Consider the following 55636-nt stretch of genomic DNA (forward strand, 5'->3'; position numbering starts at 1 on the left):
GAGGCCAAGCGCGAGCTCACCCACTTCTCCGAACGGCTCGCGGGGCCCGTGACGATCGCCGCCTTCTCCACCGTGATCACGCATCTGCTCGTGCCCGCCCTGCGGTCGCTGGCCGTCAGGCATCCGCAGATCACCCCCGTCATCCAGGAGACGTACGGCGCTTCCGCCCTGCGCGAGCTGCGTCTGGGCGGGGTGGACGTGCTGATCACCGAGCGCGACGCCGGCCTGCCCGCGCCCGCCAGGCCCTCGCTGACGTCGAGGACGCTGCACATCGACGAGTACAGGATCGTGGTGCCGCCGGACTGGCCCGCCATGCCCCGCACCGTCGCCGACCTGGCAGGGGCCCCATGGGTGGCGGGCCTGCCCGAGCAGGCCTGCGGTCAGGCGCTCGAACGGCTGGCCGCGCTGCACGGCTTCGAGCCGAGACGGGTGCACGTCATCGAGGAGTTCCCTCCCACGCTCGCCCTGGTGGCCGCGGGGCACGGCGTGGCGATCGTGCCGGAACTGGCCCTTCTCGACGTGCCGGAGGGGTTCGTGAGGGTGAGCGAGATCGGGGAGATCGGCGCGCGGGGGCTCGACGCCGTCACCCGCGTCAGCCGTACGCGCTCGGGGGAGCCCGACCCCGTGCAGGCCGTGGTCATCGCGGCGATCGAGGAGGCGCTAGTCGACCACCTGCGGGCCGCTGACCCGCTCGAGGAGCCTGGCGAGCCTGTCGCGTAGCCCCGGGCGCTGGGGCAGCTCGGCCGCCGCGGCGCTCACCAGGTGCTGGGCGCCGTCGAAGCTGACGGGCCCGTCGGAAGGGATCGCCAGCGCGTCGTGGGCCAGCCCGGCCAGCTCGGGATCGCCGCTCTCCAGCGCCAGGATCGTCGCGCCGGTGCGCCTGGCGTCGTCGACGCGCTCGAGCAGCGGCACGGGCGCCTGCCGCTCGGCCACCACGAACAGGGTCTCGCCCCTGCCGGCGCGCTCGATGCGGTCGAGGCCGACCCTCAGATGGGCGGGGGCCTGCGCGGGCGGACTCCACCGCACCAGCGTCGGCGCCAGCTGGGGCAGCCCCGCCAGGCGTGCCTCGTCGCCCAGGTGGGCGGTGAGGTGCCACGGCTCGTCGCCGGGCGTGCCGACCAGGAGCAGGCCGCCGGGGGAGCGGGTGGCCCTCAGCGCCGTTCCCAGCTCCCTGGTGCGCTCCAGCCAGCCGGTTTCGGCCAGAACCTCGCGAAGGAAAGCCACCGACCCTGCGTCCATTCGTCCATGGTGCCTGACCAGTGCCTGCTCTGCTGCCCGTTTGCCGCGTTGGCCGATCACCGCCCGCCCGGCGGGGCTGGGTTCGGCCCGTGAACTCCGCCCTGGCATGATTCGCCGTATGACTGACCTTCCCGAAGTGAGCGGCTTGACCATCGGCATCCTGGGCGGAACGGGCGACCAGGGCAAGGGGCTGGCCCGGCGCTTCGCCCTGGCGGGACACCCCGTGCTCATCGGCTCCCGTGACGCAGGACGCGCCCAGGAGGCCGCCGACTCGATCGGCAACGGCGCGAGGGGCGCGGAGAACGCCGCGGTCGCCGCCGAGGCCGACATCGTGATCGTCGCCGTGCCGTGGGACGGCCACAAGGCCACCCTCTCCGCGCTGCGCGAACCGCTGGCCGGCAAGATCGTGGTCGACTGCGTCAACCCGCTGGGCTTCGACAAGCAGGGCGCCTACGCGCTGCCGGTCGAGGAGGGCTCGGCCGCCCAGCAGGCCGCGGCGGTGCTGACCGACAGCCGCGTGGTGGCCGCCTTCCACCACGTCTCCGCGGTGTTGCTGCTCGATCCCGCGGTGGACAAGGTGGACCTGGACGTGCTCGTCCTGGGCGACGACCGTGAGGCGACCGACACCGTCCAGGCCCTCGCCTCGGTGATCCCCGGGGTGCGCGGGGTGTACGGCGGGCGCCTGCGCAACGCCCACCAGGTCGAGGCGCTGACGGCCAACCTCATCTCGATCAACCGCCGTTACAAGGCGCACGCGGGGGTTCGCCTCACCGACATCTGATCGGGGCGCCCTCCCCTCGCCGGCTCAGAGCCAGCCCGCGTCCTGGGCGATGCGGATGGCGTCGATCTTGTTCTTGGCGCCCGTCTTGGTGATCGCGCCGGTCAGGTAGTTGCGCACGGTTCCGGCCGACAGGTGCAGCCGCGCGGCGATCTCCTCGGCCGTCGCGCCCCTCGCCGCCTCGTCCAGGACCGTGCGCTCGCGCTGGGTGAGGGGGCTCTCGCCGTACTCCATGGCCGAGGCCACCAGGTCGGCGTCGAGCACCCTCAGCCCGGCGGCGGTGCGCCTGATGGCGTCGGCCAGGCGGTCGCCCGGCGCGTCCTTCACCAGGAACGCCTCGATGCCGACCGACAGGGCCCGCCGTACCTGGCCCGGCTGGCCCATCGCGGTCAGCACCAGGATCCGGCAGGACGGCAGGCGGGTGCGCAGTTCGGCGGCGGCGGTGATGCCGTCGACGACGGGCAGGTCGATGTCCACGATCGCCACGTCAGGCCTGACCTCCATCGCGGTGGGGACGATCTCGTCGCCCCTGGTCACCTGGGCGACCACGTCGATGTCGGGCTCCAGGCGCAGCAGCGCGATCAGGGCCGCCCTGATCATGTGCATGTCCTCGGCCAGCAGCACCCTGATCACGCGGGGACCTCCATGATGAGCCGGAAGCCGCCCGCGGCGGTCGTCTCGGCGGTGACGGTGCCCCCGGCCTGGGAGGCGCGCTCGCCGAGCCCGGTCAGGCCGTTGCCCGGCGTCACCGGGGCGCCCCGGCTCGAGGACGCGGCCGCCCCGTTCGCGGAGGTCGCCGGGCGTTGAGGGGTGCCGTCGTTGACGACCTCGAGGCGGGCCGCCTCCGCCCGCACCGAGGTGGTGATGGAGCAGGTGGTGGCGCGGCTGTGCCGAAGGACGTTCGTCACGCCCTCGCGCACGCCCCAGGCCAGCGCCTCCTCCGACGAGCGGGGCAGCGCCGCCGCCGTGAGGTTGACCTGGCAGTCGACCCCTGACGCCTCCAGCAGCGCCACGGCCCTGTCCGTCTCGCCCTTCAGCGACATCTCCCGGTAGCCGCGCGCCACGTGCCGTACGTCCTGGACCGCCTCGCGGGCGACCTGCACGAGCTCGGTGACCTCGGTCCTGGCCGAGGCGGGGTCGCGCTCGACCAGCCTGGCCGCCAGGTCGCCCTTCAGGGCGATCGCGGTGAGGCTGCGGCCGAGGCCGTCGTGCAGGTCACGGGAGATGCGCAGCCGCTCCTTCAGTACCGCCGCCTCCGCCAGCTCCGCCCTGGCCTGCTCCAGTTCGCCCGCCATGCGGGCGCTCCTGACCAGCGCGTAGACCATCACCCCTGTGGTGAGAACGGTGACGGCGTAGAAGAGCGCGATGGCCCAGTGCCCGCCCGTCGCGTTCATGATCCCCAGGCCCTGGTAGACGGTCACCAGCCCGACCAGCGGGCCGCTGACCCGCAGGCGCAGCAGCACCAGCAAAGACCCAGCGAACAGCGGTGCGATCACCCCCGACCAGCCGAAGGGGAGCAGGAAGTCGGGCACGTAGGTGGCGAGGGCCTGCACAGAGAGGGTCAGCGGCAGATGGCGAGGACGGAGGCCGCGCAGCCCCGCTCTGACGTGGAGGACGAGCGGGACCGTGGTGCCCACGGTCCCCACCAGGGCGCCGGCTGTGACCGCGAGATCGGCCGCCGCGAGGTAGAGCCCGAAGCCGATCATCGTGTAGCAGACGGAGACCGCGGTGATCACGATGACGGCGAAGCGTCGGAGAGCGGCGGAGGTCATAGTGGGATCAATTATGACTTCCTGGGCTCCCACCTGAACCGGTAGCGGAGGACAATCAGCCCGATAGCGGTCCAAACCGCCAGGTTGAGCAGGGCGAGCAGGACGTTGCCCTCGCCTGTGTAGGCGAAGCGGGCTCCCTCGACGATGCCACCGGTGGGCAGCAGGTTCAGAACCGTGCCGACCCACGAGGGCAGGAGCTGGATGATCGGCCCGAACCCGCCCGCGCCGAGCCCCGCCAGCATGAACCACGGCATCGTGACGGCCGCCGCCAGCTCCGCCCGCGAGATCGCCACTGTCCACGCCGCGCCGAGCAGCGACAGCACGGCCGCGCCCGCCACCACGAACGCGACCAGCACCAGCGGGTTGCCCGGAGTCGGCATCCCCGCCGCGACGTACAGGACGACCGTCACGACCAGCGCGAGCAGCACGGCCTGCGCGGCGATGTTGGCCAGCTCGCCGCCGATGATCTCCCGGTCGTTCAGCCCAGTGGCCCGCATCCTCTTGAGAATCAGCTGGTCCCTGCGCGCGCTCAGGTTGACCGCGGCCTGCAGGAGCGCGGAGAGCGTCATGATCATGGCGAGCAGGCCGAGGTGCATGTCGAGCAGCAGGCCGGAGTCGCCTGGCCGCAGCTTCGCCATCAGGAACGGCATGCCGATGCCGAGCCCCAGCGAGAGCGCCACCGAGGTGGACAGGGCCACCTTGTCGCGCCAGTAGAGCCTGCCGCCGAACCTCGCCACCGCCATGAAGTCACGCATTGCCGATCCCTTCGAGAAACAGGTCTTCGAGTGAGGCCGTCCGCACCTCGAGCCCGCGCAGCCGCAGGCCCTTCTCCGCCGCCCAGCTCAGCAGCCGCTGCGCGGCCAGGTCGGGGTCCTCGGCCCTGCAGGTGGCGACCGCGCCCGCCATGGTCACCGGCAGCGGGAGCTCCTGCGGCGAGATCCCCTCGGGCAGTTCGAAGGAGACCCTGCCCGCCTGCGTGGCCAGCGTCTCGGCCATGCCGCCGCTGGCCACGATCTCGCCGCGGTCCATGATCGCCATCCGGGTGGCCAGCCGCTGGGCCTCGTCCAGGTAGTGCGTGGTCAGCAGGATCGTGGTGCCCTCGGCGGCGAGAGCGCGAACGACCTCCCAGGTGTTCCTGCGCGCCTCCGGGTCCATGCCGGTGGTCGGCTCGTCGAGGAAGAGCACGTCGGGACGGCCCAGCAGGGCCAGCGCCAGGTCGAGCCTGCGCTTCTCGCCCCCGGACAGCTGCCTGACCTTCGTCGCCGACCTGTCCAGCAGCCCGGCGAGCTCGAGCGCCTCGTGCGCGGGCCTGGCCGCGGGGGTGAAGGCGCGCCACGACTCGACCGTCTGGACGACGGTCAGGTCGGGGAAGAAGCCCGCCTCCTGCAGCATGATGCCGGTGCGCCGCCGTACCTGCCTGCGGTCCTTCATCGGGTCGAGGCCGAGCACGCGCGCCTGGCCCGCGTCGGCCGGCTGGAAGCCGGCCAGCACCTCGATGGTGGTGGTCTTGCCCGCGCCGTTCCTGCCCAGGAGCGCGAAGACCTCGCCGGGAAGGGCCTCGAACGAGATGCCCTTCACCGCCTGGAAGTCTCCGTAGCTCTTGGTGAGTCCGTTCACCTGGATCATGTCTGTGATTGTTCTGGCTCGCCTCCCGCGTGGGCAGTGAAGAATTCATGACCTGCGACGCTTTCCGGATCGATGAGCGTTCCCCTCGCCCGGAGAGGAGGGCGTTCAGACGATCAGGGTGTGGCGGGTGGCGGGGTGGCGGGCGCCGTCGTAGGCGGCCCACGCCTGCGCCAGCGCGTCGATCGCCGCCGTCAGCTCCTCCGGTGGGAAGAGGAAGTGCAGCCTCAGGTGGTCGGCGTGCCCGCCCTGCGGATCGAACGAGCGCCCGGGCGGGATCGCCACCCCGTGCCTGAGCGCCACCTGCGCGAAGGTGTCGGCGTCGCCGCGCGGCAGCCGGGCCCACACGGTCTGGCCGCCGAGCGCGGGGAAGACCTCCCATGAGGGGAGCCTGGCCCGCAGCCGCGAGAGCAGGTGGTCGTGCCGGTGGCGGAGAGCCTCGACGCGCGCCTGCCGTACCTCGGGCAGCCGTGACAGCACCGAGGCGGCGGCCAGCTGGGACAGCACGTCTCCGCCGAGATCGTGGACGGCGCGCAGCCTGGCCAGCCTGGAGACCAGCGGGGCGGCGGCGCGGATCCAGCCCACGCGCAGCCCGCCCCACACCAACTTGCTCAGCGAGGCGATCGTGATGATCTGCTCGCCCGAGGTGAAGGAGGCCAGCGGAGGCGGCGCCGAGCCCGAGAAGCACAGCTCCGCGCAGACCTCGTCGTCGATGAGCGGCACGTCGTGCTCGGTGGCCGCGGCGGCCAGCCGCCTGCGCGTGGCGGTGTCCATGATCGTGCCCGCCGGGTTGCTGGCCGTGGGGATGGCGTACATCAGGGCGGGGCGCTCGCCGGGCTCGAGGCGCGGACGGATCACGGCGGCGGCGTGGCGGAAGACCTCCAGCGCGCCAGGATAGGTGGGCGACTCGGTCTGCACCACGTCGCCCGGGTTGACCAGCAGGCCGGTGAGCAGCGTGATGGCCTGCTGGGCGCCGGTGGTGACCATGATCTGCGAAGGGTCCGTGGGCAGGTCGCGGCCGGTGTAGTAGGCGGCGACGGCCGCGCGGAGGGCGGGGTGGCCGGCGGGGTGGTAGCCGAGGTCGCGCTCGGGCAGCAGCGACACCGCCTGCCGGAAGGCCTCGGCCAGCAGCGGCGGCGGCTCGTCCGGCGCGGCGCAGGTGAGCAGCGTGACGCCGTCCGGCGGGTGCAGGATGTGCGACAGCAGCGGGTTGCTGCCGACCTCGTTGGCCGCGCGGGTGGCCGGCAGGTCGGCGGCGGCCACGCGGGTGCCGCTGCCCCTGCGCCTGACCACGCGCGCCTCCTGCTGGAGCAGGTCGTAGGCGGCGACGACGGTGCCCCTCGCCACGGCCAGCCGTCTGGCGAGGACACGGTCGGGCGGCAGCGCGGTGTCGGGCGGCAGCAGGCCGTCGTCGATCAGGTCGCGCAGCCGGGCGGCCAGCAGCAGGTAGAGCGGGCCCCTCCCGGTCGCCCACCGGCCGAGCAGCTCAATGAGCTCGCCGATATTGGCCTCATTCATGGGCCAATTATCGGCGATTGGATCTGACAATCAACACGAAACCAGGACATCCTTATTGGTATGAGCGAACTACGCCCTGAGACCCGAGCCGTCCACCTGCCCAGACCCGTGATCAAGGGAAGCGTCCCGATCTCGGTGCCGATCTACCAGACCTCCGGGTTCGTCTTCGACGATCCCGAGGTCTTCGCCGACGGGATGAGCAGGCCCGACGGGGCTTTCGTGTACGGCAGGCTCTCCAACCCCACGGTCCGCTCGCTCGAGGAGGCTGTGGCCGGACTGGAGGGTGGTGTGGCCTCCGTCGCGACCGCCTCGGGGATGGGCGCGATCAACTCCGTCCTGCTCGGCCTGCTCAAGCCGGGCGACCACCTGATCGCGCAGAAGGCGCTGTACGGCGGAACGGCCGCCATGATCAACGACCTGGCGTCCAGGTTCGGCATCGCCGTCACCCACGTCCCTGGGGACGACCCCGCGGCGCTGCGGGCGGCGGTGCGCCCCGAGACCAGGCTCGTCTACCTGGAGACCATCGCCAACCCCGTCTGCCAGGTCGCCGACCTGCCCGCGATGTGCGCGGCGGCCAAGGAGCTCGGCCTCGTCTCCGTGGTGGACAACACCTTCGCCTCGCCCATCCTGTGCCGTCCGCTGGAGCACGGCGCGGACATCGTGGTCCACTCGACCACGAAGTACCTGTCCGGGCACACGGACGTGCTCGGCGGCATCGCCGTCTTCGCCGCCGACGAGCTCTACCGCAAGGTGTGGCACTACGCGATCGAGCTCGGCTCGACGCCCGACCCCTTCGCCGCGTGGCTGACGCTGCGCGGCATGCAGACCCTGCCCCTGCGGATGGAGCGGCACTGCGCGAACACCCGCGTGCTCGCCACCCGCCTGGCCGGGCATCCCGCGGTCAGCGCCGTCCACTGGCCAGGGCTGCCGACGCACGCCTCGCACGAGGTGGCGGTCAAGCTGATGCCCGAGTTCGGCGGGGTGTTCTCCTTCGACCTGGCGGGAGGGCGCGCCGCGGGCGAGCGCTTCATGAGCGCGCTGAAGCTGGCACTGCTGGCCCCCTCGCTCGGCGGGGTGGAGACGCTGGTGCTGCACCCCGCGACGACCTCGCACAGGTCGCTGAGCGCGGAGGAACTGGCGCGGCACGGTATCTCCGAGGGCACGGTGCGCGTGGCGGTGGGCATCGAGCACGCCGAGGACCTCTGGACGGACTTCGCCCAGGCACTGGCCTGACGGTCTGGGCTGACAGAGGGCCGCGGGGAAGCGGCGGCCGTCAGTCCACTTTTGTCACCAGCCTGTCGAAGAGGCGGTCGGGCAGGATCCTGTTGAGCGTCAGAAGGGTCCTGGCCATGTACCCGACGGGACGGCGCGGCCTCGGCCGCGCCCCTTCCACGAGCTTCCTGACGGCCGTGGCCACCACGAGGGGGTCCGACGCCCTCGCCGTCGCCGGTGACTCGGCCCTGCGCGCCATCGACTCGGCGAGAGCGGCGTAGGCCCCGTCGCCCGACAGCTCGCGAAGCTCCCGAGCGGCCCCCTGCTCGAACTCGGTCCTGATCAGGCCCGGCTGGATGACCACGACGTCGATCCCGAACGGCCGGGTCTCCTGGCGCAGTGAGTCGGAGAACGTCTCGAGCGCGTGCTTGGAGGCGTGGTACCAGGCGACGAGCGGCAGGGAGATCTCGCCCGCGATCGACGAGACGTTCACGATCAGGCCCGAGCCCCGCTGACGCATGTGCGGCAGCACGAGCTGGGTCAGCCTGGCCACGGCGAAGAGGTTGACGTCGAACAGCCGGCGCGCCCTCTCGACAGGGACGTCCTCGATCGCGCCGTGCAGCCCCGCCCCCGCGTTGTTCACCAGCACGTCGATCCTGCCGTGCGCGTCGAGGATCGCGCGCACGGCGCGTTCGACGCGGGGCTCGTCCGTGACGTCTGTCGCCACGGGGTGGCCGCCGGCGTCGCGCAGGGCCGCCATCCTGTCGAGGCGGCGCGCGGCGCCGTACACGATGTGGCCCGCGCGCAGGAGCTCCAGCGCGGTGGCGCGGCCGATACCCGACGAGGCGCCGGTGACAAGGCAAACCTTGGCTGTCATGCTATTTACAATACAGTACTGTTCTGTATTGAAATAGGAGGACGCTGCCATGGGCGCCTACGTGCTCGGATTCCACGAGATCGACAAGACCCTGCTCGCGACGGTCGGCGGGAAGGGGGCCAACCTCGGAGAGCTGTCCGCGATCGACGGCGTCCGCGTGCCCGAGGGGTTCTGCGTCACGACCGAGGCCTACCGGGCGGTCGTGGAGCGCGACCCCGCCGTCGGCCTGCTGATCGACGGCCTCTCGGGGCTCCGGGCCGACGACAGGGAGGCGATCGCCGAGGCGTGCGCCCGCCTGCGAGCCGCCGTCGAGGACCTGCCGGTGCCGGAGGCAATAGAACGCGACATCGTCGGCCGCCTCGCCGCGCTCGGCGGCGACGTGGCCTGCGCGGTGCGCTCCAGCGCCACCGCGGAGGACCTGCCGTCGAGCTCCTTCGCGGGCCAGCAGGACACCTACCTCAACGTCAGGGGGGCGGAGGCGGTGGTGCGCGCCGTCAGGCGGTGCTGGGCCTCACTGTTCACCGACCGCGCCGTGGCCTACCGCGTGAGGAGCGGCTTCGACCACCGCGCCGTGCGGGTGTCCGTGGTCGTCCAGCGCATGATCTTCCCGGAGGCGGCCGGCATCATGTTCACCGCCGACCCTGTCACCTGCAACCGCAGGGTCGTCTCCATCGACGCCGGCTTCGGCCTGGGCGAGGCGCTGGTCTCCGGCCTGGTCAACGCCGACACCTACCGGGTGAAGGCGGGCCGCGTCGTCGAGCGGAACGTCAGCGTCCAGACCAGGGAGCTGTACGCCGCGCCCGACGGCGGCACGCGCGAGCGGCCCGTCGAGGCGGCGCGCCAGAACGCGCAGACCCTGACCGACGAGCAGATCCTCCGGCTGGAGCGCCTGGGCCGCAGGATCGAGGCCCACTTCGGCCGGCCCCAGGACATCGAGTGGGGCCTGTGCGACGGGGACTTCCACGTGCTCCAGAGCCGTCCGATCACCACGCTCTACCCGGTCCCCGCCGTGCCCGACGGCGAGAACCGCGTCTTCATGTCCTACGGTCACCGCCAGATGATGACCGACGCCTTCACCCCGCTCGGCCTGTCGTTCTTCATGCTGCTGGACGAGGCGCTCGGCCGCCCACCGATGAGCGTGGCGGGCGGACGCTTCTACAAGGACATGTCCCACGAGCTGTCCTCGTGGTGGGCCAGGCCCGTCACGCTCAGGAGCCTCGGCCAGGTCGACGTCCTGATGGCCGACGCCCTCGCCACCGTGGCGGCCAGGAAGGACTTCCCTCTCGCCCGGGGCAAGGCGGCGGTGATGAACTTCGGCGAAGGCGGTCCGCTGCCGATGGCCCGCCAGTACCTCAAGCTCACCAGGCAGGACGATCCGGGCGTCGTGCCCTCGCTCATCGCACGGAACGAGCGGTCGGTGCAGGAGCTCGGACGGGCCATCGCCGCCAGGTCGGGCGACGAGCTGTTCGCCTTCATCCTGGAGGACCACCGCGAGCTGACGGCCATCATGTTCGAGCCGAGAAGCGTGGCCGCGGCGTTCGCCGGCATCCAGGCGGCGAACTGGGTCAACAAGCACATGTAGGCCTGGCTGGGCGAGAGGAACGCCGCCGACGTCATCGCCCAGTCCGCCGACCACAACGTCGTGGCCGCCATGGGGCTGGACCTCATGGACGTCGCGGACGTGGCGAGGCGCCACCCCGCCGTCGTGGCCTACCTCGAACGCGCCGAGCGGGAGACCTTCCGCGCGGGTCTGGCCAGGGTGGAGGGCGGTGACGTCGTCGGCCGCGCCATCGACGACTACCTCGGGAAGTACGGCATGCACTGCTCGGGCGACATCGACATCACCAGGACGCGATGGAGCGAGGACCCCACGCTGCTCGTCCCGATCATCCTGGGCAACATCGAGAACTTCCCTCCTGGAGCGCGACGGGCCCGCGAGGAGCGCGGGCGTCTCGAGGCCGAGAACAAGATCGCCGAACTCCTGGGCCGCCTGAGCGGGCGCAGGGCCAGGAAGGCGGCCAGGAAGATGAGCGTGCTGCGCCACTTCATCGGCTACAGGGAGTACTCCAAGCACGCCTGCCTGCAGCGGTACGGGCTGTACAAGGAGGCGCTGCTCGGCGAGGCGAGGAAGCTGGTCGCCAGGGGAGTGATCGCCGCGCCCGAGGACGTGTACTTCCTGGACTTCGAGGAGTTCAGGCAGGTCGTGCGCACGGGGGAGCTGGACTACGCCGTCATCGAGAGACGCCGTGAGGAGTTCGAGGAGCACGGCAGGCTGGCCCCGCCGAGGGTGATCACCTCGGAGGGCGAGGTGATCAGCGGCGCGTACGACACCGGCGCCCTGCCGGAGGGGGCGTTGGCGGGCGTCGCGGTGTCGTCGGGCGTCGTGGAGGGCACGGCCAGGGTCGTGCTCAGCCTGGAGGAGGCCGACGTGCGCGAGGGCGACATCCTCGTCACCGTCTTCTCCGACCCCAGCTGGTCGCCGCTGTTCGTCTCGGTGAAGGGGGTGGTCATGGAGGTCGGCGGCGTGATGACGCACGGCGCGGTGATCGCGCGCGAGTACGGCCTGCCCGCGGTCGTCGGCGTGGAGGGCGCCACCCGGCGCATCAGGGACGGCCAGCGTATCCGCCTCAACGGCGGCGAGGGCTACGTCGAGCTCCTCTCGGATTGACAGGCGCCCGGGTAGTGAGGAAAGTGGCGAAGCTCATGCGGGGGGCGAGACCAGGGTCGCCGGGCTGAACCGCGCGATCGAGTGGGGGTTGTGATGACGGTCATGTACGACGATGTGGTGGCGGCCGCCAGGCGGATCGAGGGACACGCGGTGCGCACCCCCGTCGTCGAGATCTCCGAAGGCCTGTTCCTCAAGCTGGAGACGCTGCAGCACTCGGGCTCGTTCAAGGCGCGAGGGGCCTTCAACAGGATGCTGTCGGCGCACGTCCCCGGCGCGGGGGTGATCGCGGCCAGCGGCGGCAACCACGGGCTCGCGGTCGCCTACGCGGCCAGGGCGCTGGGCGTGCGGGCGGAGATCTTCGTGCCCGAGGTGTGCGCCCCGGTGAAGGTGGCGGGGCTGCGGGCCCTCGGCGCGCACGTCACCAGGACGGGGGCCATCTACTCGGAGGCGGCCGAGGCCGCGGCCAAGAGGGCGGCGGAGACCGGGGCGCTGCAGGTGCACGCCTACGACCAGCCCGACGTGGTGGCGGGTCAGGGAACGCTCGGCCTCGAGGTGGTCGAGCAGACGGGCGGCGTCGACACCATCCTGGTCGCCGTGGGCGGCGGCGGGCTCGTGGCGGGCCTCACCGTCGGAGTGAGGGGCGGAGCGAGGGTGGTCGCCGTGGAACCCGAACTGATCCCCACACTCCACGAGGCGCTGAAGGCGGGCGGGCCCGTCCCGGTGGGCGTGAGCGGTGTCGCCGCCGACGCGCTGGGCGCCACCAGGCTGGGGGCGCTCGCCTACGACATCGTCTCGACGGTGGGCGTCGAGAGCGTGCTGGTCACCGACGAGGCCATCGAGGCGGCGCGCCACGCGCTCTGGGCCGAGCACCGCGTGGCCGCCGAGCACGCGGGCGCCACCGCCTACGCCGCGCTGGCGCAGGGCGTCTACGCCCGCGAGCGGGGCGAGCGGGTCGCGGTGGTGGTGTGCGGCGCCAACACCGACCCCGCGACCCTGGTGTGACGGCTCAGCTGTAGGCGTGCTCCCGCGTGGGGAACGCGCCTGAGGAGACCTCCGAGGCGAAGGCGCGCACCGCCCTGTCCATCTCGGTGGCCAGATCGGAGTACTTCCGCACGAACTTCGCGGGGTTCGGGGTCAGGCCCATCAGGTCCTGCCACACGAGCACCTGCGCGTCGGTGCCCGCGCCCGCGCCGATGCCCACCGTGGGCACCGCCAGCGAGGTGGTCACCCGCTCGGCCAGCTCGGCGGGCACGCACTCCAGCACCACCGCGAACGCGCCCGCCTGCTGCAGCGCCTTCGCGTCTGACAGGAGTTCGTCGCCGTCCTGGCCTCGTCCCTGCACCCGGTAGCCGCCGAGGGTGTTGACCGACTGCGGCGTCAGCCCGAGGTGCGCCATGACCGGGATTCCGGCCGCGACCAGCGCCTCGACCTGCGGCAGGACGCGCCGCCCTCCCTCCAGCTTGACCGCGTGGGCCCCCGCCTCCTTCATGAACCGCGCCGCCGACTCCAGCGCCTGCGCAGGGGAGGACTGGTAGGAGCCGAAGGGCAGGTCGGCGACCACCAGCGCGCGTGACGAACCGCGCACCACGGCTGCGGTCAGCGAGAGGAGTTCGTCGACGGTGACGGGCAGCGTCGAGTCGTAGCCGTAGACGACCATCGCGGCGGAGTCGCCGACGAGGAGCACGGGGACGCCCGCCTCGTCGAAGACCCTGGCCGTCATGGCGTCGTAGGCCGTCAGCATCGGCCATTTCTCGCCGCGCTCCTTGGCCGAGGCCAGGTCGCGGACGGTGACTCTGCGGCCCGAGGCGCCGCCGTACAGAGAAGAGGACATGAGTCCGACCTCCAGAACAGTCTCGAATCGCCCCTGTGGCGTATCCGGACATTCCTGATGATGGCATGCGATGAAGGTTCTGTCGGTGCCAGACGACACAATAGGTGCGGAGGTAAGCAATAACGATGGCTATTGAACCTTACCGGCGCCTGTTCAGGATCCCCGGTGTACGGACGCTGCTCCTGGTCGGCCTGGTCGCCAGGATCCCCGCGACGGCGACGGCGATGGCACTGACGCTGCACGTGGTGAACCTGCCGGGGATGGGGTTCACCCAGGCCGGGATGGTCGCCATGGCCAGCACGGTCGGCATGGCCGTCGGCTCCCCGCTGTCGGGAAGGTTCGTGGACAGGCACGGGCTGCGTCCCGTGCTGGCCGTCACGACGGTCGCGCAGGCGCTGTTCTGGTCGACGGCGTGGCTGCTGCCGTTCGCCGCGCTGGTGCCCGCCGCGGGCGTGGCGGGTCTGCTGGCGCTGCCGATCTTCAGCGTCATCAGGCAGTGCCTGGCCGCGATGGTCCCCCTCGAGCAGCGCAGGATGGGCTTCTCGCTCGACTCGATGATGGTCGAGCTGTCCTACATGACCGGCCCCGCGCTGGCCGTCGTGGGCATCACCTCGCTGGGGAGCACGTGGACGATGGCGACGATCGCCGTCGGGCTGGCGTGCGCGGGCGTGGCGCTGATCGTGCTCAACCCGCCCATCCGCTCAGCCGACGAGCTGAAGGCGCCCGCGGGCAAGGTCTCGCGCCGCACGTGGCTGACCCCTTCGCTCATCGCGCTGCTCGGCACGGTCACCGCCGCCACCTTCATCCTCACCGCCACCGAGCTGTCGCTGGTGGCCACGATCGAGCACGCGGGGCAGACCGCGTGGATCGGGCTGGCCGTGGCCATCTGGTGCGTCTACTCCCTCGTCGGCGGCTTCGTGTACGGCGGGCTGCCGCGCGGCTTCTCCGTCCTCGTGCTGACCGGGCTCATGGGCGCGCTCACCATCCCCGTCGGCCTGGTCGGCGGCGACTGGCGATGGCTGCTCGTGGCGCTGCTGCCCGCCGGGGTGCTCTGCGCCCCCGCGCTCTCCTCCTCCGTCGACACCCTCAGCAGGTGGACCCCCGCCGCGGCGCGCGGCGAGGCCATGGGCCTGCACGGCACCGCCCTGCTGATCGGCGGCGCCGCGTCCGCGCCGATCGCGGGGGCCATCATCGACGCGCACGGGCCCGCATGGGCGTTCGCGGTCGCCGGCCTGGTGGGCGTGGTGATGGTGCTGGTCGCACTGCCGTTCTGGAAGGGCGCGGACGAGCCCGAGGCCGTCCGCGAGCCCGTCAGCATGGCCTCCTGAGAGACGACTTATGAAACGCGACCGTTGCGTATCGGAATTCCTTGCGCTACGGTGGCGTTGCGAAACTACGTCGTATCGAAATTGGAGCTTCCTGATGGAACCACAGACGGGCCACCCCCGCCGATGGGCGATCCTCGGCGTGCTCGTTTTCAGCCTCCTCGCGGTGGTGCTGGACAACACGATCCTGAACGTCGCCATGAAGACCATCGCCGACCCCGTACAAGGGCTCGGCGCGACACAGAGTGAGCTCGAGTGGGCGATCAACTCCTACACGCTCGTGTTCGCCGGCCTGTTGTTCACCTTCGGCGTGATCGGTGACCGCACAGGGCGCAAGCGCATGCTGTTCATCGGCATGGCGCTGTTCGGACTTGCCTCCCTGGCCAGCGCCTACTCGCAGGACCCCATGCAGTTGATCATGGCAAGGGCCGCGATGGGCATCGGCGGCGCGGCCATCATGCCGGCCACCTTGGCGATCATCTCCAACGTCTTCCCTCCGCAGGAGCGCGGCAAGGCCATCGGCGTCTGGGCCGGCGGCGTCGGCCTCGCGGTGGCGATCGGCCCGATCACCGGCGGCCTGCTGATCGAGCACTTCTGGTGGGGCTCGGTCTTCCTGATCAACGTGCCGATCGTGCTGATCAGCATGTTCCTCATCGCCACCGTGGTGCCGGAGTCGCGTGACCCCAAGCCGTCCAGGCTCGACCCCGTCGGCGTGATCCTGTCGATCATCGGTCTGGTCGCCGTCGTCTACGGCATCATCCGCGGCGGCGAGCTGGCCACGTTCGCCAGCGCAGAGGTGCTCGTCCCGACCCTGTTCGGCGTGGTGGTGCTGGCCGCGTTCGTCTGGTGGGAACGGCGCGTCGAGCACCCGGCCTTCGACGTTCGCAACTTCGGCAACGTCCGCTTCAGCTCGGCCATCGGCATGATGGGCATCGTCTTCTTCGCGATGATGGGCGGGATGTTCTTCCTGACCTTCTACCTGCAGATCGTGCTGGGCTTCAGCCCGATCCAGGCGGGGGCGCTGATGATCCCCTTCGCGGCGGCGCAGCTCATCTTCGCCCCGCTGAGCCAGCGGGTGAACGAAATGCTCGGCGCCAAGACGGCCGCCACGGTCAGCATGCTCGTCGTGACCCTCGCGCTGGCCGCCTACGCGCTGTTCGACCAGAACACCCCGATCTGGCTGATCGAGGTCGTCTTCTTCGTCCAGGGCGCGGCGATGGCCAACATCATGCCGCCCGCGACCACCGCGATCATGGAGGCCCTGCCCAGGGAGAAGGCGGGCGTCGGCTCGGCCATGAGCAACACCGTCCGCCAGGTGGCCGGCGCGCTCGGCGTGGCCGTGCTCGGCTCGGTGCTGTCCTCCTCCTACCGCGGCGAGGTCGCCCCCGCCCTGGCCGGGCTCCCCGAGGACGTCCAGCACCGCGCAGGCGAGTCCATCATGGCCACCGTCGGGATGGCCCAGGGCAACGAGGCCATCCTGCAGCCCGCCTACCGCGCCTTCATCGACGGCATGCACACCACGGCCCTCATCTCGGCCGTCATCGCCCTGGTGGGCGTCGTGGTGGTGGCCGTCTGGATGCCCGGCAAGACGAGGGCCGTCCAGAGGGTCGAAGAGAAGGAACCAGCGGTAGTGTGAGCCGGCGATGACGACGACAGAGACCGCCACGGCCCGCCCCGCGGGCCGTCCGCGCAGCGAGAAGGCCGAGAAGGCGATCATCGAGGCGACCCTCGATCTGATCGGCGAGGGGATGGGCGTCTCCGAGCTGTCCATCGAGGCGATCGCCTCTCGGGCAGGCGTCGGCAAGACGACCATCTACCGGCGCTGGTCCAACAAGGAGGACCTGGTCGCCGACGCGCTGGCCTCGCTCAAGGCGCCGGTTCCCACCCTGGCGGGCGTCTCGGTGCGTGACGACCTGATCGCGTTGCTCGACACGATGATGCGCGAGGCCGGCCAGGACCGCACGCGCTGCGTGATGAACATCGCGATGAGCGAGTCCGATCGCTATCCCCGGCTGTTCGAGAAGTTCATGAAGCAGGCCGTCGAGCCGCGCACCGCGGCGATGGTCGCGGTCCTGGAGCGCGGCGTCGAGACCGGCGAGCTGCGGGCCGACCTCGACGTGCGGCTGTCGCTCGGCACGCTGGCGGGGGCGATGATGTGGCACATCAAGCGGGCGGCCGGCGAGGACGACCTCGCCGACGACCTGCCAGGCCGCATCGTCGACAGCGTCCTGCGCGGCCTGGCGCCGTGAGAACCCCACCGAAAGCGGATCGATATCGGGGGCTCGTATCGTGCACTCATCCCGTCCGTGAGGGATGACGGGAGGCGATGGATGCGCAAGGAGAAGATCAGTTCCATGGACGTGGAACTGACCCAGTGAGCACGGCCGGTGGCTAAGGGGTTCGCCACCGGCCGCTCTCGCCTCCCACGTCGACGCGGTCCTGTCACGTCCTCCGTCTGATCGCGGAGGGGGTGGCAGGCACCCGCTGCCTGAGCAGCTGGCGCGCCTCCTTCGGCGTCATCAGCCGCAGCTCACGCAGCAGCCCTGCCGAGGCCACCCAGTGCTCCCTCGCCGCAGGCTCGCCCAGCGCGTGCGCGGCCTGTCCGAGCCCCCACAGGCACAGCGCCTCGCCGTACCTGTCTCCCGCGGCGACGGCCAGCCGCCGGGCCTGCTCGAACTGCTCGCGTGCCACCGCGGGGTCGCCGTGCCGCAGGTGGGTCTCGGCCAGGTGGCTGAGGGAGATACCGACCTCCTGGTCATTTTCGAGCTCCCTGCGGATGGCCAGCCCTCTCTCGAGCGCCCGCAGGCAGTCGTCTAGCCGTCCGAGCTCCCGGTAGGTGAGCCCCAGGCTGTCCCAGTTCGCCGCCTCAGGTCCGCGCCGGCCGAGGCGCTGGAACAGCTCGATGGCGTGCAGGACGCACCTCATCGACTCCTCCAGCCGCCCCAGCCACCGGTAGGGGATCGACAGGTTGCTGAGGGCCCTGGCCTCGCGGTCGTCCCTGCCGAGCTCCTTCCACAGCGACGCCGCTCTCTCGAAGTGCGTGGCGCCCGCCTCTGCGCGGCCGAGACCCTGGTTGGCGATGCCCAGGTGGTTGTGCGCGTCGGCCTGGCCCTCGTGGTCCTGCCCGGCGCGAGCCGCTTCGAGGAAACGCTGGTGCAGGGCCAGCAGCTCGTGGATGCGCCCCCTGACGAACAGCGGCGTCGAGAGGTTCACGCACAGCAGCGCGCCGAGGGCGTAGCCGTCCCGGGAGCCGAGGAGCTGCGGGATGACGGAGAGCAGGTTGTCGCCCTCCGCGTCCAGCCACGCCATCGCCTCGGCCCCGCCGGCCAGGGGCTGAGAGGACCGCTCGACACGGAAGTCCTCGGGCAGCGCGGCAGGCCCCGCCTTCATCACCTCCTTGGCCCTGAGCACGGTGGCCAGGTAGCCGTGGGCCGTCCTGCCCAGCGCGGCTCGCGCGTCGGAGGGGGCCAGCTCCCTGGCGTACAGGCGCAGCAGGTCGTGCATGGCGTACCTGTGCGGGGCGATCCTGTCGATCAGCCTGGCGTCGGCCAGACGCCTCAGCGCGGCGGCCGCCTCCGCCTCGTCGCAGTCGAGGAGCGCGGCGGCGACGCCGGGGGCGTAGGTGCGCGCGTCGAGGGCGCCGAGCAGGCCGAACAGCGGGGCGTCAGGCTCGTCGCGCAGGCCGACGGAGAAGCTCGTGCGGACCGCCAGGTCGGCGTACTCCAGCGAGTCGAGCCTGGTCCTGGCCTCGACCAGGGCGGTCCTGAGCTCGGTCAGCGGACGGCTCGGCCTGGCCGCCCCCCTGGCCCCCACGATGCGGACGGCCAGCGGAAGCCCGCCGCACAGCCGTACGATCTCCCGCGCCGCCTCGGGATCGGCCGCGGCACGTGAGTCGCCGAGCGCGCTCTCCAGCAGGCTGAGCGCCTCGTCCTCCGCCATGGCCTCCAGGTGCACGTGGGCGGCGCCGTCGAGGGTGGTGAGCGGGCGCCGCGAGGTGACCACGACCATGCACCTCGGCCCCGCGGGCAGCAGCGGCCGCACCTGCGCCACCCCTGTCGCGTTGTCGAGCAGCACCAGGATCCGCCGGTGCGCGGTCAGCGACCTGAACCTGGCCGCCGCCTCGTCGACCGCCGCGGGCACGTCGGGGCTGCCGAGCGAGCGGAGGAACCTGCCGAGGACCTCGGCGGCTCCGAGCGGGGCCAGGCCAGGCGTGGCGCCGTGCAGGTCGGCGTAGAGCTGGCCGTCGGTGAAGCCCTCGGCCAGCCGCCTGGCCGCCTCCACGGCCAGCGTCGACTTGCCAACCCCGCCAGGGCCGTTGATCGCGACGATCGGCAGGTCCTCGCCCGCCAGCTTGTGGATGTACCTGAGCTCCACCGCCCTGCCGACGAACCCCGCCGCCGCGGCGGCGGGCAGCTCGGCGGGCCGCGGGACGAAGCCCGGATCGTCCTGGTCCGCCGCGTCGCAGGCGTCGGGCGAGCAGGACGCGGCGGCGTGCTCATGGGGGGAGGAGCCCTGGAGGAGCGCGGGCCCGCCGGGGGAGCGGAAGAACGCGGGCTCGTCGGTGAGGACGGCCCGCTGCGCGCGCCGCAGCTCGGGCCCGGGCTCCAGGCCCAGCTCGGCGCCCAGCAGGCCGCGTCCCGCCTGGTAGGTCTCAAGCGCCTCCGCCCTGCGCCCGTTCAGATAGAGAGCGCGCATCAGCTGGGCGCGGCTGCGTTCGCGAAGCGGGTGCTCGGCCACCAGGGCCGTCAGCTCGACCACCAGCTCGCCGTGCCTGCCGAGGGCCAGCTCCAGCTCCACGCACTCGTCGGTGGCGGCGAGCCGCAACTCCTCCCAGACGGCGGTGCCGGGGACCGTCCTGCCCAGGTTCGCCAGCGTGGGGCCGCGCCAGAGGGCCAGCGCCCGCCGCAGGGCCGAGGCCGCCTCCGCCTGCCGTCCCGCAGCGGCCGCGGCCCGCGCATCGGCGATGCCGCGCTCCGCCTCGAGCGCGTCCAGCCGTACGGCGGGCGGCACCCGGTAGCCCGCCGCCACCGTCTCGATCACGCCGGGGTCGGCGCCCGCCTCCCTCAGCGACCTGCGCAGCGTGGAGACCACGATGGCCACCTGGCCTCGGGCCGAGCTCGGAGGATCCTCCCCCCACAGCACGTCGACCAGCCGCTCGACGGAGATCGCCCTGCCGGGGCCGAGCAGCAGCAGCGCCAGCGCGGCCTGCGCTCTCGGGCCACCGACGTGCACGGGCTCACCGCCGACGAGCACCTCCAGCGGGCCCAGGATCCCGAACTCAACCGTGGCGAAGGACATGGCCGCCACCGTAGCCAGCGGGCGTTGGGTCGGCATTGGGCCATCTGACCAGGCGTTTCAGCCAGGCCCTAGGCAGAACGTGAGCAATGTTCTAGTCTCGCCGCCATGCCCCTCATCGCGCGCCGGACCTTATCCCTGCTGGGCCTGATCCTCGTCCTCCTGCTCCCGGCCTCAGCGGCCCTCGCCCACGAGGAGCGGGAGGTGAAGTTGCCGGACGGCACGGGCAGCGTTCCCGTGTACCGGCAGGGCGAGCCCGACCTGCTGGTCTGCAAGACGGACAAGTCAGATTTCCAACGCCGAATCGCGAAATTTCCGGATGAGCTGCGGCAGCGCAACCTCAGGCTCTTCGCCAGGTGCCAGAAAGAGGGGTTCAGGCACCTCCAGGAGGCGGTGGACAGGGTCGATGGACCCGGGATGAACATCGCCATCCTGCCCGGCCTCTACCTGGAGGAGCCCGGTCAGCCCGCGCCCACGGGAGAGTGCGCCGACCTCGAGGCCCGCTGGTCGAGCTGGGGCTACCAGATCCTCTCCTACGAGCAGCAGGTCCAGTGCCCGCACAACCAGAACCTGGTCGCCATCCTCGGCAAGAAGGACCTGCAGATCGAGGGTACGGGCGCGGGCCCGCTCGATGTGATCATCGACGCGCAGTACCGCAAGCTCAACGCCATCCGCGCCGACATGACCGACGGCGTCTACTTCAGGAACTTCACCGCCCAGCGCACGACCTTCAACTCGCTCTACATCCTGGCCACCGACGGCTTCGTCATCGACCGCATGCTGACCAGGTGGAACGACGAGTACGGCTTCCTCACCTTCGCCAGCGACCACGGCCTCTACACCGACTGCGAGTCGTACGGCAACGGCGACTCGGGCATCTACCCCGGCAGCGCCTCCAACATCAACGACGGCCTCGGCTACGAGGTGCCGCGCTACGCCATCGAGATCAGGCGCTGCAAGAGCCACCACAACATGGTCGGCTACTCGGGCACGGCGGGCGACTCGGTCTGGGTGCACGACAGCGAGTTCTGGGGCAACCTCGCGGGCGCCACCATGGACAGCGCCTTTCCCGGGCACCCGGGCCTGCCGCAGAACCACGCCAAGTTCGAGAACAACAAGATCTACGACAACAACGCCGCCTACTACGAGCACGTCAGGGACGGCACCTGCGCCAAGCCTCCCGCCGAGCGCGGTTACGAGAAGGGCGTGGTCTGCCCGCAGATCGGCCTGCCGCCCGGCAGCGGCATCATCACCGCGGGCGGCAACTGGAACGTCTTCAGGAACAACCAGATCTGGGGCCACGACAACGCCGCCTTCAACCTGATGGCGGTACCCGCCTTCATCAGGGGCGAGGAGGCGTGGGACAAGCAGTTCGACACCTCCCACCACAACCTCTACACGGGCAACCAGCTGAAGGACAACGGCGCCGACGTCTACTGGGACGGCCAGGGCAGCGCCAACTGCTGGGAGGGCGTGCGGGTCGCCAGCCCCGCCGCGCTGCCGGGCTGCGGCGCCACGGGACCGGCCAGGGTCGTGGCCGAGCCGGTCAAGCTCGTACAGATGTATCTGTGCAACGACTACAGCATCGGCGAGCGCCGGCTGCCCGGCGGCTGCTGGTGGTTCGGCTCCAGCGGCCTGGCCAGGGTGGAGGTGCAGCTCGCGCTGGGCGGCTCTGTCGTGCTCGCCCTGATGGCGGTGCTGTTGTGGCGGCGCCGCCTGCGTTCGCGCTGGGCGCTGCCGCTGACCGTCGTGGGTCTGGCGGGGCTGGCCCTCGACGTGCTCGGCGCCCTCGACGGCTACTCCGTGCTGCCCGCCGCCGCGCTGGCGCTGACCGGGCTCTGGCTGCTCGGCGCGGGCTGGATCATGCGCGGCGCGTTCGGCTGGTTCACCGTCGTGCTCGGGGTGCTGCACCTGGTCGACGCCTTCGACAGGGCGGTGTGGATGCTGCCGTTGATCCCGATCGGACCAGGCTGGATCCGCGGGCTGCTCACAGGGGTCTGGGTGCTGTGCGCGGTGGTCGTGGTGGCGCCCAGGCGCAGGGCCGAGCGGGAAGAGGCGGCGGCGTGAGGCGCGCGGTGGTCCTGCTGGCGTGCGCGCTGGTGGCGGGGTGCGGGCCGATCTCGGAGACCCATCACAAGCCGGGCACCGGGCACGAGGTCGCCACGGGCGCGCCGATGCCCGGCGAGCCGAGCGCGGAGATCACCATCGCCGGGGGGCGGGTGACGCCGCCGCCGGGCTGGCTGGAGGTCAGGCGGGGCCAGACCGTCAGCCTGACCGTGACCAGCGACGTCGCCGACGAGCTGCACGTGCACGGCTTCGACATCAAGCAGACACTCCAGCCAGGAAAACCCGCAAATATCAGGTTCAAGGCTGATATGTCGGGTGTCTTCGAGGTGGAGACCCACGGCGGCAAGCTCGTCCTCATCCAGCTGGCAGTGAAGTGACGGGCCGGCGGAGATGACAGGAGTGCTGGCGCACGGGATCGGCAGCCGCAGCGACCTGCCGATCCCGCTCTTCTACGCCTACGCGGGGGCCTTCGCGGCGCTGGTCGTGTCGTTCCTCGCGCTGGGCCTGCTGTGGGCCGACTCCCGCTTCAGCGGTGACAGGGCGGGGCGGGTGCTGTCATGGCGTCCGCCCGCCAGGGCGATCCGCGTGGTCACCGCGGTCCTCGCGCTCTACACGCTCGGCTGGCTGCTCCTCGGTCCCGCCGAGGACAACGCCGCGCCGTACCTGGTCTACGTGATCTTCTGGGTGGGGCTGGTGCCCGCCTCACTGCTGTTCGGACCCGTCTGGCGGCTGGCAGGCCCGTTCAGGCTGCTGCCCGACAGGCCACGCCGTCCGCTGCCCGGCCGCCTCGGGTACTGGCCCGCCGCGGCGGGTCTGCTCGCCTTCACCTGGATGGAGCTGGTCTCGCCCGAACCCGCCGCCTCCGCGACGCTGCTGATCTTCCTGCTGGCGTACGGCGCCGCGCAGGTGGCCGGGACCGTCGTCTACGGCCACGCCTGGCTCGAACGAGGCGACCCCTTCGAGGTCTACTCCACGCTCGTCGGCCACCTGTCGCCCCTCGGCCGCAGGGCCGACGGCACGCTCGTGCTGCGCAGCCCCTTCAACGGGCTCGACGCCATCGCCCAGGCCCCCGGGCTGGTGGCGACCGTGTGCGTGCTGCTCGGCAGCACGGGCTACGACGGTTTCGCCGGAGCCCCCTTCTGGGTGAACGCGCTGCAGACCAGCCCGCTGGGCCGGACGGGCCTCGGCACGCTCGGCCTGCTGGTGGCGATCGGGGGAGTGGCCGCCCTCTACACCGCCTGCCTCTGGGCGGCGGGCCTGATCGGCGGGGCGCGCGGGCTGACGCCCAGGTTCGCCCACTCGCTGGTGCCGATCGCGATCGGCTACCTGGTCGCCCACTACTTCTCACTGTTCGTCATCGAGGGGCAGCGGGCGGTGATCCTCGCGCTGGGCCTGGACGCGCAGGTGAACCAGGACGTCGTGAGCGCGGGCGTCATCGCCACCGTCCAGGTGTTGGCCATCGTGGCAGGGCACGTGATCGGCGTGGTGGCCGCGCACGACAGGTCGGTGCGGCTGCTCGAACCGGCCAAGGCCGTCGCGGGTCAGATCCCGCTGTTCGTGCTCATGGTCTGCTACACCCTCGGCGGCCTGACCCTCCTGTTCGCCGCATGAGACTGTTTGCCGCATGAGACGCACCCCGCTTCAGCGGCGCAGCGCCGAGAGGGTCGACCGGATGCTCGACGCGGCGGCCGCGCTGCTGGACGAAGGCGGCTACGACGCGCTGAGCACGCGCACCGTGGCCACCCGCACCGGCATGCCGATCGGCTCGATCTACCGCTTCTTCAGCGACAAACGCTCGCTGGCGGCGGCGCTGACCAGGCGCAACCTGGAGCAGTTCCTGGCCAGGCTCGAGCCGAAGCTGGCAGGGGCCTCGGGGTGGGACCCCGTCATCGACACCGTCGTGGACGAGTACCTCGACATGAAGGCCACGGTGCCGGGCTTCGCCGTCCTCGACTTCGGCGACAACGCGGAGGTGGCGGGCGCGCTGGCCGAACTGCTCGGGCTGCGCGAGGGCGCCAGGGCGATGCTGGTGGCGGTGGAGGCCGCCGACGCGCTGCTCAGGGCGCATCACGACGAGCCCGAACTGGTGGAGGAGACCAAACTGCTGCTGCGCTCCTACCTAGGAGGGCGTCTCCCTCCACCTGTTGGTGATCGGTAGCCTGCGGTCCCTGCCGAAGTTCTTCGGGGTGATCTTGGGGCCTGGCGGGTACTGCCGCCGCTTGTACTCCGCCAGGTCGACCAGCCGGATGATCCGCGCCACCAGCGCCGGGTCGTGGCCCGCCGCGATCAGCTCCGCCGAGCCCATGTCCTTCTCGACGTAGTCGTCCAGCAGCCGGTCGAGCACCTCGTACGGCGGCAGCGAGTCGGTGTCGCGCTGGTCGGGCCGCAGCTCGGCGCTGGGCTCCTTGGTGATGGAGTTGTCCGGGATCGGCCGCTCGGCGCTCATCAGGAACGAGGGGTCGGTGTGCTCGTTGCGCCACCTGGCCAGCGCCCACACCATCGTCTTCGGCACGTCCTTGATCGGCGCGAACCCGCCGGCCGAGTCGCCGTACAGCGTGGAGTAGCCGGTGGCCAGCTCGCTCTTGTTGCCCGTGGTCAGCACCAGGTGGCCGTGCTCGTTCGACAGGCCCATGAGGATCATCCCGCGCACCCTGGCCTGGAGATTCTCCGCGGCCAGGCCCGACAGGGCGATCTCCTTCTCGAAGCCGTCGACGATGTCGGAGATCGGCACGATCCTCGCGTTGACGCCCTGCCTGCGCACCAGCTCCTCGGCGTCGCCGAGCGAGTGCTCGGAGGAGTAGCGCGAGGGCATCATGACGACGTGCACGCGCTCGGGCCCGATGGCGTCGGAGGCGATGGCGGCCGTGAGCGCGGAGTCGATGCCGCCCGACAGGCCGAGGATCACCGAGCCGAACCCGTTCTTGGCCACGTAGTCGCGCACGGCCAGCACCAGGGCGTGGTAGACCTCGCCGGTGTCGTCCAGCCTGGGCTCCACCTCGGGCGTCACCGGCTCGTACGGCGCGACGGGCTCGGCCGACAGCACCACCCGCTCCACCGTGATCGTCGTGCCGTCGCCCGCGTCGAAGGGGAACAGGCCGGGCTCGGCGTCGGAGACGGGCAGGTCGAGGTCCACGACGAGCAGCTCCTCGCGGAACTGCCCCGCCCTGGCCACGAGCGTCCCCGAACCGTCGACGACCAGCGAGTCGCCGTCGAAGACCAGCTCGTCCTGTCCGCCGACCTGGTTGGCGTAGACGAGCGCGCAGCCCGCCTCGCGCGCCCTGCGCGCCACCAGCTCCAGGCGGACGTCGTCCTTCTCCCTCTCGTACGGCGAGGCGTTGGGCACCACGAGCAGGCCCGCTCCCGCCTCGCCCACGACGGCGACGGGACCGCCCTCCTGCCACAGGTCCTCGCAGACCGCGATCGCCACGTCGACGCCGTGCAGGCGGAAGATCGGCAGCCGGTCGCCGCGGACGAAGTAGCGGTACTCGTCGAAGACGCCGTAGTTGGGCAGGTGGTGCTTGGCCGTCCTGGTGACGATCCTGCCCCTGTGGAGCAGGGCGGCGGCGTCGAGCGGCGCGCCCTTGGGCTGGCCGACGCGCGGCGCGAGCCCCGCCCTGTCGACGTAGCCCACCACGACGGGCAGCTCACCGAGGCCCTCGTCGGCCAGCCGCGCCGCGACCTGCTCGAGCGCCCTGATGCTGGCGTCCACGAAGGACGTGCGCAGGACGAGGTCCTCGACCGGATAGCCGGTCAGGAACATCTCCGTGAAGAGGGCGAGGTGCGCGCCGCGGTCGGCGGCGTCGCGTGTCCACCTCACAAGCGAGTCGGCGTTGGCGGTCAGGTCGCCGACGACCGGATTGGTCTGAGCCAGGGCAATGCGCAGAAGTGCCACGCCACCCACCCTAATACTCTGCCCTTTTTATCCTCAAAGCGACGATAAGTCACCCGTTGTCTCCGGGAGTCACCAGACCCGTCTCGTAGGCGGCCACCACCAGCTGCGCCCTGTCGAACAGGCCCAGGTGGTCGAGCAGCCCCGCGACGGCCTCGGCCACCTCGTCGTCGGGGACGGCGAGCGTCCGGGCGATCTGCCGGTTGGTCAGCCCGCGCGCGATCAGCCTGAGCACGTCGAGCCTGGTGTCGGCCAGCCCGGCGAGAGCCGGGGGAGCGGAGGGGTCGGGCCTGCCGGCGAAGGCGGAGATGATGCGCGTCGTGAGCGCGGGGTCGATCAGCGCGTCCCCGGCCGCCGCCGCGCGCATCGCGGCCACGAGCTGCTCGGGGGCCGAGGTCTTGAGCACGAACCCGCTGACCCCCGCCCGCAGCGCGGCGTAGAGGTTCTCGTCGGTGCCGAAGGTGGTCATCATGATGACCTTGGGAGGGTCCTGGTCGGCCAGGATCCTGCGGGCCGCGGTCAGGCCGTCGAGCCTCGGCATCTGGATGTCGAGCAGGACCAGATCCGGCCTGGTGTCGCGGACGACGACGATGGCCTGCTCGCCGTCAGAGGCCTCGCCGGCCAGCTCGAGCCCCTCCTCGGTGTCGATGACGACCCGAAGCCCCGTCCTGACCAGCGCCTGGTCGTCGGCCACCACGACGCGCAGCGTCCGCTCCGCCGAACCCCGCCGCGCGACCTGCGGACGGGACACGGTCACGGCGTCCTCGCCGGCCGGGAGGTCGAGGTGGGGGGCCTGGCTGAGCATGTCGGCTTCCAGCCGCTGCAGGACGCTCGAGGGGTCGAGCCCCAGCTCCTCACGCCAGATCGTCCTGGCCCTGCGCAGCGCGCCCAGAGCGTCGCCCTGCCGTCCGCTCCTGTAGAGGGAGGTGGCCAACAGCCGCCAGCCCTCCTCGCGCAGCGGGTGGGCCGCGGCGTGCGCCTCCAGGTCGGGCACGAGCGAGGCCGCCTGCCCGAGCCGCAGCCCCGCCTCCGCCCGCCGTTCGAGGGCCACCAGGCGCAGCTCCTCCAGCCGGCCCGCCTCGGTCGAGGCCCACCCCAGCTCGGCGAACTCGGCCAGCGCGGGACCCCGCCACAGCCCGAGCGCGGCCTCCGTGGCGTCCCAGATCTCAGCGGCCGTCCCGTCGGCTCTGGCCAGACGCTCGAATCGCCAGCAGTCCACCTGGTCGGTCGCGGCGCGCAGCGCGTAGCCCGGCGGAGCCGACACCAGGACCGCCGCCTCCGAGCGCGGCGCCCTGTCAGGCTCGAGGGCGCGCCGCAGGCGGGAGACGTATCCCTGGATGGTCGACAGTGCCTGCGCGGGTGGGTCACCTGGCCAGAGCTCGTCGATGAGCGTGGTTACGGGCACCGCCCTGCCCCTGGCCACCAGCAGCCTGGCCAGTACGGCCATCTGGCGCTGGCCGCCGAGATCGAGGGGGATGGCGTCGAGACAGACCTGGAACGGTCCCAATGCGCTGAAGGTCACCATGGCAGGCGTAAGCGTAGAGCGACATGCGGGTGTGGCATATGGCGACATGCCCCAAAGCTCCCTTCAAAGTGGGAGCGCGGGGCGCCGGCGTGCCGCCGACGGCCGATCAGCCCTCGTTCAGCGCCGCCCTGCGCCTGATCGCCGGGCCCAGCGCCACCCCTGCCCCCGCCGTCACCAGGCCGATGACCCCGACCGTGAGCCACAGCGCGAGACTGCTGATCTCCAGCAGCGGCGTCATCAGCGGGGCCGCCATGCCCGCCACCGCCCACGCGAACCCGAACAGCCCCGCGTACCTGCCGCGCAGGTGTGGAGGGGCCAGCGAGGCGACGATCGCGCCCGCGATGCCCGCGGTGACGATCTCGCCGATCGTCCAGACCACGATGGTGGCCACCAGGGTGATCGTCGAGGTGACGAAGGCGGTCAGCGCGAAGCCGACCCCCATGATGCCGATGCCGAGCGCGAAGGTCCTGCTGGGATCCCTGCGGCCCAGCCAGTCGGACACCAGCGGCTGCAGCACCACGATCAGCACGCCGTTGGCCGCCATCGCCACGCCGAACTGGGCGGTGCTCAGGCCCGCCAGCTTCATCGCCACCGGCAGCGTGGTGAAGGTCTGGCTGTAGACCAGCGCGTCGCCGAGCACGATGACGGTGAAAGCGAGCATCAGCCTGTCGCGCAGGACCTGGCGCATCCCACCGCCCGTGGTGGTCTCCGAGGACGCGGGCCTGGTCTCGGGCACCGCCCTCCACACCAGGACGGCGAAGACCACGCTGCTGATCGCGTCGAACCAGAACAGCCACATGAAACCCGACTGCGCGAGCCAGCCGCCCGCCGTCATGCCGACCGCGTAGCCCAGGTTGATCGCCCAGAACAGCAGGCCGTACGCCCTGGGCCGCTCGGCCGGGGCGATCAGGTCGGCCACCAGGGCGCTGGAGGCGGGCCGGTAGGCGTCGATCACCAGGCCGAGCACGAACATCGAGGCCAGGATCGCCGGCAGCGTCGTGCTGTAGCCCAGCGCCAGCATCGCCACCGCGGTGGCCAGCATGCCGCCCGCCAGCGTCGCCCTGCGCCCGATGCGGTCGGCCAGCGTCCCCGCGATCAGCTGGGAGACCAGCGAGCCCGCGCCGAACACCGCCATCACCAGGCCCGCGGCCGTCAGCGACAGGCCACGCGACTGGGTCAGGTACACCCCGGTGAACGGCATCACCATCGTGCCGAGCCTGTTCACCAGCGTGCCGCTCCACAGCGCCCAGAAGGGGCGCGGCAGGCCGCCGATCTTCGACTGCAGGAAAGAGGGCTTCTCAGCGAGTGCGGTAGTCACAGGTGAGACCTTGGTGGGTTTCTGTCCGACCCGCGAACGATTTAGTGCACACTAAAAGGTATGGCCATCGAGTGGACCCTCAGACCCGAGGACGTCGCCCGCATCAGGTTCGCCTTCTCGCCGATGTGGGAGCTCGTCGCGAGCCTGCGCACCCTGCGCGACCCGGCTCGCCAGGTCGTGCACCTGCCGTGGATCAGGGCGGTGCGCCCCAGGCTACCCGCTCTCGACCTGGTCGAGCTGCTGGCCCTGGTGCCGCCGAGCGGCTACCTCGCCGACTTCCTCACCCCTCCGCCCGACACCCCGCTGCCCGACTTCGCCGCCGAGCTCGACAGAGTACGCCGGACGCCTCCCGAGCGCGCGGCCGAGGAGGCGGCGCTCCTGGCGGGCACCGAGCGCTTCCGTGCCGACCCGGCGGCGGGCGTGGTCAGGGTGGCCGACGCGCTCGAGGCCTACTGGGAGTCGTGCTTCGCGGAGTACTGGCCCCGCGTGTACGGCCTGCTGGAGCGCGACGTGCTGCGCCGCTCCCGCGAGCTGGCGACCGGAGGGGCGCGGCAGCTGTTCGCGGGGCTCGACCAGGCCATCGTGTGGAACGGCGAGCAGCTGATCATCGACAGGCCGTGGTGCGCGGGCTCCGCCCACCTGTACGGCGACGGCCTGGTCCTGGTGCCCTCGGCGTTCTACTGGCCGAGCGTGGCGGTCATGTCGGCGCCCTACCAGTCGATGGTCGTCTACCCGGTGCAGGGGGTCGGCACGCTGTGGGAGCAGGGCCCGCCGCCCGCGCCCGACGCCCTGGCCGCGCTCATCGGGCGCAGCAGGGCCCAGATCCTCACCGCGCTCGCCGAGCCGACCACCACCTCGTCGCTCGCCCGGCGGATGTCGCTCAGCGCCGGCGCGGTCAGCCAGCACCTGGGCGTGCTGTCCGCGGGCGGCCTGGCGGTCGGCAGGCGCCTGGGCAAGGAGGTGGTCTACCGGCGCACGCCCACGGGCGACGCGCTGGCTAGCACCGCCGCCTGACCCCTTCGGCCGACAGCGGCAAGGGCCTCGGCGCAGGCGGCGACGCCGTGACCGGTTCGGCGGCCTTCGCCCCTTCGTAGAGCCTGACGGCGGTCCGCTGGACCCGGCCAGGGGCCAGACCCACGCCCTTGACGGTCGCGCGCTGGCCGTGAACGTCGCTCACCCGCAGCTGGAAGGGGCCGTCACCGGCCCCGCGCGGGGCCACCCAGTAGCCGTCGGAGCCGCGGTCGAGGGCGTGCCACTCGTCGTCGCGAAGGAGCTCCACCTCGCTCAGCGGGTTGCCGTGGTCGATCACCTGCAGCGCCAGCCAGCCCGCCGTCGAGCCCTTGTGCACCCGGAAGGCCAGGCCCCTGGTCAGCTCCGGGTTGCGGACCGTGCGGTAGACGACCTCGGTCACACCCGCGCCCGGATCGGCGATCCTGGCGAAGGCCGCCCTGCTGAGGTCCACCTCGCCCGAGCGGCAGGACGGGCAGCTGTCGACCACCTGCACGCGCACCGTGCCGCGGGGGCCCGTGACGTCGAGGTAGCCGCCGCACAGCCTGGAGCCCGCGTACTCTCCCGACGACACCGAGGCGTACAGCTCGCCGCCGGAGATCGAGCAGTGGCCGTCCGCGCCCTGGTAGTACATCGCCCTGCCGGTCACGGCCGGATCCGCCTCGGCGGCCGCGCAGCCGCCGTGCCGCAGGAAGCTCACCACCCACACAGTGACGGCCAGGGCGGCGAGCACCGTCGTGCCCGCCATGCCCCTGCGCCGCCAGGTCGTCCGCTTCGCATGTCGTCCCCCCATGCTGAATACATAGGGGAATCGACCGGTGACGTTACGTGTATCTCTCCGTCTCGGTGATCCAGTCGATGTGGGCGCGCGGAGCGGTCAGGTAGGCGCAGGCCACCTTGCTCACGTCCCTGGCGACCTTCACCGGAAGCGTGTCCAGGGGCAGCCGCCGCGCCGCCGCCCGCATGTCGGCGCACCGCCCCGCGATCCTGTCGAGCACCCAGTCCAGGGCCTCGGGCTCGCTCAGACCGAGCTCGCGCGCCGCGATCACCACGAAGTTGTGCGCGTCACCGCGCTCCTTGGCCAGCGAGGCCACATCGTTGCACCAGGCCGAGACGTCGGCGCAGGACTCCACGAGCGCCTGCCACGGCTCGCCCTCGTGGAGCTCCGGCGGCACCTCCACGCCGAGGCAGGGCTCGACCAGGTCGTACAGGTAGGGCCCCGCCGTCCCCCTGCGCAGCCCCGGGTACTCCTCGATCGTGGGCACCCGCGAAGACGCCCTGTTGTCGGCCTCCGTACGGCACGCGTCCGCCTGCCGCTGGAGGTTGGTCGCGAAGCGCAGCCGCCAGTCGTCGCTCATCGACACGCTGGTGATCCTCCACAGGTCGGCGAAGGCCGCCTCGAGCGGCTGTTCGCCGTTGCCGTCGAACAGCCTCGGGTACGGCTGGCGCTCCTCGTCCATCTGGTCGTCCAGGTGGAACAGCCAGGTCAGCCACTGCGCGAACAGCGCGGCGGAGCCCGCGTCGAACTCGGCGAAGGCGCGGGCGGCCAGGCGGTGACAGCTCGACCTGCGGTCGACCCGCAGGCCCGTCCTCCTGGTCCAGTCGATGACCGAGGCCTCGATCGCGTAGACCGAGCGGTGCATCCTGCACGGCGCCGCCAGAGCGGGGACGCGTTCGATGAGCGGTGTGAGCACGCTCGCTGAGGTCATGGTGAGCACGGCCGATCCCCCTAGATCGGGCCGAACAGCCAGTTGCCCGCGGCCTGCGGGTCGTCCCCGGCGTAGAACTGCCTGGCCGCCTCGACGAGCTCGTCCACGGCCAGCGTGCCGTCACGGTCGTGGTCGAGCCGGTCGAAGGCGTCGTCCACGTCGTCGTAGGCGGTGCCGAAGGCGCTCAGCAGCATGCGGAACTCACCCGCCCGCACCCTGCCGTCCCCGTCGCCGTCGCACAGCTCCGCGACGGCGCGCGCTGCGGGCCTGAAGACGGAGTCGAACCCGTCGCCCTCGATGAAGGCAGCGGTCATCCCCGCGTGGAACTCCTTGCTGGAGATGGAGTCGTCGCCGTCCTTGTCGAGCTGGGCCGACAACGCCGTCCAGAGGCGGTCGAAGCTCTGCACGAGCCGGTCGCCCCTGACCGAGGTGGGCGACTCCCCGAACCCCACCAGCAGGCGCGCGCCGAGCCCCAGCAGGTCGTCGCGCTCGATCGCCCCCGCGCCGTTGACGTCGATGTGACTGAAAGCCTTGTCGAGCTTGCGTTTGCGCAGCTCAGCGCTCATGTGGTGCCTCCCCCGAGACAGCGGTGCTTGATCACCCTAAGAGGCGCGAAGGGCGTTGTCAGCGAGGCACGCGCTCTTCACTTGGGCGCGAGAGGGGAGAAGACCTCACCGGCCACGCCGTGATGTGTCCCCGTAACGTGCGCGAAACACGCGACGGGCAGACTGTAGGGGACCAGACATGTCTTTTCAGTCAAGGGGATGCCTTGGACCGTCAGCAGGAGTTCGTTCTCCGCACACTCGAGGAGCGCGACATCCGGTTCATCCGGCTGTGGTTCACTGACGTGCTCGGCTTCCTCAAGTCCGTCGCCATCGCGCCCGCCGAGCTCGAAGGCGCCTTCGCCGAGGGCATCGGCTTCGACGGCTCGGCGATCGAGGGCTTCGCGCGCGTCTACGAGAGCGACATGCTCGCCAAGCCCGACCCCGCCACCTTCCAGATCCTGCCCTGGCGCAGCGAGGTGCCCGGCGCGGCCCGCATCTTCTGCGACATCCTGATGCCGGACGGCTCGCCCTCCCACGCCGACCCGCGCTGGGTGCTCAAGCGGGCCCTGGCCAAGTGCGCCGACATGGGCTTCACCTTCTACACCCACCCCGAGATCGAGTTCTTCCTGCTGAAGAACCGGCCCGAGGTGGGCGGGGAGAGGCCCGAGCCGATCGACTCCGGCGGCTACTTCGACCACACCCCGCACAGCGCGGGCCACGACTTCCGCCGCCAGGCGATCATGATGCTCGAGTCGATGGGCATCTCGGTGGAGTTCAGCCACCACGAGGGCGCGCCGGGCCAGCAGGAGATCGACCTGCGCTACGCCGACGCCCTCACCACCGCCGACAACATCATGACCTTCCGCCTGGTCATGAAGGAGGTCGCGCTGGAGCAGGGCATCTGGGCCTCCTTCATGCCCAAGCCGTTCACCGAGCACCCTGGCTCCGGCATGCACACCCACATGTCGCTGTTCGAGGGCGATCGCAACGCCTTCTACGAGGCGGGCGCCGACTACCAGCTGTCCAAGATCGGCCGCTCGTTCATCGCGGGGCTGCTCAGGCACGCCGCCGAGATCACCGCCGTCACCAACCAGTGGGTCAACTCCTACAAGCGGCTGTGGGGCGGGGCCGAGGCCATCGCGGGACAGGGCGGCGAGGCGCCCTCCTACATCTGCTGGGGCCACAACAACCGCTCGGCCCTGGTGCGCGTGCCGATGTACAAGCCGCACAAGGGCGGCTCCACCCGCATCGAGTTCCGCTCGCTCGACTCGGCCTGCAACCCCTACCTGGCCTTCGCACTGGTGCTGGCCGCGGGGCTCAAGGGCATCGAGGAGGGCTACGAACTGCCCGCCCCCGCCGAGGACAACGTCTGGGCCCTGACCAGCGCCGAACGGCGAGCCCTCGGCATCCAGCCGCTGCCCGGCTCCCTCGACGAGGCCATCGCCGTGATGGAGCGCAGCGAACTGGTCGCCGAGACACTGGGCGAGCACGTCTTCGACTACTTCCTGCGCAACAAGCGCACGGAGTGGCGCGAGTACCGCCGCCACGTCACCGAGTTCGAACTCGGCCGCTACCTGCCGGTCCTCTGACCAGGCATTACGCCCTGCCGTCGTGCGGTCCCCCATGCTTGAGGGTCGCTCGACAGCAGGGCGTTTTTCGATCCTGATCATGTTCAGGGCACACCAGGAGATGTCCATGGACCCGCTTTGCGCGCTCGGTCGAACTGGGCATGAGGTGTGTGCGGGTCTGCAGCGTTGAACACCGGGTCGCTGTGCCCGAGGTATTCGGCCACGGTCACGATGTCGACATCAGCGGCGAGCCAGGCCGACGCGGCGGCGTGGCGGAGCTTGTGGCATCCGTGCTCCTTCGATGGCGCAGCACCTCGGCCCTCACGCGTGCCGTCCAAAGTTATAGCCGCATCTTCTGAACATCAGTTCGAATCAACCCTTCCCGTGGCATCCCGTAAGGATTACGATCTTGCTTGCTGGTCGATCAGGCCGGCTTTCCATATTGGCGGACGGGGAAGATCGATGATGAGACGCAGGCTGCTCACGCTGGCGATCGGCTTAGGGCTGGTGGGCGCCACCGCCGTCGCCGCGCCCGCTCAGGCCGCGGACGTGGTGTCGGCCCCGCTGACCTTCAGCACGGCGAACGCTCTCCAGGTGGCGACGTTCTGGCTGGCCGACGGGGGCGCCAACCTCAGGAGCGCCACGCCCTACGCCCCGCAGACGGAGGTCCACGGGGAACGCACATCCACCGACGTCGTCCCGCCCGGCAAGCCCGGCCTGGTCTCGCCGGTGCCTCCGGAGGCGGAGGGCGAACTGCCCCAGACCTCGGGCAAGGTGTTCTTCGTCGGCGCCGACGGTCAGCCTCACTGGTGTTCGGGCATCGCCGTCCAGTCGAACTTCCGCAACCTCGTCGCCACGGCCGCGCACTGCGTGTACGACATGGAGGGCGCCCCTGCCACGGTTGACAAGTGGGCCTTCGTTCCCGGCTACTTCGAGGGCACAATCCCGTCCGGCCTGTACGTCGGGAAGCAGGCGTTCGTCCATTACGACTTCACCCAGTACAGGGACCACGACCGCGACTTCGCCTTCGTGAACGTCTACGCAGGCGTCGTCCCGTCCTCGTCGGGAGCGCTGACCACCAACGGAAGACTGGTCGACATCGTCGGCGGGCAGGGCCTCGCCTTCAACCAGACGAACACCCCAGCCGTCGACGTCTTCGGCTACCCCGCCGGCCCCCACCCCGACGGAACCCGGCCCTACACCGGTGAGACCCTCGAACGGTCCACCGGGCAGACCTTCGCCATGCGGCTCGCCTCGCCTCTCGCCGACCAGCTCATCGGTGTCGACTCCTCGTTCACCGGCGAAGGCTCCCTCGGCTCCTCCTGGCTGAGGAGCTACAGCGACGACCACCGCCTCGGCTACCTCAACGGCATCACGACCGGCGTCACCGACACCGACGGCGACGGCCGCTACGACACGGGAATCTCCCCGTACTTCGACAGCGGGCTGCACACGGTCTTCCGCGCCGCGGGCTCGTACGCGACCGGGCGCATCATCTGAACGGCTTGGCCGGCCTCCTCCGAGGGTTGGCCGGCGGCCGCCATCGCCATCATGATCAGGTTTTCGGAGGGCAGATGCTCGGCTACGGACGCACGTCGATTTCGGTGGGGAGGAGTTGGTGATGACACACGACCGGGTGGGCTCGATCCACCACCTCGCCACGGAGCCGGGTGCGCCTGTGGAGGACTACGCGTGGTTCGTCGAGGCGTGTGCGGAGGAGAGTGACGGATTCAGCGCCACGTTCGTGCGGGGCCTGTCCGCCGAGGAGGCTCTGCGTCGGCTCGGGGCGACTCCAGGGGATGTCTCCGGCGATTGGGGCATCGGAGCCTGGGCGGCCTCCGGAGGGACCGTTCTGGTCGACTACGGGTACGCCGAACTGCCGGAAGCGCTCTCCCGGGGCACCGAAGCGGCGACGGTGTTCGCCGCCTTCGGCGAGGAGGACTTCGTCTACACGGTCAACGGCGTGGTGGCCACCCGGTTCGAGCTCTACCTTCCCCACTGGCGGCAGGGCGGCGACCCCGACCGGCTCCTTGCTCACATGCGGGAACTGGGCATGCCTGAGGAGGAGGCTCCTGACTACTTCCAGATCCGGATCACGAGGGCGCTCGCCCTGGCGGAACGGGCTACCTCCGTCCACCTGTCGCCTGCCCACCACGCGGTTCCCGCCATCGTCGGATCTGTCGATCACCTGTACTGACCGGGGCTCTGTCAGCGGTCGCCGTGACTTACCGAGTCGCGGTTCACCGCTGTCCCGAGATCCAGACATGCGCCGAACGCTGACGGACCTGGCCCGGTCACTCACTCTCGGACAGCCGCTGCCGAGCCATCTTCCACGGTCGCATCTCGTCGGCCTCGTCGGCGTCTTCCTCGTACCAGCCTGTTCCCGCAAGCCAGCGCTCCAGCCAGCCGGTCAGGGTCCCGGAGTCGACGTACCAGGCGCGGTGCCAGTCGCCCTCGATCCCGTTGGGTTCGAAGACCAGCACGGTGTCCTCGGTGCTCCTGCAGTCCACAGCGGCGTACATGCCGCAGCCCCAGTCCAGGATCGGCAGGACCTCCGCCGGCCAGTGGGGCTCACCACCCGACTCCGTCAACCGGCGTTCCTCGTGGTAGACGGTCACGGCGGTACGCCCCGCTCCCATGAGGGGCAAGAGCTGGTAGTCGGGGCCGAAGCCCCCGTTGGCCACTTCCCGGTAGAGCCGTACGAGCACGGAAGGGAGCCCGAACCCCAGCAGGCTCTCCGCTCGTGCCACCTCCTCCGCTGTCGCCGGGGGAGGCAGCCGGTCCTCGGTCGCAGCCGCCTTCGCCTGGACCTGTCGGAGCAGATCATCGATGTCTGTCATGGCGATGACCCTTTCGGAAGGACCACGTGGTGCGGACGGCATGCCGTACGGCGGCGGGCTGGGTGTGAAACCGGTCGCCGAGCGGTGAGCCCGGCGGCCGGCGGGGGTCAGAGGTACTTGGGGTAGAGGTCGGTGGTCGGCCAGGACGTCACCGTGTCGTGGGCCTGCCACATCAACCGGTCGATCACGTCGAAGTCGGGGGAGCCCGACTCCTCGCGCCGGTTGAACTGCACGCACCAGCTCACCCCCGCGGCGTTCCTCACCAGCAGCGTGAAGGTGCCGGGCATCGAGCCCGTGTGCCAGGTGTTGAGCCCGCTGCCCCACGTGCGCACGTACCAGCCGCAGCCGTACCACCAGCCGTCGCCGCTGACGCCGATCTCCGGCTTGGCGAAGGCGCGGGAGAGGGAGGTGGCGTTGAGCACGGGCCCCGCCGCGTCGAAGACGCTGCCCCACTTGACCATGTCCACGGCGGAGGCGATCCAGCCGCCGTTGGCGTCCTGGTTGGGCATGTTGAACCCGCCGTACGGGTACGGCACGACCTTGCCCGAGTCGTCCACCACGCTCTTGTTGGTGTACGCGGAGCTGTAGCCGACCTCGCTCGGCGACATCTCCGAGCGCAGGCTCTCGCCGAGGCTCATCCTCGAGATTCCCAGCGGCGCCAGCAGCTTGGACTGGACGTACGACTCGTAGCTCTGCCCTGAGACCTTCTCGATGATCCGGCCCAGCAGCATGTACCCGTAGTTGCTGTAGGCCATCTTGCTGCCGGGGTCGAAGTCGAGCGGCTTGGCGGTGACGTACCTGACGATGTCGGCGTGGCTGATCGGCAGCGGGGTGTCGAGGGAGGCGGAGATCGTCGCGTCGAGCCAGAGCGGGTCCTTGCTGACGTTCCTGTCCCAGCCGCCCGTGTGCTGCATCAGCCGCCAGAGCGTGACCTTCTCGAGGCGGGGGTCGGCGGCGGCCGACAGGCCGAGGAGTGTCGTGACGGGGGAGGCGAGGCTGACCTTGCCGTCCTGGGCCAGGCGCAGGATCGCCGCGGAGGTGATGCTCTTGCTCAGGCTGGCGATGCGGAACAGCGAGGTCGGCTGCACGCGGGCGAGGCGGACCATCGGGTTGGTGGAGTTCGGCCGGTAGGTCCCGTAGCCGCGGGCGGCCAGCAGCTTGCCCTTCCTGGCCACCGCCAGCTGGCCGCAGGTGATGTTCCGCTCGGTCATGTACTTCTGCAGGGTCTTGTCGAAGGCGGCCAGCTGCGCCGGCACGGTCCCGCTGGGCAGCAGGTCGGCCTCGGCCCTGCCCGGCTGCAGACCCAGCGTCAGCGCGGGTACGGCGGCGGCGCCCGCCTTCAGCAGGTTCCGACGGCTCAGCACAGTCACTTCTGACCCCCACATCACATCCGTGTCAGGAAGTCAGCATCCTAGAGGACATGTCCGAACATCAGGTGATGTGCGGTCAACCTGACATGCGACGCGAGGAAGAGTGACAAGGATCACTGTCGCGCGCGGGAAGCCCTGCGGGCGCGAGGATGTTGGCCGGTCATGACCGCCCCTGGTTCGCTTGACAAAGCGGCGCTCAGCTAAAATCGGCCCGCTTGAAACGATATTTCCGGACATATAGGAGGGTGTGGCATGACGACGGCTGCCCTGCAGACCGTGCTGACCGTTCCCCGGCGCTTCCGCGGACCCGAGGGGATGGCCAACGGCGGCTGGATCTCCGGCACCGTGGCCGACGCGCTGAACGGTCTCGAATCGGCCGTCGAGGTCACCCTCCATGCTCCCACCCCGCTGGAGACCGAACTCACGCTCGAGCATGTCGCCAACTCCGCGACCCTCTCCCACGAGGGCACGCTGCTGGTCGAGGCCATCCCCGTCGCCGAGCACCTGAGCGGCCCCGGCTTCGTGCCGTTCAACGAGGCCGCCCGCGCCGAGGCCGGCTTCCCCGGCTGGCGGGGCCACGCCTTCCCCGAGTGCTTCGCGTGCGGACTGCGCGAGCCGGGTGACGGCCTGCGCGTCTTCCCCGGCCCCGTCGAGGGCGCCGACGTCGTCGCCGCGGGCTGGCGCGTGCCGTTCACGGTGGCCGACGCCGACGGCGTCGTGCCCGCCTCCGTCGTCGGCGCGGTGCTCGACTGCGTCACCGGATGGGCGCACTTCCAGCCCGGTGAGTCCGCTCTCCTCGGCCGCCTGACCCTCCAGGTCAACCGCCGCGTCTACCCCGGCGGCACGTACTCCGTCGTGGCCAAGGCCACCGGGCGCGAGGGCCGCAAGCTTTTCGGCGAGAGCGCCATCTACGAGGTCGACGGGACGATGGTGGCCGCGGCCAAGGCGACCTGGATCGCTCCGCGTTAGGCGGCGCGGGCCGTCTCTAGCTCGTGAGACGGCCCGCCACCAGCGACGCGCACCGGTCGTCGAACATGATCGTGTAGTGGTTGCAGTCGGGCACCACCTCGTCGCGAAGCAGCGCGACCCTGGAGGTCCACGCCTTGGCCAGTTCGTCGGGCAGCATGCCGACGCTCTGGTCGAGCAGCCCGCGAGGGGCCCTCAGCAGTTCGATGGGCGCCTCGACGGCGGCGAGCGCGGCGCCGATCGGCTCGCCGTTGAGCCGCATCCACCTGCCGTCCTCGCGGACGGCCTCGCCCACGGCCCGTGAGCGCAGCGCTCCCGGGGCCCCGAACAGGTCGTACCTGACGTACTCCTCCGCCTCGGGGGTCCAGTTCCCCGCGAAGGCGGGATGCGCCTGGAAGAAGGCGACGTAGTCGTCGGCCGTGGCGAAGGTCTGGCTCAGCCTGGCGATCGCGGGGCCGAGTGTCGCCTCGATCTCCGCGTCCACGTCGGCGCCCGGCGCCAGTGGGGGGAGCGGCAGCCCGCCGTCCACCAGCACCACCTTCCCGAAGCGCCGCCGCGCGCCGGCGAGCACGGCGACGTACGCGCCCATCGAATGGCCTGCCAGCACCGAGTCGGAGCCCGCCCCGACGTGCTCGGCCACGCGCAGCACGTCCTCGGCGTGTGTGGCCAGGCCGTAGGGGCCAGGCAGGTCGCGACTGTGGCCGCGCCCCCTGAGATCCATCGCCACCAGCGACCACCCCTGCGGCAGCCGTCGCGCCACCGCGTTCCACGCCATGAGCGAGGCGGTGATGCCGTGCACCGCGACGATCCGCCTCGGGCCGGATCCGAAGGTGGCGATGCGCAGGCCGTCGACGTCGTCGAGCTTCATGGGCACACCCTAGTCGGCGGCAGATCCGGGACATCGCCCTCGAGGCCGGATAATGGCGCGTATGCGCATCACCGTGATCGAGCACGAGGCCGGAGCCGGTCTGGGCTTCTTCGAGGACTGGCTCGGCGTGCCCTGCGAGGTCGTCAGGCCGTACCTGGGCGAGAGCGTGCCCGCGCACGCGCCCGACGGGCTGATCGTCCTGGGCGGCGAGGCCTCGGCATGGGACGACGAGGGCTGCCCCTGGCTGCCCGCCACCCGTGACCTGCTGCGGACCAGCGTCACGAACGGCACGCCCACGCTCGGGATCTGCCTGGGCGCCCAGCTCATGACCCTGGCCTGCGGTGGCGCGGTGGAGCGCGGCGGCGAAGGGCTCGAGGTCGGCGCCCGCGAGGTCGTGGCGCTGCCCGAGGCGGCGGCCGACCCGCTGTTCGGCGCGCTCGGCAGGGCGCTGGCCGTGCAGTACCACCAGGACGCCATGACCGCCCTGCCCGAGGGCGCCGTACGGCTGGCCGCCGGCGAGCAGTACCCCAACCAGGCCTACCGCCTCGGCGAGCGGGCGTGGGCCGTGCAGTTCCACCCCGAGGCCACGCCGGAGATCTTCGCCGGCTGGGGCGCGGACGAGGGGCTCGTCGTCGAGGTGAAGCGGGCCGAGGAGGACCTGGTCGAGGCGTGGAGGCCGATGGCCGAGGCGTTCGGCAGGCAGGTCGCGGACCAGGCGGTCAGAAGTGGCGGTCACGCGGCTTCGTGAGCACGTGGGCGGCGGCGTGGACGCCGCCCAGCGCGAGGGGGAGCAGCAGCCAGCTCCACGCGGGCAGCCGCCTGTCCTCCAGCCTCCGCCAGGCCCACACCGAGTAGGGGATCACCACGAGCGGCGCGGTGACGGCGCCCGGCGTGTAGCCGCGCATGGCCGCGGCCTGGGCCAGGTGGATCACCCCGTGCACGCCGAAGGAGGCCACCGCCGCCCGGTAGAGCGCGCTCTTCGGGCCGCTCGCGGCGGCGGAGGCCACCAGCGCGCCCATGAGGCCGATGGCGACGGTCACGTGCCGCTGGTCGAGCTCCCAAACGCCCTCGGGGATCCAGGGAAAGCGTTCGGTGAGCTCCGCCCTGTGCTCACGCGCCCAGCTCGCCATCGTGGCCAGCTCCTCGGCGTCGTGCAGTGTCCACGCGGCCAGCAAACCCCAGGCAGCCATGATCTCTCCCTTCTGAATACAACGCAACGTTGCGTTGCATTCCTCACTATACGCCGACCTGAGAGGATGGGGGCGTGCCCAGGATCGAGTCCACCGCCGCCCGCCTGGCCAAGCTCGGCTTCGCCGATCCGGCCCGTGCCGAGCGCCTGGTCCAGGAGGCCGGCGCCGAATGGCTGCTCGACGACTTCGCCGCCGTCGCCGATCCCGACCTCGCCCTGCTGTCGCTGACCCGGGTGGCCGAGCGGGAGTCCGGCCTGCTCGACGCGCTCCGCTCCGACGAGGGGCTGCGCTCACGGTTGCTCGGCGTCCTGGGGGTGAGCGCCGCGCTCGGCGAACACCTGGTCACCCATGAGGGCCACTGGCGCTCCCTGGCGGGCGAGCAGGCCGTCCTGCGCCCCGGTGAGGGCGAGCTGAGGGCCGCCCTCCTGCGCGCGGTCGGGGCCGAGCCCGCCGACGGCCAGCCACGGGCGAGCGTGGCCTCTCCACGACGCGAGCTCAAGAGCGCCTACCGCGAACGGCTGCTGCGCCTGGCCGCCCGCGACATCACCGGCGCCGCCTCCTTCACCGAGGTCACCGCGGAGCTGTCCGACCTGGCGGGCGCCGCGCTGGAGGCCGGCCTCGCGGTCGCGAGGGCCGAGACCGGCCCGGGCGGGCTCACGGCCGAAGAGCTCTCGACGGTACGGCTGGCCGTGATCGGCATGGGCAAGTGCGGCGCGCGCGAGCTCAACTACATCAGCGACGTCGACGTGATCTTCGTCGCCGAGCCCGCGGAGGGCGCGGACGAGACCAAGGCGCTGCGCGTGGCCACCCGTCTGGCGCAGGGCATGATGCGCGCCTGCGCCGAGCTCTGGGAGGTCGACGCGGGGCTGCGCCCTGAGGGCAGGGCGGGCCCCCTGGTCCGCACCCTCACCAGCCACCTGGCCTACTACCGGCGCTGGGCCAAGACCTGGGAGTTCCAGGCGCTGCTCAAGGCCAGGCCGGTCGCGGGCGACGCCGAGCTGGGCGCGGCCTACGTCTCGGCCGTCGACGAGCTGGTCTGGCACGCCGCCTCCCGCGACAACTTCGTGGAGGACGTCCAGGCGATGCGCCGCCGCGTCGAGGCGCACGTGCGCGAGGACGGCGAGCGGCAGCTCAAGCTCGGCCCAGGGGGGCTGCGCGACATCGAGTTCGCCGTCCAGCTGCTCCAGCTCGTGCACGGAAGGCTCGACCCGCTGCTGCGCCGCAGGGCCACGCTTCCCGCCCTCGCCGCGCTGTCCAGGGGCGGCTACGTCGGCAGGGAGGACGCCAGGGGCCTGGCCGAGGCCTACACCTTCCTGCGCCAGGTCGAGCACCTGCTGCAGTTGCACAGGCTGCGCCGTACGCACATCGTGCCCTCGGCCCCCGGCGACCTGCGCAGGCTCGGCAGGGGGCTGAGGCTCGGCCCCGACCCCGAGGCGGAGTTCGTCAGGCAGTGGAAGAAGCACGCCAGGGAGGCGCGGCGGCTGCACGAGAAGCTCTTCTACCGGCCGCTGCTGCAGGCCGTGGCGAGGCTGCCCGACTCCGAGACACGCCTGTCCACCGCCGCGGCCACCGCCCGGCTGAAGGCGCTGGGCTTCGGCGACCCCTCGGGCGCGCTGCGCCACATCGCCGCGCTCACCACGGGCGTGTCCAGGCGCGCGGCCATCCAGCGCACGCTGCTGCCGGTCATGCTCGGCTGGTTCGCCGACACCCCCGATCCCGACGCGGGCCTGCTGGGCTTCCGCCAGGTCAGCGACCAGCTCGGCACGACGCCCTGGTACCTACGGCTGCTGCGCGACGAGACCGCCGTCGCCGCCAGGATGGCGCGCGTCCTCGGCACCAGCCGCTACGCCACCGACCTGCTCACCCGCGCGCCCGAGGCCGTCGCCATGCTCGGCTCCGACGCCGACCTGGAGGCCAGGCCCTTCGCGGCGCTGAGGGCCGAGGCGGCCGCCGCCGTCTCCAGGCACGACGACGCCGAGACCGCCGTCGCCTCCGTCAGGGCGCTGCGGCGCAGGGAGCTGTTCCGTACGGCCGTCGCCGACCTGTCGGGCCTGACCGACATCGAGCAGGTCGGGGTGGCGCTGTCGGAGCTGAACGACGTGACGATCCAGGCGGCGCTCGACGCGGCGATCGCCAAGGTGCGGCTGGAGAGCAGGGGCGAGTCGCCTGGCAGGTTCGCGGTCATCGCGATGGGCAGGCTCGGCGGCATGGAATGCTCCTATGCCAGCGACGCCGACGTGATGTTCGTCTGCGACCGCATGGAGAGCGCCTTCGCCGTGGCCAACGAGCTCAGGCGGCTGCTGGCGCTGCCCGCGCCCGATCCGCCGCTGCTGATCGACCCCGACCTGCGGCCCGAGGGCAGGCAAGGGCCGCTGGTGCGCACGCTGGCCTCCTACCGGGCCTACTACGGCAGGTGGTCGTCGCCGTGGGAGTCGCAGGCACTGCTGCGCGCCCGCTTCAGCGCCGGCGACGCCGAACTCGGCCAGGCGTTCGTCTCCATGATCGACGAGCTGCGCTACCCGCCGGGCGGGCTGCCCCTCGAGTCGGTGAGGGAGATCCGCAGGCTGAAGGCGCGCATGGAGGCCGAACGGCTGCCGCGCGGCGCCGATCCCGCCCTGCACACCAAGCTCGGCAGGGGCGGGCTGTCCGACGTCGAGTGGGTGGCCCAGCTGCTGCAGCTCCAGCACGCGGGCTCGTTGAGCTCGCTGCGCACCACCAGGACCCTCGAGGCGCTGCGCGCGGCCGTGCACGAGGAACTGCTCGAAGCGGACGAGGCGCGGGTGCTGGCCGACAGCTGGCGTTTCGCCTCCCGCATCCGCGACGCGATCATGCTCGTGAAGGGCAGGGCGGGCGACATGGTGCCCACCGACGTCAACGAGCGGCGGCTGATCGCAGGGACGCTCGGCTATCCGCCCGACGGCTCGGAGGACTTCGTCGACGACTACCGCAGGGTGACCCGCCGCGCCCGCAAGGTCGTGGAGAGAGTCTTCTACGGGGATTGATTGCGGGGCCACGCGCGGAGGTGTATCAAGAGCGCGGGGTGATCGGTTTGCTGTCTGTTTACGTGGACCTGGCGCTCGGCCTGGTGACGTCGTTCCTGCTGCTTTCGCTGCTGGTCAGCGGGCTCAACGAGGGCTTCGTCAGGCTGCTGTCGATCCGCAGCAAGTTCCTGTGGGCCTACCTTCGCGACACCATGGACGGCGCGGCGCCCTCGGGCCATTCGTGGCTGCCCAGCAGGGTCTCCGACGTCTTCGCCAAGCTGCCCTTCTCCGAGGATCCGCGCCCCGCGCATAACGAGCAGCCCGCTCCCTCCGAGGTCGCCCCCGTGCCCGAGCGTGAAGGCGCCCTGACCGGCCTGTTCTACCAGCGGGTCCGCGAGATCGACTACGGCCGGCGGGGCAGGACCAGCATCTCCGACATCCCGCCCGAGCGGTTCTCGGTGGCGATGATGGAGATGGCCTCCGCGGAGAAGGACGGCGTCGAGGGGCTGCTGGCCAAGCTGCAGGCGGTCGGCAGCCCGCTGCACGGTCACCTGCAGGGCCTGTGGGAGGGCTCGCAGCGCGATCTCAACCGCTTCAGGCAGGGCGTCGAGCGCTGGTTCGACTCCGAGATGCAGCGCCTGTCCATGCTCTACAGGCGCTACGTCAAGTGGGTCGTGGCGGTGCTCGGCTTCATTGTCGTGCTGCTGTTCAGCATGGACGGCCTCGAGTACGCCAAGACGCTGCTGCGCGACAACGCCTACCGCTCGGCCGTCTCGGCGATCGCGGCAGGCGACAGCGAGCGGCTCGAACCGCTGCGCGAGGAGTGCGCCACGCCGGGCAACCCGTACCGCTGCGTGACCGAGACGCTGAGCTCGCCCGCGCTGGTCAAGGTCTTCGACCACGCGATCGTCAGCGTCGTGATTCCCGAGGAGGGCGACCCGTCCCTGTCGTGGAACGGCGGCGTCTGGTGGGAGCGCCTCATCACCCTCAGCCACTGGCCAGGCTTCCTGGTCACCTATCTGGCGCTGCTGTTCGGCGCGCCCTTCTGGTGGGACGTCCTGCGCCGCATCACCGGCCTGCGCTCCACCAAGTAAGATCACCTCACTCCCCCCATGGTTTCAGTGGGAGGAGTCCACATGTGGATGATCGCCGGGATCGTACTGGCCTCGACCGTCGTGGCGCCGGTGCCCGACGTCGCGGGCCAGGGCTTGGTGATGGCGGTGCAGGCGCTCAAGGACGCGGGCTACGAGCGCATCAAGTCCACCGACGTCAGCGGGCGGGGGCGCATCGTGGTCTTGCGGCGTGACTGGAAGGTCTGCCGTCAGCAGCCTGGCGCGGGAGCGGTGCGAACGGACACGCGGAGGCAGACGCAGGTCGAGCTCTCGGTGGTGAAGGTGGGGGAGAACTGCCCTGCGCGCGTGGAGGCGCCGGTCAGGCCGGGCTTCATGCCCGCGCTCTCGGGCAAGAGCGTCCGGGTCGCCCGGCAGTCGCTGCCGGGCCGTACGACCATCAGGATCACCGACGCCACCGGGCAGAACCGCCTCGTCTTCTGGGACACGGCCTGGCGGGTCTGCACCCAGACCCCCGCCGCCGGTCAGCCGCTCACGGGCGGCCCCGTGCTCCTGCGCACGGTGAAGTACGGCGAGGCCTGCCCCGCGCGCTGACGGAGGCGCCGACGAGGTTCGGCGGCGATGCACGCCATGGCCGCCGAGCCCCGTCGGATTTGATACAGCGATCGATGCGTGAGTAGCCTCAGGCGCGTGGGGATCACAGTCGAACTGCTCCGCCATGAACCTCCTGCTCGGACCCTGGCCAAGGGCAAGCACCAGAAGAGGCCGGTGTTCACCGTCCTTGAGCGGGTGAACGACCCGGACGACCTTTTGCCGCAACTCCTCGACCGGGTGTACAACTCAGGGCGCACCCCCACCGTCGACCGTATTGACCCCCATGGATACGTCATCTTCGATGAAGCCCAGGTCCGTTCGCTTCTTGTTGAGCTTCCCCAGTTGGCCAAAGTCGCCCACGAGGAATGGGCACAGCAGATGGTGCGCGAACTCCAGCGGCTCAGCACGGCTTGCTTGGCGACGCCTGGCCTCAAGCTGCGCTTCGACGGCGACTGACCGCTGGCGGCATCGGGGGCCAAGCGGCCGACGGACGCCCCTGTTCCTGGAACGCCGGCTTTCCTGTACTCCTCCGGGGCATGAAGCGCACCCTCTCGTGGGGCGCTGCCGGCGGATTGCCTCGCCGTGACTGGTGCGCGGCGGAGCGAAGAGCCGCGAAGTGGGAGGTTCGGGTGGGAGCCGGCGGGGTTCCGGTCATTCTGGGCGGCCGTAGCTGAGGCCGGGATTCCCGCTCGGCCTCGATCGGTGGCGGAGGGCGAACGAGATCACCTGGTGGCGCCAGATCTCGCCTCGGACGTGGTGGAAGCGGTGAGCGTGTCTCACACAGGGTCTGGCAGGTGCGTCGATGCCAGCTTGGCGGGATCGGCCACGATCGCGATGGCGGCGATCCGGCCGTCGACGACCGTGAACGAGATGATCGAGAGCGGGGTTCCGTCCTCGCGCCACGAGACGTACCCGGGAAGGCCGTTGACGAGCACCGCTCGATGTCGTGCGACAGCGCCGGAGACCATCCGCGCACCGGCGGCGACCGCGGTGGCGCCGAGGGTGACGACCACCCCGTTCGGAGTGTCGACCGTCAGCCTCACGTCCGGGTCGAGCACGCGCAGCAGCGCCTCGAAGTCGCCGCCCCTCGTGGCCGCGCGGAAGGCTGTGATGACCTGTCGTTGTTCCGGTCCGACGAACGCCGGCCGCTCGTTCGCCCGTACCTTCCTTCGGGCGCGGCTGGCGATCATCTTGGTGGCGTCGGCGGACTTGCCGAGGATCTGACCGATCTCGGCGAACGGCACCCCGAACAGGTCGTGCAGCACGAACGTCAGCCGCTCGCTGGGCCCGAGCGCGTCCAGGACGACGAGCAGCGCGAGCCCCACCGAGTCGGCGAGCGCCACGACTTCCTCGGGCTCAGCGCTGTCGTCGACCGTTATCACGAGCTCGGACAACCCGTCCCCGTAGGACGCCTCGGGGCGGACCTGACGGGACCGCAGGACATCCAGGCTGATCCGGCCGACCACCGTGGTCAGCCAGCCCGGCAGGTTCTCGATGGTCGTCGCGTCCTGGCGGGCGAGCCGCATCCAGGCCTCCTGGACCACGTCCTCGGCGTCGGCGTGCGATCCGAGCACGCGGTAGGCGACCGCGCTCAGCCGGTCGCGCTGGGCCTCGAACGCTTGGGCCAGCAGGCCCGTCCGGCTGGTGTCAGTCATCCTGTGGTTTCCTCGGATCTGCTTGCTCATGGGTCATGACGGCCTGGATCGTCGCATGGTCTACGGTCGGTCAGCCATCGGCACGGTTTCGGCGGCGCTGCTGGCGGAGGGAGATCCGGTTGCCGTCCGGATCCACCGCCTCGATGCGAACGCCGAACGGGTAGTCCTCCGGTTCGGGCTGGTCGAATGTCACGCCTCGCCGGCGAAACACCTCGAAATCCTTCCTTAGATCATCCGACTCGAGGATGAGCGCACCGGCGGCGGCATCCGGCCGCTTCTCGACCGGCTGTCCCTCGGCCTGCGCATGCGACCAGAGGAGGATCTGGACCGGACTGCCGGCGACGCCCACGGTGAGGAAGCGTCCTTCCGGCCCCGGGTAGTCGACGCGCTTCTCCAGTCCGAGCCCTTCGGTGTAGAACTTCAGCGCGCGGTCCTGATCGGTGACGTGGACCGTCACATACATAAGGTTCGTCAGCACCCTGATCTCCCATCTCGTTGTTGGTCCGACGACCGTGGGCGTACACGGCCGTCGCTCCTATGACGGGCGCGGGCGCCAGAAGGTAACGAACGGACCGAGCTCTCCTGGCAGAGTGACCAGACAGCTGTTCATCTGCGGCTCGCCGCAGCCCCTGCTCGCGGCGAACGCGTCCATCCGCGCGCAGCTTGGGATCGGGGCGAACCATCGTGGGCTTCCGCCACCCTCGACGACGACGCCGCCGAGCTTGCCGAGACACTCGACACCATCCCGGTGGGCCTGGCCGCCCTCCGCGGCGGCCGCGACCCTGACCTGCCGGCGGGCAGCCACAGCCTCGTAGATCAGCCCGTCACGGCAGGCGCCGTTTGGACGGAGTGGCTGATCCGCTATCTGGCCATCCTGCGCGAGCGTCCTTCTGGGGCGATCGCGGCAGCCATCCGCGCCCACGCTGACCAGGGCGGTTCCTACGATGACCTGGCCGCCGCCATGTAGGTGAGCCGGATCACCGGGCAACGGCGTCACAACCGGCGGCAGAAGCCTCCGAAACCCGCAGAGAGACGGGCCACCACACAGCCCCGACGCCCAGCGCGGGGCAGCGGCTGGCCCTCCTCACCGCCCGGGAACTGGAGACGGTCAAGCTCGTGGCGCTCGGCCTCTCCAACGACGAGATCGCCGAGCGCCTCGTCTCAGTCCGCTCACTGCCAAGACCCACATCACCAGGGCCATCGCCAAGCTGAACGTGCCCGACAGGCTCCAGTTGGTCATCCTGGCCTACGAGAGCGGCCTGATACGGCCTGGCGCGTGGCGATGATGCCGGAATGGAGGGGGAGTGAGATGCGCGGGACCGGCCCCTCGGGCGGCGCGACCAGCCGGCCATCGGCAACGCGTACGTGCTGCTGCACGGGTCTCTCGTGGCGCGACCGGGCTCGCCACGCAGGTGGTCGCCCACGGTGTGTAGCCGTGGGTCAGCCTCTCCGTGTGCGGACTCTTCGATCCGCACACGAAGTGGAGAACGATCTATCTGGTATCAGGATTTCGTCGAGTAGCCGTAGGAGCCCAGGCTGGGATAACTGGCGTTACAGGATGCGATCGAGGTTGCCCCTGCCTCGACCCACGACCCGTAGTACCGGACCTTCTTGAACGTGTCCGGGTTCCAGCAGTCGGCCCATGCGCGTACGTAGCCGCTGCCAGAGTTGCAGTAGGCCCAGGATGCGCCTCCGCCACTCCGCACGCCCTTCTCGCAGTCGCCGATCATCATCGCCGATCCAGCATGTGCAGCAGCAGGCAGCGTTGCGACAGCCAGGCCGAGCGCTGTGACGGTGGAGACGGTGAACTTCCTGATCATTGATTCCCCTTGTCGACGATGTGATGGCTGTTGCAGACGCTAGGGGAAGGCGTTATTGATCCCTTATTGCTTCACTGAAGGGGGAAATCGCAGCACTGATCTTGAATGGCAGAATCCTCGTCCTCCGGGTCACAGCGCCTCCACGGTGCAGACCCCCTGCCCTGGCGGACCACCCGGCTCGGCGTCCATCCAGGCCGGCGGACCCAGCACTGCGTACACCTGCTCGGGGAATGACAGGTCCTCGTCATCCAGGACTGGCTCCAGCCGCTCGACGATCTTGAGGAACGTCCTCCACACGGCGCGCTCGGTTCGGTAGCGCTTCAGAATTTTGGCGATGACCTCGAGCACGCCCAACCGCTCGGCGACTGTGGTGGCGCTGGCAACGGCGTTCGGGCAGCTGCTGGCGGCCGGGTACGCAGCGGGAAACGGGGCCGGGACGAGTCCGGCCGACTGGTGTGGCAGACGGTCCTGAGCCGGCCCGTTGGGTGCGCGATCACGTGTGGACACCGCCCTGAGGCATGATCGCTGAAGTGCGGCTCACCACATCGGTGACTCCTTGAAGCCAACACCCGACCGCCCTGGAGGAGTCGTCGTGACCATGCCTGAACACGTCACACCCTGGCGCGGCGCTCGCTACGACATGCCTGTCGGTCAGCAGCTGGAGCGCTGCAACGAGTAATCGTGATCAATGAGGCCCACGGGTCCACACGCGCTGCCGCCTGGATGCCCGTGTCCGGCCTGGACGATGGGCAACCGTCTCCGGCAGCGATCGACGGCCTCTGGATGATCAATGCGTGAGCGACGGGCGGGCCGCCTATTCGACGCGTTCGGCGTTGGAGTCGTAGCCGCCTCCGTCCGGGTAGACCCACGCTCCGGTGAGGCTGTGGCTGTCCGGACTGAAGACGCCCTGATAGTAGGCAGGAGAGCCTCGCTCGCCCGCCCAGATGGTGAGGGTGTCGCCCTCTATTTCATAGGTGTAGTCGAGGGTGCTGCCATCGTCGCCGTAATAGCGAGACTTGATGTCGGCGCTGGGCTCGGCCATCAGCTTTCGTTCCCGGCCGATGATCTCGATGCCGTGTGCGCCGCCAAGGTGCACATCCTGCTGGAGGAAGAAGTCGTTCAGCCAGCGGTAGGTCACGGTTCCCTCGTGCCCTCCGGTGATCTTCCAAGTGCCGACGAGCCTGGACAGGGCCTGCAGTGCTGGGTCGTTGGTCATCGCCGTCCCCTTCGCATCGGGTCGTCACCTCGACAGACCGGCGTCCGCAACCATCTCATCGGTCGCAAGGGCATACAAGCCGGACTAACCCTCAGGCGAGCTCGTCCTCACCGGACTTTCGGGCAGCTCCTTGCCGATCCGCCGGCGCAACACGCCCACCAGGCCGGCGGCGCTGGCCACCTGGCGTCAGCAGCTCGGCGGCCTCGCTCTGCGGCAGGTGCCGAAGCAAGAGCGCCACCAGGTGCGCCAGCTCGGGTGCCCGGCCAGGTGCCGGCGGCGACGCAGCGCCAGGTCGGGCCGTAGACGGGCTTCCATTTCCGGGATCGCATCCATCGATGTCTTCGCCCAGCCACACCCGCGAGGTCGGCGTGCCAGCACGCTGGCATGTCAGCGAGCTGGCATGCCACGCGTTTCCGGGACGGTGTCTACAGGCTGCGCCATGGTCGTGCCCGGCGGCCGATGAGCTGGTGGCCGCCAAGGGCGACGGCCACCATCCCGCCGTCAGGACTTCCAGGCCGGCATCACGTCGAACGGAGCCGCGACCTTGGCGGGGTCGCGTTCGGCGAGGTCTCCGTACATGTCGTCGATCAAGACGGCGTCGATCCTGGCCATCGTCTCCGCGTCGAGCGTGTGGCCGGCGGCGACGGCGTTCTCGCGGATCTGCCCGGGACGGGAGGCCCCGATGATGGCGCTGGAGACCGCCGGGTTCTGCAGGACCCACGCGACGGCGAGCTGGGCGAGCGTGAGACCGAGCTCGTCGGCGATCGGGCGCAGGCGTTGCACGGCCGACAACACCGGCCCGCCGAGGTAGCGGCCGACGAAGGTGGAGCCGAGGGAGCTGGTGGCCCGGCTCTCGGCGGGTGGCTGCTGCTCGGGCCGGTACTTGCCGGTCAGAGTGCCCTGCGCCAGAGGGGAGAAGGCGATCTGGCCCAGGCCCAGCCGGGAGCTCGTGGGCACGATCTCCGGCTCGATGACCCGCCACAACAGGGAGTACTGCGCCTGGTTGGAGATCAGCGGCACCCTCAGCTCCTTGGCGAGGGCGGCGGCGGCCTCGATCTGGTCGGCTCGCCATTCGGAAACGCCGAGGTAGAGCACCTTGCCCTGCCGTACCAGGTCCGCGAAAGCGGTCATGGTCTCCTCCAGCGGCGTCTCCTCGTCGAAGCGGTGCGCCTGGTAGAGGTCGATGTAGTCCGTGCCGAGGTTGCGCAGGGAGGCGTGACAACTGTCGGTGATGTGCTTGCGCGAGAGGCCCTTGTCGTTGGGGCCGGTGCCGGTCGGCAGGCAGACCTTGGTGAAGATCTCGATCGACGCGCGGCGCACACCAGACAGGGCTTGGCCGAGCACTCGCTCCGCGGCGCCGTAGTCGGGGCGGCCGTACACGTCCGCGGTGTCGAAGCTGGTGATGCCGGCGTCAAGGGCCTCGGCCACGCACTGGCGTGCGTTCTCGGCGGCGTCGGCGGAGTGGGTGAGCCAGTTGCCATAGGTGAGCGCGCTGACCGACAGGCCGCTGGCGCCGAGCTTGCGGTATTCCATGGCACAGCAAGCTAGCATGGACATCCAATCATTGGACCTCTGGAGATCTCCGTGCGTACGGTCACCCGAAACTCGCTCGTCGACCAGGCCATTCAGCAGCTACGCGAGGCGATCGTCTCCGGTGAGTGGCCGGTGGGGGAGCGTATCCCTGCCGAGCCGCAACTGATCGAGCTGCTCGGCGTAGCCCGCAACACGATGCGCGAGGCGGTCCGCGCGCTGGCGCACGCGGGCATGCTGGAGGTACGGCACGGCGACGGGACCTACGTGCGCGCCAGGGGCGAGACCGAGGGCGTGCTGATGCGCCGGCTGGAGCTGTCGGACCTGCTGGAGGTGGCGACCGTACGGCGCGGGCTGGAGGTGGAGGCCGCCCGGCAGGCCGCCGAACGGCACACGCCGGACGACCTGGTACGGCTGGCGGACCTGGCCGGCGGTCCCGACGAGGGCACCATCCAGGACCGCGTCGCGCGGGCGATCGACTTCCACCTCGCCCTGGTGGACGCTTCCCACAACAAGTTGCTCATCGACCTGTACCGGGCTATCTCCTCTGTGGTCGCCGCCGGGATGAGCCAGGCCACCGCGGACCCCCGACTGTCCGACGTCGGCACGCGCGAGCATGAGGAACTGCTCGCCGCCATCGCCGGCGGTGATGGCGAGCAAGCAGCGCAGGCCGCGGGCCGGCACCTGGCCCCGCTGATCGACCAGGTGCGAGCCCGCCTGGCCACGTCGGCATCCGGGAGGACAGGTACGGATTTCGGCGGTAGGGCTAAATGAGCTTCCGTTTCCGCAGTTCAGCGCATCGACTCCTGTTGACGGACACCCGACAGGCCGCACGGAACGCCACTCCGCCGGGGTGCGGAGTGCCACGTTGCTCCTCGCAGGCCGGTCGGTGGCTGCTGGCGAGTCGGTAGGAACGGGTCGCCGATGCTGTGGCCGGCGAGCGAGTGAGCCTCTCCCGGCTCGGTGGCCCACGAGGTCGGCTCGGGGGCGGTGTGGCGCTGCAGGATCTCGCGCTGGAAGATCTCCTCAGGCTCCGTGTCGGCCTGTGCGGGCCGCATGGCGCCGTTCCAGCGGGTGGTCGGACGGATGGCTCCTGGTCGCAGGACAGCGAGAGCCCGAGCGTTCAGTCCCCCTGACGCCCTTCCGCCGTCCGCCGCAGTTCCTCGACCAGCTCCAACGAGGTGCGAGCCGCACAGACCTCATCCCACGAGACAGAGCCCGCACCTCGGTTCCACGGACTGTGCACCTCCTCCTCCAGCGAGCGGAGGGAGGCGGCGTGTTCCTCGTGCAGGACCGCAAGCATGGAATCGCCGCAGCGCGCCGCCTCACCCTCACGCACCTCCCTGCTGGGGTAGTGATCCGCGGCCAGGCAGAAGACCGTCGGACGGCCCGCCCGGAGCTCCTCCAGCCGGTAGCACACGATGCGGTCCTCATCAGCGGCGGCGGCAGCGGGAATCTGCAGGAGCGGCAGCAGATCAGGGTCGCGGGCCACGAGGAGCGACTCGACCTCCGCCATGGGGTCGGGCAAGTCCGTCGGGCCGCCTCGATCAGGCGGGACGGCCAGTTGCCAGGGCTGGTTGGTGAAGTACGCCAGGAGGTCCAGGGACCACAGCCCGGCGTCGACGACGGCGAAGACCTCCTCGGGAAACGCGACGCCATAGCATTCGCGCAGCACCTCGCGCGGACCCAGCCCGTTCCCGTACAGCTCCCGCGCCAGCCGCGCCATGGAGGTGTAGTCGCCGCGGGACGCCTCTGCCCGCAACCGACCGATATTCTCCGGGGTCATCGCGGCCCTCCTCTCGTCGACGGCCCTCAGGATCTCACCGAGCAGCGCAGGGGCCACGCCGGGGGCGGCGTCACCCCTCAGGCCCCGACCGCAGCTGAAAAGGCCGTCGGCCGCGCCCGGGGCGGGCACGGCCGACGGCCTCACTCACATGACGTGCTCACACGTCGTAGTACATCTCGAACTCGTGCGGGTGCGGGCGCAGGCGGATCGGGTCGACCTCGTTGGTGCGCTTGTAGTCGATCCACGTCTCGATCAGGTCGGGCGTGAACACGCCGCCCTCGAGCAGGTAGTCGTGGTCGGCCTCGAGCGCGTCGAGGACCTCCGACAGCGAGCCGGGCACCTGCGGGACGAGACGGGCCTCCTCCGGAGGCAGCTCGTACAGGTCCTTGTCGACGGGCTCCGGCGGCTCGATCTTGTTGCGGATGCCGTCGATGCCCGCCATCAGCATCGCCGCGAAGGCGAAGTACGGGTTGCAGGAGGGGTCGGGCACCCTGAACTCGATGCGCTTGGCCTTCGGGTTGGACCCGGTGATCGGGATGCGCACGCAGGCCGAGCGGTTGCGCTGGGAGTAGACCAGGTTGACGGGCGCCTCGTACCCCGGCACCAGGCGGTGGTAGGAGTTCACCGTCGGGTTGGTGAAGGCCAGCAGCGAGGGCGCGTGCTTCAGCAGGCCGCCGATGTAGTAGCGGGCGGTGTCGGACAGGCCCGCGTAGCCGACCTCGTCGTAGAAGAGCGGCGAGCCGTCCTTCCACAGCGACTGGTGGCAGTGCATGCCGGAGCCGTTGTCACCGAAGATCGGCTTCGGCATGAAGGTGACCGTGTGACCGTACTCGAGGGCCGTGCTCTTGATGACGTACTTGTAGAGCATGAGGTTGTCGGCCGTCTTGAGCAGCGTGCCGAACTTGAAGTCGATCTCCGCCTGGCCCGCGGTGCCGACCTCGTGGTGCTGCATCTCGACCTCGATGCCGCTCTCGATGAGATTGCGGACCATCTCCGAGCGCAGGTCGGTGAAGTGGTCCATCGGCGGGACAGGGAAGTAGCCGCCCTTGTAGCGCGGCTTGTAGCCCAGGTTGCCGCCCTCGGCCGCCTTGCCGGTGTTCCAGGCGCCCTCGATGGAGTCGACGTAGTAGTAGCTCGAGTGCTGGTTGGTCTCGAAGCGCACGTCGTCGAAGATGTAGAACTCGGCCTCAGGGCCGAAGTAGACCGTGTCGGCGATGCCGGTGCCCTTGAGGTACTCCTCCGCCTTGCGGGCGACGTTGCGCGGGTCGCGGCTGTAGGCCTCGCCGGTCAGCGGGTCGTGCACGAAGAAGTTGATGTTGAGCGTCTTGTGCTGGCGGAACGGGTCGAGCACGGCACTGGAGGGGTCGGGCAGCAGGAGCATGTCCGACTCGTGGATGGCCTGGAAACCGCGGATCGACGAGCCGTCGAACATGAGGCCGTCGGAGAAGACGTTCGCGCCGAAGTTCTCGACCGGGAAGGTGAAGTGGTGCGTCGTCCCCGGCAGGTCGGTGAACCTGACATCGACGAACTGCACCCCTTCGTCCCTAATGAACTTCAGGACGTCGTCGGCGGAGTTAAACACTCTCGAACCTCCCAGGGGCATGGGCTATCAGGCCGACCGTAGGGGTCGGCCGTTTCCGGCCCGTGTCCCGATTGTTTCGCATGTGTTAAGCCCGTCACGTCTCGGAGGAGATCGTGCACGCCTCGTTCTCCTCGGGGGTGAGGTCGTAGGGGTCGCCGGCGTGCTCGGTGGCCCGCTCGGCCACCTTGTCGCGTGGCGAGTCGGGATAGAAGGGGTGGACGAAGGAGTCGTCGACGTCGCACCTGGCGGGGGTCACCCCGCCGGTGTTCCAGTTGTAGACCCAGACGACCAGCTCGCCGTCCTCCCGGTAGACGTGCGCCTCGCCGACGTGGTGGGAGACCACCCGGTGCCGGGTCCACGGCTGGCCCGGCCGCTGGACGGCGTAGACGAAGACGTAGCTC

The 55636-nt window shown here is 70.7% G+C and carries 53 protein-coding genes (2 of these 53 running past the window's edge); 25 read left to right on the plus strand and 28 right to left on the minus strand.

Going from position 1 to position 55636, the window contains the following annotated elements:
• Positions 1–720: the 3' portion of a LysR family transcriptional regulator gene (locus FHR33_RS38250; protein ID WP_183658566.1), read on the plus strand. Its footprint begins 234 nt before the window's first position; the window shows 720 of its 954 coding nt (coding positions 235–954); its start codon lies off the left edge, out of view; the stop codon is at positions 718–720.
• Here the strand turns inward: FHR33_RS38250 and FHR33_RS38255 are convergent.
• Positions 661–1239 carry a hypothetical protein gene (locus tag FHR33_RS38255; protein ID WP_183658567.1) on the minus strand — a complete coding sequence of 193 codons (579 nt, stop codon included), beginning with the start codon at positions 1237–1239 and terminating at the stop codon, positions 661–663. The two genes, FHR33_RS38250 and FHR33_RS38255, sit on opposite strands and share 60 nt — an antisense overlap.
• A 118-nt stretch (positions 1240–1357) precedes the next feature.
• On the opposite strand from FHR33_RS38255, the gene npdG reads away from it, so the two are divergent.
• Positions 1358–2020 carry an NADPH-dependent F420 reductase gene (gene npdG / locus FHR33_RS38260; RefSeq protein WP_376773268.1) on the plus strand — a complete coding sequence of 221 codons (663 nt, stop codon included), beginning with the start codon at positions 1358–1360 and terminating at the stop codon, positions 2018–2020.
• Positions 2021–2044: 24 nt separating this feature from the next.
• On the opposite strand, the gene FHR33_RS38265 is transcribed toward npdG, so the two are convergent.
• The 5 genes from FHR33_RS38265 to FHR33_RS38285 form a co-directional block, all read right to left on the minus strand.
• Positions 2045–2650, minus strand: a complete 606-nt coding sequence (locus tag FHR33_RS38265) for a response regulator transcription factor (RefSeq protein WP_183658571.1) — start codon at positions 2648–2650, stop codon at positions 2045–2047.
• Positions 2647–3789, minus strand: a complete 1143-nt coding sequence (locus FHR33_RS38270; RefSeq protein WP_183658573.1) for a sensor histidine kinase — start codon at positions 3787–3789, stop codon at positions 2647–2649. Before FHR33_RS38270 ends, FHR33_RS38265 begins: the two co-directional genes overlap by 4 nt.
• Positions 3790–3800: 11 nt before the next feature.
• On the minus strand, positions 3801–4544 hold the full coding sequence (locus tag FHR33_RS38275) for an ABC transporter permease (protein ID WP_183658575.1): 744 nt from the start codon (positions 4542–4544) through the stop codon (positions 3801–3803).
• Entirely contained in the window at positions 4537–5415 is an 879-nt protein-coding gene (locus tag FHR33_RS38280) for an ABC transporter ATP-binding protein (RefSeq protein ID WP_183658577.1), read from the minus strand. Before FHR33_RS38280 ends, FHR33_RS38275 begins: the two co-directional genes overlap by 8 nt.
• A 105-nt stretch (positions 5416–5520) precedes the next feature.
• Positions 5521–6930: an aminotransferase-like domain-containing protein gene (locus FHR33_RS38285; RefSeq protein ID WP_183658579.1), complete on the minus strand. Its 1410-nt coding sequence runs from the start codon at positions 6928–6930 to the stop codon at positions 5521–5523.
• Positions 6931–6990: 60 nt separating this feature from the next.
• Between FHR33_RS38285 and FHR33_RS38290 the strand changes: the two genes are divergently transcribed.
• Positions 6991–8163 carry a trans-sulfuration enzyme family protein gene (locus FHR33_RS38290; RefSeq protein ID WP_183658580.1) on the plus strand — a complete coding sequence of 391 codons (1173 nt, stop codon included), beginning with the start codon at positions 6991–6993 and terminating at the stop codon, positions 8161–8163.
• Positions 8164–8203: 40 nt separating this feature from the next.
• Here FHR33_RS38290 and FHR33_RS38295 read toward each other — a convergent pair whose 3' ends face one another.
• Complete coding sequence (locus FHR33_RS38295) at positions 8204–9019, minus strand: oxidoreductase (RefSeq protein WP_183658582.1); 816 nt, start codon at positions 9017–9019, stop codon at positions 8204–8206.
• A 49-nt stretch (positions 9020–9068) separates the two neighbouring features.
• Between FHR33_RS38295 and FHR33_RS51015 the strand changes: the two genes are divergently transcribed.
• The 3 genes from FHR33_RS51015 (at position 9069) to FHR33_RS38305 (ending at position 12689) form a co-directional block, all read left to right on the plus strand.
• The gene (locus tag FHR33_RS51015; protein WP_246452311.1) at positions 9069–10601 is read left to right on the plus strand and encodes a PEP/pyruvate-binding domain-containing protein; all 1533 of its coding nucleotides are present in this window, start codon (positions 9069–9071) and stop codon (positions 10599–10601) included.
• Positions 10602–10607: 6 nt separating this feature from the next.
• Positions 10608–11687 (plus strand): PEP-utilizing enzyme, encoded by a 1080-nt coding sequence (locus FHR33_RS51020; RefSeq protein WP_491565880.1) that lies wholly within the window; start codon positions 10608–10610, stop codon positions 11685–11687.
• A 102-nt stretch (positions 11688–11789) separates the two neighbouring features.
• The gene (locus tag FHR33_RS38305; protein WP_183658584.1) at positions 11790–12689 is read left to right on the plus strand and encodes a serine/threonine dehydratase; all 900 of its coding nucleotides are present in this window, start codon (positions 11790–11792) and stop codon (positions 12687–12689) included.
• Between the two features lie 4 nt (positions 12690–12693).
• Here FHR33_RS38305 and panB read toward each other — a convergent pair whose 3' ends face one another.
• Positions 12694–13518 carry a 3-methyl-2-oxobutanoate hydroxymethyltransferase gene (gene panB / locus FHR33_RS38310; protein ID WP_183658586.1) on the minus strand — a complete coding sequence of 275 codons (825 nt, stop codon included), beginning with the start codon at positions 13516–13518 and terminating at the stop codon, positions 12694–12696.
• 125 nt (positions 13519–13643) lie between these two features.
• On the opposite strand from panB, the gene FHR33_RS38315 reads away from it, so the two are divergent.
• The 3 genes from FHR33_RS38315 (at position 13644) to FHR33_RS38325 (ending at position 17092) form a co-directional block, all read left to right on the plus strand.
• Entirely contained in the window at positions 13644–14846 is a 1203-nt protein-coding gene (locus tag FHR33_RS38315) for an MFS transporter (RefSeq protein WP_183658589.1), read from the plus strand.
• A 94-nt stretch (positions 14847–14940) separates the two neighbouring features.
• Positions 14941–16479 (plus strand): MFS transporter, encoded by a 1539-nt coding sequence (locus tag FHR33_RS38320; protein ID WP_183658591.1) that lies wholly within the window; start codon positions 14941–14943, stop codon positions 16477–16479.
• Positions 16480–16486: 7 nt separating this feature from the next.
• Entirely contained in the window at positions 16487–17092 is a 606-nt protein-coding gene (locus FHR33_RS38325; RefSeq protein ID WP_183658593.1) for a TetR/AcrR family transcriptional regulator, read from the plus strand.
• 193 nt (positions 17093–17285) lie between these two features.
• On the opposite strand, the gene FHR33_RS38330 is transcribed toward FHR33_RS38325, so the two are convergent.
• A complete protein-coding gene (locus tag FHR33_RS38330; protein ID WP_183658595.1) occupies positions 17286–20141 on the minus strand; it encodes an AfsR/SARP family transcriptional regulator in 2856 nt (951 codons plus the stop codon).
• A gap of 105 nt (positions 20142–20246) precedes the next feature.
• Here FHR33_RS38330 and FHR33_RS38335 point away from each other — a divergent pair, with 105 nt between their 5' ends.
• Genes FHR33_RS38335 through FHR33_RS38350 form a run of 4 tightly spaced genes read left to right on the plus strand, consistent with a single transcriptional unit; the run spans position 20247 to position 24363 of the window.
• On the plus strand, positions 20247–22205 hold the full coding sequence (locus FHR33_RS38335; protein WP_183658597.1) for a right-handed parallel beta-helix repeat-containing protein: 1959 nt from the start codon (positions 20247–20249) through the stop codon (positions 22203–22205).
• The gene (locus tag FHR33_RS38340) at positions 22202–22582 is read left to right on the plus strand and encodes a cupredoxin domain-containing protein (protein ID WP_183658599.1); all 381 of its coding nucleotides are present in this window, start codon (positions 22202–22204) and stop codon (positions 22580–22582) included. The genes FHR33_RS38335 and FHR33_RS38340 overlap by 4 nt, the downstream gene beginning before the upstream one ends.
• Before the next feature lie 13 nt (positions 22583–22595).
• Positions 22596–23816 (plus strand): hypothetical protein, encoded by a 1221-nt coding sequence (locus FHR33_RS38345; protein WP_183658601.1) that lies wholly within the window; start codon positions 22596–22598, stop codon positions 23814–23816.
• 13 nt (positions 23817–23829) lie between these two features.
• On the plus strand, positions 23830–24363 hold the full coding sequence (locus tag FHR33_RS38350; protein WP_183658603.1) for a TetR/AcrR family transcriptional regulator: 534 nt from the start codon (positions 23830–23832) through the stop codon (positions 24361–24363).
• Here FHR33_RS38350 and FHR33_RS38355 read toward each other — a convergent pair.
• The 3 genes from FHR33_RS38355 to FHR33_RS38365 all read right to left on the minus strand — a co-directional run bounded on the left by FHR33_RS38355 (position 24325) and on the right by FHR33_RS38365 (position 28937).
• Positions 24325–26097, minus strand: a complete 1773-nt coding sequence (locus tag FHR33_RS38355; RefSeq protein WP_183658605.1) for an NAD+ synthase — start codon at positions 26095–26097, stop codon at positions 24325–24327. The genes FHR33_RS38350 and FHR33_RS38355 overlap by 39 nt on opposite strands.
• Before the next feature lie 49 nt (positions 26098–26146).
• Entirely contained in the window at positions 26147–27619 is a 1473-nt protein-coding gene (locus FHR33_RS38360) for a BTAD domain-containing putative transcriptional regulator (protein WP_183658607.1), read from the minus strand.
• Between the two features lie 106 nt (positions 27620–27725).
• Positions 27726–28937, minus strand: a complete 1212-nt coding sequence (locus FHR33_RS38365) for an MDR family MFS transporter (RefSeq protein ID WP_183658608.1) — start codon at positions 28935–28937, stop codon at positions 27726–27728.
• Positions 28938–28997: 60 nt separating this feature from the next.
• On the opposite strand from FHR33_RS38365, the gene FHR33_RS38370 reads away from it, so the two are divergent.
• Positions 28998–29951 (plus strand): DUF5937 family protein, encoded by a 954-nt coding sequence (locus FHR33_RS38370; protein WP_183658610.1) that lies wholly within the window; start codon positions 28998–29000, stop codon positions 29949–29951.
• Here the strand turns inward: FHR33_RS38370 and FHR33_RS38375 are convergent.
• Genes FHR33_RS38375 through FHR33_RS38385 form a run of 3 tightly spaced genes read right to left on the minus strand, consistent with a single transcriptional unit; the run spans position 29935 to position 32220 of the window.
• The gene (locus FHR33_RS38375) at positions 29935–30738 is read right to left on the minus strand and encodes an expansin EXLX1 family cellulose-binding protein (protein ID WP_183658612.1); all 804 of its coding nucleotides are present in this window, start codon (positions 30736–30738) and stop codon (positions 29935–29937) included. The two genes, FHR33_RS38370 and FHR33_RS38375, sit on opposite strands and share 17 nt — an antisense overlap.
• 31 nt (positions 30739–30769) lie before the next feature.
• Positions 30770–31654: a terpene synthase family protein gene (locus tag FHR33_RS38380; RefSeq protein WP_221242381.1), complete on the minus strand. Its 885-nt coding sequence runs from the start codon at positions 31652–31654 to the stop codon at positions 30770–30772.
• Between the two features lie 20 nt (positions 31655–31674).
• Positions 31675–32220 (minus strand): EF-hand domain-containing protein, encoded by a 546-nt coding sequence (locus tag FHR33_RS38385; RefSeq protein ID WP_183658616.1) that lies wholly within the window; start codon positions 32218–32220, stop codon positions 31675–31677.
• 203 nt (positions 32221–32423) lie between these two features.
• Here FHR33_RS38385 and glnA2 point away from each other — a divergent pair, with 203 nt between their 5' ends.
• The 3 genes from glnA2 (at position 32424) to FHR33_RS38400 (ending at position 35964) form a co-directional block, all read left to right on the plus strand.
• The gene (gene glnA2 / locus FHR33_RS38390) at positions 32424–33788 is read left to right on the plus strand and encodes a gamma-glutamylpolyamine synthetase GlnA2 (protein WP_183658618.1); all 1365 of its coding nucleotides are present in this window, start codon (positions 32424–32426) and stop codon (positions 33786–33788) included.
• A gap of 441 nt (positions 33789–34229) precedes the next feature.
• Positions 34230–35267, plus strand: coding sequence for a trypsin-like serine peptidase (locus tag FHR33_RS38395; RefSeq protein ID WP_246452313.1), 1038 nt, complete (start codon positions 34230–34232; stop codon positions 35265–35267).
• A gap of 121 nt (positions 35268–35388) precedes the next feature.
• Positions 35389–35964, plus strand: coding sequence for a DUF6461 domain-containing protein (locus FHR33_RS38400; RefSeq protein ID WP_183658620.1), 576 nt, complete (start codon positions 35389–35391; stop codon positions 35962–35964).
• 97 nt (positions 35965–36061) lie between these two features.
• Here FHR33_RS38400 and FHR33_RS38405 read toward each other — a convergent pair whose 3' ends face one another.
• Entirely contained in the window at positions 36062–36607 is a 546-nt protein-coding gene (locus FHR33_RS38405; RefSeq protein WP_183658622.1) for an SMI1/KNR4 family protein, read from the minus strand.
• 107 nt (positions 36608–36714) lie between these two features.
• Positions 36715–37971: a serine hydrolase domain-containing protein gene (locus FHR33_RS38410; RefSeq protein WP_312895911.1), complete on the minus strand. Its 1257-nt coding sequence runs from the start codon at positions 37969–37971 to the stop codon at positions 36715–36717.
• A gap of 258 nt (positions 37972–38229) precedes the next feature.
• On the opposite strand from FHR33_RS38410, the gene FHR33_RS38415 reads away from it, so the two are divergent.
• Positions 38230–38946 (plus strand): hotdog fold domain-containing protein, encoded by a 717-nt coding sequence (locus FHR33_RS38415; protein WP_183658626.1) that lies wholly within the window; start codon positions 38230–38232, stop codon positions 38944–38946.
• Between the two features lie 16 nt (positions 38947–38962).
• Here the strand turns inward: FHR33_RS38415 and FHR33_RS38420 are convergent, their stop codons facing one another.
• On the minus strand, positions 38963–39811 hold the full coding sequence (locus FHR33_RS38420; RefSeq protein WP_183658628.1) for an alpha/beta hydrolase: 849 nt from the start codon (positions 39809–39811) through the stop codon (positions 38963–38965).
• Between the two features lie 61 nt (positions 39812–39872).
• On the opposite strand from FHR33_RS38420, the gene FHR33_RS38425 reads away from it, so the two are divergent.
• Positions 39873–40559 carry a type 1 glutamine amidotransferase gene (locus tag FHR33_RS38425; protein ID WP_183658630.1) on the plus strand — a complete coding sequence of 229 codons (687 nt, stop codon included), beginning with the start codon at positions 39873–39875 and terminating at the stop codon, positions 40557–40559.
• Here FHR33_RS38425 and FHR33_RS38430 read toward each other — a convergent pair.
• Positions 40531–41001, minus strand: coding sequence for an HXXEE domain-containing protein (locus FHR33_RS38430; protein ID WP_183658632.1), 471 nt, complete (start codon positions 40999–41001; stop codon positions 40531–40533). The two genes, FHR33_RS38425 and FHR33_RS38430, sit on opposite strands and share 29 nt — an antisense overlap.
• A gap of 74 nt (positions 41002–41075) precedes the next feature.
• On the opposite strand from FHR33_RS38430, the gene FHR33_RS38435 reads away from it, so the two are divergent.
• The 4 genes from FHR33_RS38435 to FHR33_RS38450 all read left to right on the plus strand — a co-directional run bounded on the left by FHR33_RS38435 (position 41076) and on the right by FHR33_RS38450 (position 46102).
• Positions 41076–44003: a bifunctional [glutamine synthetase] adenylyltransferase/[glutamine synthetase]-adenylyl-L-tyrosine phosphorylase gene (locus FHR33_RS38435; RefSeq protein ID WP_183658634.1), complete on the plus strand. Its 2928-nt coding sequence runs from the start codon at positions 41076–41078 to the stop codon at positions 44001–44003.
• 38 nt (positions 44004–44041) lie between these two features.
• Entirely contained in the window at positions 44042–45076 is a 1035-nt protein-coding gene (locus FHR33_RS38440; protein ID WP_312895912.1) for a hypothetical protein, read from the plus strand.
• A 48-nt stretch (positions 45077–45124) separates the two neighbouring features.
• Entirely contained in the window at positions 45125–45646 is a 522-nt protein-coding gene (locus tag FHR33_RS38445; protein WP_183658638.1) for a hypothetical protein, read from the plus strand.
• Between the two features lie 96 nt (positions 45647–45742).
• Positions 45743–46102: a hypothetical protein gene (locus tag FHR33_RS38450; protein WP_183658640.1), complete on the plus strand. Its 360-nt coding sequence runs from the start codon at positions 45743–45745 to the stop codon at positions 46100–46102.
• A gap of 320 nt (positions 46103–46422) precedes the next feature.
• Here FHR33_RS38450 and FHR33_RS38455 read toward each other — a convergent pair whose 3' ends face one another.
• Together FHR33_RS38455 and FHR33_RS38460 are read right to left on the minus strand one after the other, a co-directional pair.
• Complete coding sequence (locus tag FHR33_RS38455) at positions 46423–47301, minus strand: sigma-70 family RNA polymerase sigma factor (protein WP_183658642.1); 879 nt, start codon at positions 47299–47301, stop codon at positions 46423–46425.
• A 70-nt stretch (positions 47302–47371) separates the two neighbouring features.
• On the minus strand, positions 47372–47779 hold the full coding sequence (locus FHR33_RS38460; protein ID WP_183658644.1) for a VOC family protein: 408 nt from the start codon (positions 47777–47779) through the stop codon (positions 47372–47374).
• A 270-nt stretch (positions 47780–48049) separates the two neighbouring features.
• Here FHR33_RS38460 and FHR33_RS38465 point away from each other — a divergent pair, with 270 nt between their 5' ends.
• The gene (locus FHR33_RS38465; protein WP_183658646.1) at positions 48050–48268 is read left to right on the plus strand and encodes a hypothetical protein; all 219 of its coding nucleotides are present in this window, start codon (positions 48050–48052) and stop codon (positions 48266–48268) included.
• A gap of 535 nt (positions 48269–48803) precedes the next feature.
• Here FHR33_RS38465 and FHR33_RS38470 read toward each other — a convergent pair.
• The 4 genes from FHR33_RS38470 to FHR33_RS38485 form a co-directional block, all read right to left on the minus strand.
• Positions 48804–49121: a hypothetical protein gene (locus tag FHR33_RS38470; protein ID WP_183658648.1), complete on the minus strand. Its 318-nt coding sequence runs from the start codon at positions 49119–49121 to the stop codon at positions 48804–48806.
• 129 nt (positions 49122–49250) lie between these two features.
• A complete protein-coding gene (locus FHR33_RS38475) occupies positions 49251–49475 on the minus strand; it encodes a hypothetical protein (RefSeq protein WP_183658650.1) in 225 nt (74 codons plus the stop codon).
• A gap of 460 nt (positions 49476–49935) precedes the next feature.
• Positions 49936–50337, minus strand: coding sequence for a hypothetical protein (locus FHR33_RS38480; protein WP_183658652.1), 402 nt, complete (start codon positions 50335–50337; stop codon positions 49936–49938).
• Between the two features lie 501 nt (positions 50338–50838).
• On the minus strand, positions 50839–51870 hold the full coding sequence (locus FHR33_RS38485) for an aldo/keto reductase family protein (protein ID WP_183658654.1): 1032 nt from the start codon (positions 51868–51870) through the stop codon (positions 50839–50841).
• Between the two features lie 51 nt (positions 51871–51921).
• On the opposite strand from FHR33_RS38485, the gene FHR33_RS38490 reads away from it, so the two are divergent.
• Positions 51922–52641: a FadR/GntR family transcriptional regulator gene (locus FHR33_RS38490; RefSeq protein ID WP_312895913.1), complete on the plus strand. Its 720-nt coding sequence runs from the start codon at positions 51922–51924 to the stop codon at positions 52639–52641.
• A 349-nt stretch (positions 52642–52990) separates the two neighbouring features.
• On the opposite strand, the gene FHR33_RS38495 is transcribed toward FHR33_RS38490, so the two are convergent.
• The 3 genes from FHR33_RS38495 to FHR33_RS38505 all read right to left on the minus strand — a co-directional run.
• A complete protein-coding gene (locus FHR33_RS38495; RefSeq protein WP_183658656.1) occupies positions 52991–53653 on the minus strand; it encodes a hypothetical protein in 663 nt (220 codons plus the stop codon).
• A gap of 157 nt (positions 53654–53810) precedes the next feature.
• Positions 53811–55235: a type I glutamate--ammonia ligase gene (glnA, locus tag FHR33_RS38500; protein ID WP_183658658.1), complete on the minus strand. Its 1425-nt coding sequence runs from the start codon at positions 55233–55235 to the stop codon at positions 53811–53813.
• 94 nt (positions 55236–55329) lie between these two features.
• Positions 55330–55636, minus strand: partial view of a hypothetical protein gene (locus FHR33_RS38505; protein WP_183658661.1) — the 3' end only. Its footprint extends 680 nt past the window's final position; 307 of the gene's 987 nt are visible here — the last part of the coding sequence; its start codon lies off the right edge, out of view — the gene reads right to left on this strand; the stop codon is at positions 55330–55332.

Origin of the sequence: Nonomuraea dietziae (assembly GCF_014195505.1) — a bacterium.
GTDB classification, from domain to species: domain Bacteria; phylum Actinomycetota; class Actinomycetes; order Streptosporangiales; family Streptosporangiaceae; genus Nonomuraea; species Nonomuraea roseola.

Coding starts and splice junctions, on each gene's coding strand:
- FHR33_RS38405 (WP_183658622.1), bottom strand. CDS start 36,607: ATGACAGACATCGATGATCTGCTCCGACAGGTCCAGGCGAAGGCGGCT.
- FHR33_RS38330 (WP_183658595.1), bottom strand. CDS start 20,141: ATGTCCTTCGCCACGGTTGAGTTCGGGATCCTGGGCCCGCTGGAGGTG.
- FHR33_RS38360 (WP_183658607.1), bottom strand. CDS start 27,619: ATGGTGACCTTCAGCGCATTGGGACCGTTCCAGGTCTGTCTCGACGCC.
- FHR33_RS38305 (WP_183658584.1), top strand. CDS start 11,790: ATGTACGACGATGTGGTGGCGGCCGCCAGGCGGATCGAGGGACACGCG.
- FHR33_RS38255 (WP_183658567.1), bottom strand. CDS start 1,239: ATGGACGCAGGGTCGGTGGCTTTCCTTCGCGAGGTTCTGGCCGAAACC.
- FHR33_RS38350 (WP_183658603.1), top strand. CDS start 23,830: ATGAGACGCACCCCGCTTCAGCGGCGCAGCGCCGAGAGGGTCGACCGG.
- FHR33_RS38470 (WP_183658648.1), bottom strand. CDS start 49,121: ATGATCAGGAAGTTCACCGTCTCCACCGTCACAGCGCTCGGCCTGGCT.
- FHR33_RS38325 (WP_183658593.1), top strand. CDS start 16,487: ATGACGACGACAGAGACCGCCACGGCCCGCCCCGCGGGCCGTCCGCGC.
- FHR33_RS38370 (WP_183658610.1), top strand. CDS start 28,998: ATGGCCATCGAGTGGACCCTCAGACCCGAGGACGTCGCCCGCATCAGG.
- FHR33_RS38295 (WP_183658582.1), bottom strand. CDS start 9,019: ATGACAGCCAAGGTTTGCCTTGTCACCGGCGCCTCGTCGGGTATCGGC.
- FHR33_RS38425 (WP_183658630.1), top strand. CDS start 39,873: ATGCGCATCACCGTGATCGAGCACGAGGCCGGAGCCGGTCTGGGCTTC.
- FHR33_RS38445 (WP_183658638.1), top strand. CDS start 45,125: ATGATCGCCGGGATCGTACTGGCCTCGACCGTCGTGGCGCCGGTGCCC.
- FHR33_RS38375 (WP_183658612.1), bottom strand. CDS start 30,738: ATGGGGGGACGACATGCGAAGCGGACGACCTGGCGGCGCAGGGGCATG.
- FHR33_RS38380 (WP_221242381.1), bottom strand. CDS start 31,654: ATGACCTCAGCGAGCGTGCTCACACCGCTCATCGAACGCGTCCCCGCT.
- FHR33_RS38280 (WP_183658577.1), bottom strand. CDS start 5,415: ATGATCCAGGTGAACGGACTCACCAAGAGCTACGGAGACTTCCAGGCG.
- panB (WP_183658586.1), bottom strand. CDS start 13,518: ATGTCCTCTTCTCTGTACGGCGGCGCCTCGGGCCGCAGAGTCACCGTC.
- FHR33_RS38270 (WP_183658573.1), bottom strand. CDS start 3,789: ATGACCTCCGCCGCTCTCCGACGCTTCGCCGTCATCGTGATCACCGCG.
- FHR33_RS38480 (WP_183658652.1), bottom strand. CDS start 50,337: ATGACCAACGACCCAGCACTGCAGGCCCTGTCCAGGCTCGTCGGCACT.
- FHR33_RS38315 (WP_183658589.1), top strand. CDS start 13,644: ATGGCTATTGAACCTTACCGGCGCCTGTTCAGGATCCCCGGTGTACGG.
- FHR33_RS38485 (WP_183658654.1), bottom strand. CDS start 51,870: ATGGAATACCGCAAGCTCGGCGCCAGCGGCCTGTCGGTCAGCGCGCTC.
- FHR33_RS38275 (WP_183658575.1), bottom strand. CDS start 4,544: ATGCGTGACTTCATGGCGGTGGCGAGGTTCGGCGGCAGGCTCTACTGG.
- FHR33_RS38335 (WP_183658597.1), top strand. CDS start 20,247: ATGCCCCTCATCGCGCGCCGGACCTTATCCCTGCTGGGCCTGATCCTC.
- FHR33_RS38320 (WP_183658591.1), top strand. CDS start 14,941: ATGGAACCACAGACGGGCCACCCCCGCCGATGGGCGATCCTCGGCGTG.
- FHR33_RS38395 (WP_246452313.1), top strand. CDS start 34,230: ATGATGAGACGCAGGCTGCTCACGCTGGCGATCGGCTTAGGGCTGGTG.
- FHR33_RS38285 (WP_183658579.1), bottom strand. CDS start 6,930: ATGAATGAGGCCAATATCGGCGAGCTCATTGAGCTGCTCGGCCGGTGG.
- npdG (WP_376773268.1), top strand. CDS start 1,358: ATGACTGACCTTCCCGAAGTGAGCGGCTTGACCATCGGCATCCTGGGC.
- FHR33_RS38345 (WP_183658601.1), top strand. CDS start 22,596: ATGACAGGAGTGCTGGCGCACGGGATCGGCAGCCGCAGCGACCTGCCG.
- FHR33_RS51015 (WP_246452311.1), top strand. CDS start 9,069: ATGGGCGCCTACGTGCTCGGATTCCACGAGATCGACAAGACCCTGCTC.
- FHR33_RS38495 (WP_183658656.1), bottom strand. CDS start 53,653: ATGACCCCGGAGAATATCGGTCGGTTGCGGGCAGAGGCGTCCCGCGGC.
- FHR33_RS38290 (WP_183658580.1), top strand. CDS start 6,991: ATGAGCGAACTACGCCCTGAGACCCGAGCCGTCCACCTGCCCAGACCC.
- FHR33_RS38455 (WP_183658642.1), bottom strand. CDS start 47,301: ATGACTGACACCAGCCGGACGGGCCTGCTGGCCCAAGCGTTCGAGGCC.
- FHR33_RS38420 (WP_183658628.1), bottom strand. CDS start 39,811: ATGAAGCTCGACGACGTCGACGGCCTGCGCATCGCCACCTTCGGATCC.
- FHR33_RS38415 (WP_183658626.1), top strand. CDS start 38,230: ATGACGACGGCTGCCCTGCAGACCGTGCTGACCGTTCCCCGGCGCTTC.
- FHR33_RS38385 (WP_183658616.1), bottom strand. CDS start 32,220: ATGAGCGCTGAGCTGCGCAAACGCAAGCTCGACAAGGCTTTCAGTCAC.
- FHR33_RS38430 (WP_183658632.1), bottom strand. CDS start 41,001: ATGGCTGCCTGGGGTTTGCTGGCCGCGTGGACACTGCACGACGCCGAG.
- FHR33_RS38400 (WP_183658620.1), top strand. CDS start 35,389: ATGACACACGACCGGGTGGGCTCGATCCACCACCTCGCCACGGAGCCG.